The organism is Pseudoalteromonas sp. CO342X (assembly GCF_004208915.1).
Classification (GTDB): domain Bacteria; phylum Pseudomonadota; class Gammaproteobacteria; order Enterobacterales; family Alteromonadaceae; genus Pseudoalteromonas; species Pseudoalteromonas maricaloris.
Genome location: NZ_SGPH01000033.1, coordinates 57,672 through 115,342 on the forward strand (window position 1 = coordinate 57,672; position 57,671 = coordinate 115,342).

At 45.8% G+C, this 57,671-nt stretch carries 32 protein-coding genes and 1 tRNA gene (2 of these 33 cut by a window edge); 13 read left to right on the forward strand and 20 right to left on the reverse strand.

Annotated elements, in window-relative coordinates; genetic code table 11:
- From EXT47_RS14710 to EXT47_RS14720, 3 genes are all read right to left on the reverse strand, one after another.
- Positions 1-1,333, reverse strand: partial view of an ATP-binding protein gene (locus tag EXT47_RS14710; RefSeq protein ID WP_130126955.1) — the 5' portion only. The gene continues 854 nt to the left of window position 1, outside the view; the window shows 1,333 of its 2,187 coding nt (coding positions 1-1,333); the start codon lies at positions 1,331-1,333; its stop codon lies beyond the left edge, outside the window.
- A gap of 106 nt (positions 1,334-1,439) precedes the next feature.
- Positions 1,440-2,042, reverse strand: a complete 603-nt coding sequence (locus tag EXT47_RS14715; protein WP_010605828.1) for a DNA-binding response regulator — start codon at positions 2,040-2,042, stop codon at positions 1,440-1,442.
- A complete protein-coding gene (locus EXT47_RS14720; protein WP_240701622.1) occupies positions 2,039-3,133 on the reverse strand; it encodes a sensor histidine kinase in 1,095 nt (364 codons plus the stop codon). The genes EXT47_RS14715 and EXT47_RS14720 overlap by 4 nt, the downstream gene beginning before the upstream one ends.
- Positions 3,134-3,265: 132 nt before the next feature.
- Between EXT47_RS14720 and EXT47_RS14725 the strand changes: the two genes are divergently transcribed.
- From EXT47_RS14725 to EXT47_RS14735, 3 genes are all read left to right on the forward strand, one after another.
- Positions 3,266-4,129, forward strand: a complete 864-nt coding sequence (locus EXT47_RS14725; protein ID WP_039494155.1) for a DMT family transporter — start codon at positions 3,266-3,268, stop codon at positions 4,127-4,129.
- Positions 4,126-4,848, forward strand: a complete 723-nt coding sequence (locus tag EXT47_RS14730; RefSeq protein WP_039494153.1) for a glycerophosphodiester phosphodiesterase family protein — start codon at positions 4,126-4,128, stop codon at positions 4,846-4,848. Before EXT47_RS14725 ends, EXT47_RS14730 begins: the two co-directional genes overlap by 4 nt.
- A gap of 93 nt (positions 4,849-4,941) precedes the next feature.
- Entirely contained in the window at positions 4,942-6,156 is a 1,215-nt protein-coding gene (locus EXT47_RS14735) for a methyl-accepting chemotaxis protein (protein ID WP_045987953.1), read from the forward strand.
- Here the strand turns inward: EXT47_RS14735 and epmA are convergent.
- Positions 6,153-7,127, reverse strand: coding sequence for an elongation factor P--(R)-beta-lysine ligase (epmA, locus tag EXT47_RS14740; protein WP_069021416.1), 975 nt, complete (start codon positions 7,125-7,127; stop codon positions 6,153-6,155). The genes EXT47_RS14735 and epmA overlap by 4 nt on opposite strands.
- 67 nt (positions 7,128-7,194) lie before the next feature.
- Positions 7,195-7,761: an elongation factor P gene (efp, locus tag EXT47_RS14745; protein ID WP_017217199.1), complete on the reverse strand. Its 567-nt coding sequence runs from the start codon at positions 7,759-7,761 to the stop codon at positions 7,195-7,197.
- 42 nt (positions 7,762-7,803) lie between these two features.
- Between efp and epmB the strand changes: the two genes are divergently transcribed.
- Entirely contained in the window at positions 7,804-8,820 is a 1,017-nt protein-coding gene (gene epmB / locus EXT47_RS14750) for an EF-P beta-lysylation protein EpmB (RefSeq protein WP_130126956.1), read from the forward strand.
- A 93-nt stretch (positions 8,821-8,913) separates the two neighbouring features.
- Here the strand turns inward: epmB and EXT47_RS14755 are convergent, their stop codons facing one another.
- Positions 8,914-9,123: a hypothetical protein gene (locus EXT47_RS14755; protein WP_010368721.1), complete on the reverse strand. Its 210-nt coding sequence runs from the start codon at positions 9,121-9,123 to the stop codon at positions 8,914-8,916.
- A gap of 185 nt (positions 9,124-9,308) precedes the next feature.
- On the opposite strand from EXT47_RS14755, the gene EXT47_RS14760 reads away from it, so the two are divergent.
- Positions 9,309-9,602: a hypothetical protein gene (locus EXT47_RS14760; RefSeq protein ID WP_010605837.1), complete on the forward strand. Its 294-nt coding sequence runs from the start codon at positions 9,309-9,311 to the stop codon at positions 9,600-9,602.
- Positions 9,603-9,671: 69 nt separating this feature from the next.
- Here EXT47_RS14760 and EXT47_RS14765 read toward each other — a convergent pair whose 3' ends face one another.
- The 4 genes from EXT47_RS14765 to EXT47_RS14785 form a co-directional block, all read right to left on the reverse strand.
- A complete protein-coding gene (locus EXT47_RS14765; protein ID WP_045962878.1) occupies positions 9,672-10,181 on the reverse strand; it encodes a DUF3016 domain-containing protein in 510 nt (169 codons plus the stop codon).
- Between the two features lie 680 nt (positions 10,182-10,861).
- Positions 10,862-12,508 carry a chaperonin GroEL gene (gene groL, locus EXT47_RS14775; protein WP_017217202.1) on the reverse strand — a complete coding sequence of 549 codons (1,647 nt, stop codon included), beginning with the start codon at positions 12,506-12,508 and terminating at the stop codon, positions 10,862-10,864.
- A gap of 50 nt (positions 12,509-12,558) precedes the next feature.
- Positions 12,559-12,846: a co-chaperone GroES gene (locus EXT47_RS14780; protein ID WP_010368755.1), complete on the reverse strand. Its 288-nt coding sequence runs from the start codon at positions 12,844-12,846 to the stop codon at positions 12,559-12,561.
- Between the two features lie 156 nt (positions 12,847-13,002).
- Positions 13,003-13,515: an FxsA family protein gene (locus EXT47_RS14785; RefSeq protein WP_039494129.1), complete on the reverse strand. Its 513-nt coding sequence runs from the start codon at positions 13,513-13,515 to the stop codon at positions 13,003-13,005.
- Between the two features lie 129 nt (positions 13,516-13,644).
- Between EXT47_RS14785 and cutA the strand changes: the two genes are divergently transcribed.
- The 8 genes from cutA to EXT47_RS14830 all read left to right on the forward strand — a co-directional run bounded on the left by cutA (position 13,645) and on the right by EXT47_RS14830 (position 22,181).
- On the forward strand, positions 13,645-13,965 hold the full coding sequence (gene cutA / locus EXT47_RS14790; protein ID WP_039494127.1) for a divalent-cation tolerance protein CutA: 321 nt from the start codon (positions 13,645-13,647) through the stop codon (positions 13,963-13,965).
- Positions 13,965-15,914, forward strand: a complete 1,950-nt coding sequence (locus EXT47_RS14795; RefSeq protein ID WP_240701623.1) for a protein-disulfide reductase DsbD — start codon at positions 13,965-13,967, stop codon at positions 15,912-15,914. The genes cutA and EXT47_RS14795 overlap by 1 nt, the downstream gene beginning before the upstream one ends.
- A gap of 195 nt (positions 15,915-16,109) precedes the next feature.
- Positions 16,110-16,571: a type II 3-dehydroquinate dehydratase gene (gene aroQ, locus EXT47_RS14805; protein ID WP_010368763.1), complete on the forward strand. Its 462-nt coding sequence runs from the start codon at positions 16,110-16,112 to the stop codon at positions 16,569-16,571.
- Between the two features lie 19 nt (positions 16,572-16,590).
- Positions 16,591-17,052 carry an acetyl-CoA carboxylase biotin carboxyl carrier protein gene (gene accB / locus EXT47_RS14810; RefSeq protein WP_130126957.1) on the forward strand — a complete coding sequence of 154 codons (462 nt, stop codon included), beginning with the start codon at positions 16,591-16,593 and terminating at the stop codon, positions 17,050-17,052.
- A 20-nt stretch (positions 17,053-17,072) separates the two neighbouring features.
- The gene (gene accC / locus EXT47_RS14815) at positions 17,073-18,419 is read left to right on the forward strand and encodes an acetyl-CoA carboxylase biotin carboxylase subunit (protein WP_045987969.1); all 1,347 of its coding nucleotides are present in this window, start codon (positions 17,073-17,075) and stop codon (positions 18,417-18,419) included.
- Between the two features lie 496 nt (positions 18,420-18,915).
- Positions 18,916-18,992, forward strand: a tRNA-Ile gene (locus tag EXT47_RS14820).
- Positions 18,993-19,107: 115 nt separating this feature from the next.
- Positions 19,108-20,862, forward strand: coding sequence for a hypothetical protein (locus EXT47_RS14825; protein WP_039494125.1), 1,755 nt, complete (start codon positions 19,108-19,110; stop codon positions 20,860-20,862).
- A gap of 572 nt (positions 20,863-21,434) precedes the next feature.
- Positions 21,435-22,181 (forward strand): hypothetical protein, encoded by a 747-nt coding sequence (locus EXT47_RS14830; RefSeq protein ID WP_039494122.1) that lies wholly within the window; start codon positions 21,435-21,437, stop codon positions 22,179-22,181.
- 43 nt (positions 22,182-22,224) lie between these two features.
- Here EXT47_RS14830 and EXT47_RS14835 read toward each other — a convergent pair whose 3' ends face one another.
- The 10 genes from EXT47_RS14835 to EXT47_RS14875 form a co-directional block, all read right to left on the reverse strand.
- Entirely contained in the window at positions 22,225-23,286 is a 1,062-nt protein-coding gene (locus EXT47_RS14835; protein WP_039494120.1) for a DUF6765 family protein, read from the reverse strand.
- 69 nt (positions 23,287-23,355) lie between these two features.
- Complete coding sequence (locus EXT47_RS14840) at positions 23,356-24,435, reverse strand: prohibitin family protein (RefSeq protein ID WP_039494118.1); 1,080 nt, start codon at positions 24,433-24,435, stop codon at positions 23,356-23,358.
- Positions 24,432-26,093, reverse strand: a complete 1,662-nt coding sequence (locus EXT47_RS14845; protein ID WP_130126958.1) for a cyclic peptide export ABC transporter — start codon at positions 26,091-26,093, stop codon at positions 24,432-24,434. The genes EXT47_RS14840 and EXT47_RS14845 overlap by 4 nt, the downstream gene beginning before the upstream one ends.
- Before the next feature lie 155 nt (positions 26,094-26,248).
- Positions 26,249-26,425 (reverse strand): hypothetical protein, encoded by a 177-nt coding sequence (locus EXT47_RS23870; RefSeq protein WP_017217212.1) that lies wholly within the window; start codon positions 26,423-26,425, stop codon positions 26,249-26,251.
- An 81-nt stretch (positions 26,426-26,506) separates the two neighbouring features.
- Positions 26,507-27,067: a YcjF family protein gene (locus tag EXT47_RS14850; protein ID WP_010607109.1), complete on the reverse strand. Its 561-nt coding sequence runs from the start codon at positions 27,065-27,067 to the stop codon at positions 26,507-26,509.
- A gap of 266 nt (positions 27,068-27,333) precedes the next feature.
- A complete protein-coding gene (locus EXT47_RS14855) occupies positions 27,334-28,710 on the reverse strand; it encodes a serine hydrolase (RefSeq protein WP_069021375.1) in 1,377 nt (458 codons plus the stop codon).
- 81 nt (positions 28,711-28,791) lie between these two features.
- Positions 28,792-29,760 carry a TauD/TfdA family dioxygenase gene (locus tag EXT47_RS14860; protein ID WP_010607107.1) on the reverse strand — a complete coding sequence of 323 codons (969 nt, stop codon included), beginning with the start codon at positions 29,758-29,760 and terminating at the stop codon, positions 28,792-28,794.
- A gap of 32 nt (positions 29,761-29,792) precedes the next feature.
- Positions 29,793-41,861, reverse strand: a complete 12,069-nt coding sequence (locus tag EXT47_RS14865) for a non-ribosomal peptide synthetase (RefSeq protein ID WP_130126967.1) — start codon at positions 41,859-41,861, stop codon at positions 29,793-29,795.
- Entirely contained in the window at positions 41,861-51,688 is a 9,828-nt protein-coding gene (locus EXT47_RS14870) for a non-ribosomal peptide synthetase (RefSeq protein WP_130126959.1), read from the reverse strand. The genes EXT47_RS14865 and EXT47_RS14870 overlap by 1 nt, the downstream gene beginning before the upstream one ends.
- On the reverse strand, positions 51,688-57,671 hold the 3' portion of the coding sequence (locus tag EXT47_RS14875; RefSeq protein ID WP_130126960.1) for a non-ribosomal peptide synthetase/type I polyketide synthase. 3,943 nt of this gene lie beyond the right edge of the window; only the last 5,984 of its 9,927 coding nucleotides appear in the window; its start codon lies off the right edge, out of view; the stop codon is at positions 51,688-51,690. The genes EXT47_RS14870 and EXT47_RS14875 overlap by 1 nt, the downstream gene beginning before the upstream one ends.

Sequence of the window (57,671 nt, forward strand, 5' to 3'; positions counted from 1 at the left end):
CAAGCTTGCTGTCGACGTTAAGCTCAGAGTCTAGCCCTTGCAGCAGTTGCTTGCATAACGCCAACCCAAATCCTGCACTTTGCGAGATGGATTGTTCGGTGTTTAATGTGACAAAGGGCTCGAAGATCTTTTCCATTTGTACTTCAGTCAGTCCTTTACCCGTATCTTTAATTGCAAAACGGATAGTTTGCTTATCCTCAGCGCGACTTGTGCCTTCAAGGATCAGCGTAATAATGCCTTTATCTGTGTACTTAATCGCGTTCGAAAGCAGATTTCTGAGTACCAAAGACAATGTATCTTGTTCGACGACATGAACGTCCTGTGGATACAGGCCTTTAACCTCGACCCTCAAACTCAACCCTTTAGCCAATGCCAGCGGCTGTAAGAGGCGAACTAACTCTTGCGAAAGACTATAAAGCGAGACAGGCACGCGATTTTGCGCCGCATATTCCCCTTTCGCTTGCAATAATACTTGATTGGCTAAGTCTGACATCGACATCGCGGCGTGGACGATAACATCGCATAATTGAGCATGGCGATTGGGCTCACGTGGCACTTTTTTAAGTGACTCTGCGTGACCCACAATGGCGTTTAGTGGTGTTCTCAGTTCATGACTTAATAACGTTAAAAACTGTCCTTTTACTTGCGCTGACTGCTCAGCAGCAGTTTTTAACAGGCAGAGTTCTTTTTCACGACGGCTGCTACATAACAGGCATAAAGAAAAACACAACAGCAGCGGCATCGTGCTCACAGAGACAGCAAAAAACTGATTAACCCAATTTGCCGAAACAAGGCTGTCTGTCACTGAATAGCCGCCAAGCATGACTACTCTAAAAGTAAACACGGCCAGTAAGCTCAAGCACGATAGACCAAACGCCCAATGTGCTGCACTAAATTCCTTCGATAATAACTTTTGTCCTTTATTCAAAGCCCGTAGACAATAAATCATCGCCATTGCCCAGACTAAGTAGTTGATCCCGACGCGAGCTATAAAATTAAAATCCACGTACAAAAAGTAAGTAAAACTCGGAATGCCCAATGCGGCTAATACATACCAGGGCATGTAATTGCTTTTCACACTAAAAAACGCATCAACACCACGAGCCAGATAAAAAAGTCCAAATGCGATAGTGAGATTGGGAATAAAAATTGAGAACGTAATGGGAAGCGTATAGGCGGCCAACAAGCCACATCCAATTGCGGTAAGCGCAATGAAAATAAGCCAATCTCGAGTGCCTGGTAGGCCTTTATTAATAAACCAGTTTACGGCCATAAAAACTGTACAGACCACAGTCGTTATTGCGGTAACTTGAATAAGTAATTTAGGATCCATTATTGCACTCAAAATCAATACATTATTATTACTTAGCGGATGGTGCAGTATATTACCGCACAGCATGATTTTGAAGTATTAACTGGATATATGCTATTACACCGAGTTACAGCCACCCTTTTTGCTTAGCAATTCTTGCTGCATCTACTCGGTTTGTCGCATGTAATTTTGCGATAGCGTCAGATAAATAATTCCTCACAGTTCCCTCACTCAAAAATAGCTGTCCTGCGATTTCAGCGGTTTTTAACCCTTCACTCGCTAAACGTAACGCTTTTCGCTCCTTATCGGTAAGTGGATCAGCATCTTCCAAAGCGTACAAAGCAAGCTCTGGGTCAATAACCTTATATCCATTCATGACCTTTTTCAGCGTTGATAGCAAGTACTCACTTGGGGCTTCTTTTAATACAAAACCATTTACCCCTAAAGTGATCGCGCGACGAATATAACCCGCCTTAGAAAAGGTCGTCATGATAACCACTTTTGTGTCTGGCATTTTTTGTTGTAAGTGCTGAGCAAGCTCAAGTCCAGTGACTTGTGGCATTTCAATATCCGTTAGCACGATATCAGGCGTTAACTTTGCTAACTTTTCCTTTGCAACTTGACCATTTTCAGCTTCGCCAACCACTTCTATCTCTCTATCTAAGCTCAATAATGCCGCGATAGCCCCTCTTACTAATGCTTGATCTTCAACAATAAAAACTTTGATCATCCTGCTTCCCCTAGTACCGCCTTAAAGTATCCGCCCTGTTCGGTATGATAAAATAATTGGCCACCACATTCTTTCAATCTGGTACGGATCCCCATTAAACCATTTCCTTCTTTTATGGACTTTATAGAACCATTATCTTTAATTTCTACAAAGACATTATTGTCAGTTTGCCGCAGTGTGAAGCAAACCTTATCAGCATCGCTGTGACGAATAATGTTGGTGCATATTTCTTTAGCAAAAAAGCACAAACAGGCTTCGCTTACTTTATCTAAAGTGACCGCCTGCAATTCTAGCGTTACGGCAATGCCCTTATCTTTTAGCCTTGAAGCCAAAATGTGCAGCTGAGCATCAAGCGCTAGCTGATGATAGCCGGTGACGGCTTGGCGCACTTCGCTTAGTGCTTCTCTCGCTAAGTCTGCAACCTGCTGCGCTTCTGATTGCGCTTGCTCTAATGCATTTGCAGCAGCAAATTTACTCGCCAACTCCGCTTTTAATGCTATCGAGCTAAGTGAATGACCGAGTAAATCATGTAGGTCGCGCGCAATACGCTCTCGCTCAGCCACGGCGCCTAATCGCTTAATCTCCTCTTCACTTTGCCTCTGCAACTCTTTGTGTACTCGCTCTCGGTGTGACATCCAACCAAAAATAAAAAGTCCACACGCCACACACAGTGCAGGCATCAAGAAATAAACCGTTTGCTGGGTCGCGATAAATTTAGCCGTTAGCAATACCAACGCTATGATGACCAGCATCGCAATGATTTTATAGCGAGGCAAAAAATTAAAACCGCAGAAAAAAGCAATAAAGCCAAATAACGAACTCGTCCCGGTCGTCACCCAACTACCTGCGACACAAAGCCCTGCCATCAGCACTAAATTCATCACCAACGCATTGCCCGTTTTTGTAATACTCTGCCAATAGAGCACGACAAAACTAAGATACACAACAACTTGCAACGCAATATTAACTACACTCAATTGCGCCCAGTTAAATATCAATGGGAAAAAATAAAAGGTTGAAAATATAAGGGGTCCGGCATTCCAAAATGAGCGCCGTTTCTCAACTAGGGTAAATTCTGTGGTAATGGACACAAGCTTCTCTGATTCACTCTTTTTATTATTATTTACGTTTAAGCGCAGAATGTTGAGTGACAAGTGTCAACAATCTTGTCATCTCAAAGCGATTAAATGATAGACTGCTAAAAAACAGTTCTAATATTCAATATGCGCCCACAACAATCTGCTTTGCTCTCGCTTCATAGTGCCGTTTTATTATTTGGTGGAACAGCATTATTTTCAAAATTAATTTCACTCTCAGCACTGGATATCACCGTTTACCGTACCGCCGTTGCTTTCGTTGTGCTACTACTGTTACTCAAAATACAACGGCAGCCGATAAAATTAATACACAAAAAAGATTATCTAACGGCTTTAGTTCTTGGTGTCATCGTGGGGCTTCATTGGGTGACTTACTTTGCAGGCATGCAAATGGCGGGAATTGCGGTTGGGATCATTGCCTTTTTCACCTACCCCGTAATCACCGTTTTTTTAGAGCCTCTTTTCACTCGCAGCCGTGTACAGCTAAAAGATTTTATCAGTGCGAGCGCAGTGTTATTTGGTATCTATCTGTTAGTACCAGAAGCGAACCTTGGCAACCAAGTTACCTTGGGAATTATTACGGGCGTATTCTCAGGCGCACTCTTTGCGCTCCGCAACTTGCTCCAAAAGCGCTTCTTTTCTCACTATAGCGGCCCACACACAATGCTTTATCAAACGCTTGTTGCATGTCTCATGCTGTTAGCATTTGTGGAAGTGTCAATTCAGCAAGTATCCACAGAAAATCTCTGGTTAATCTTGCTGGCAGGAGCAATATTTACGGCAATTCCACACGCCTTATTTGCCTCTAGCCTACGTTATTTATCTGCCACCACTGCAGGGTTAATTTCTTGTTTACAACCATTGTATGGAACGCTATTAGCTTATATTCTGTTACACGAGACGTTGACACTTACAACATTACTTGGCGGGTTGTTGGTAGTTAGTGCAGCCTGTTTTGAAACTTGGTCTATTACAAGGAAAAAAGCATGATTCAAGTCTTAGCGCACCGTGGAGCCAGTGGCAGCTATCCAGAAAATACACTTGCTGCAATAGAAGCGGCTCTCCATATTGGCGTTGATAGTATTGAGTTGGATGTGCAAAGTTGCGCGGATGATTACGCCATTATCCACGACACTTGGCTAGACAGAACCACCAACGGCGTAGGTAGAGTCAATGAACAAACTCAAGCCTACCTTGCCACGCTTGATGCCGGTAAAGGGCAATCAATTCCCACGTTGCAGCAAGTGTTCGCCACGATAGGCAAACAGACAGATATCAATTTAGAACTAAAGCATACCTTTGGCCTAGATAAATTCGTTACCTATATTGAAGAACATATCCAGCAAGGCGTGATCACCAGAGAGCAGCTACTCATCTCCTCTTTTGACCATCATCAACTATTGTGGCTAAAGCAGAAATTACCTTGGGTAAGAATTGGCGCGTTAACCGCTTCTATTCCAATTCATTATGCACAATTTGCCGAATCGCTCCATGCCTACAGCATTCATATGGACAAAAACTTTATTAATCATGAATATGTGTTGGACGCAAAATCTCGCGGATTAAAGGTATTTGCTTATACGGTCGATAAACAACAAGACATAGATATGATGCTAGATTTCGGGGTGGATGGTATTTTCACTAACTTTCCATGCCAAACCAAAATGTATTTACAGGGCATTGGCGCCTACGCCACCCCAATTGAGTAACTGCTTGATCGCTTTAGCATTGTTATTCCATTTAGCTCATCTATACTGAGACAAATAAAGTGGCACAATGATGAGCCCAATATGAGTTTATATATGCGCATTTATAATTTTGTAGAACAGACGTTTTTCTATACCCTTTCTCGTAAAATTGTTGGCAATTTAGGCTTTTTACTCCTATTTCAGGTTATTAGCTTGGTTTGGCTGTATTCTGAACTTGCTCACTCCGGTGCGAGTATGGGACTGTTTTGGCTTATCACTATTGTGATCCTTGCCGCGTTTGCGTTTACCGTCTTCTATATGCGCTTTTTAATCGTACGACCTGTACAAGCGATGAAAGAGTCATTGGAGCGTGTTAATCGCCAAAACGGTAACTTAGATGCGAAACTGCCACAATTCACTTATGATGAATTTAGAGATTTAAGCGAGCAGTACAACACCTTTACCACCCACCTTAGCCTCTTATTGGAAAAAACATACGAAAGTGCCGCTGCGGCGACACAAAGCAACCGCGATATCACCAGCTCCATGCAAAGTACCGCAAAGTATGGGCAGCAGCAGCTGAGCCAAGGTGACACGATTATTGCCGCTTCCGATCAGGTCAGCCACAGTTTACAAAGTATTGTGCACAATACCGATCAGGTTTATCAGGCCAATACCGAAAGCTTGCACTTTGTTCGCGGTTCATCACAGTCGTTAACTAAGCTTGTCGCTGAAGTAAAACAAATCACCACGCTACTAGGTAACTTTTCATCGACGGTTTCAGGCCTGAAAGAAAACAGTGAGAATATTCGCAACATTCTAAAAATGGTTGAAGAGTTTTCCGACCAAACTAACTTGCTTGCGCTCAATGCGGCAATTGAAGCAGCTCGAGCAGGTGAAGCCGGGCGTGGCTTTGCAGTAGTTGCCGATGAAGTTCGTGCGCTGTCGGTCAAGGTCAATGCGGCCACCCGCCAGATCAGCGATTTTATCAATCAAATGAACGTGCTTGTCGGTGAAACCAATCAAGAATCAGAACAATTGATTTCTCATTCAAGCTCAGCAGAGAAAGCCATCAGCGATACCTCCCAAGGCTTTATTTCGATGAGTGATGACTTTGAACGCAATCAAGCGCAATTAGAAGAAATCGTTAGTGCGGTACACCAACTTGAAGAAACACAAAAACATACCCATCAAGCAGTGCAACAAATTGTTGAGCTAGGTCAGCAGTCTAAATCACAAATTGATGGCGCATTAGCTGAATGCCAAAGTGCCCAAAAGCTCACAGAAACCACTCAAAAAGAACTTACTCGCTTTGTTTCGCGGCGCTAAGCCCGCGAAACATCAAATGTGAGCACTTCGCTGATGCTAGCTTTGTTTAGCGCCAGCATGACTAGCCTATCTATTCCCAGTGCAACACCAGCACAATCGGGGACGCCTGCGTCAAGTGCAGCCAATAACCGCTCATCGGCCGGCACTGGATGTAATCCCATCTCAGCTCTGAGCTGGTTATCTTGCTCAAAACGCGCTCTTTGCTCTACCGCATCCGTCAATTCGTTAAATCCGTTGGCCAGTTCCATGTTGCGATAATAGAGCTCAAAACGCCCTGCAACGCGATTGTCTTTCGGGTTAAGTTTTGCCAGCGCCGCTTGCGATGCCGGAAAGTGATAAACAAAACAAGGTTGCTGCTGACCGATTTTAGGCTCAATTTCCATGCAAAATAGCAATTGCAGTAGAGTATCTGGATTATTCTCGATAGCTGCAATATCACCATAACCGTATTTATTGGCGTGCGCTTTCAATTCCGTCAGCGACACGCTTAAAGGGTCAAATCCAAGATGGGTCACAAAGGCTTGTTGGTAGGTCATTGAGTCGCTAGCTGGACAGTCCAATAACATCTGCATCAACTCATCGATTTCCGCCATTAAGTCAAATTCGTCAAAGCCCGGACGATACCACTCTAACATCGTAAACTCTGGATTGTGATGACGCCCTGACTCCTCGTTACGAAAAGCCTTACATAATTGAAAAATCGCACCACTGCCGGCGGCAAGTAGTCTTTTCATCGCATACTCGGGTGACGTTTGTAAAAATAAAGGCAAACCTTGGCTGTGATTTGGGCCAACAAATCGAGTATGGAAAGTATCTAAGTGAGGGTCGGTCACTGAGGCTTGAGAAAGGCTCGGCGTGTCGACTTCCATCACATCACGAGCAGCAAAAAAGTGCCGTATCTTCGCTAAAATTGCAGCTCTTTGCCTAAGCGTCTCTATCGTTGCACTTGGCTGCCAATTGTTCACCGTCATTGTTTACTCCAAAAAAATCCCAGCAACATGCTGGGATTTATAAAACATCGTAAATTGCTTTACGCTATTATTTTACGCGGCTTACGTATTCGCCACTACGCGTATCAACTTTGATCACTTCACCAATTTGAACGAACAAAGGAACACGAACAACAGCACCTGTGCTTAGGGTTGCAGGCTTACCACCAGTACCCGCAGTGTCGCCTTTCAGGCCTGGATCTGTTTCTGTGATCTCAAGCTCAACAAAGTTAGGTGGTGTTACTGCGATTGGGTTACCATTCCAAAGTGTGATAGTACATACGTCATTTTCAACCAACCATTTTACGCTATCGCCAAGTGCTTTTTCATCAGCTGCAATTTGCTCAAATGTTTCGTTGTTCATGAAATGCCAGAACTCACCATCAGTGTATAAATACGCTAGATCAGTATCCATTACGTCTGCGCCTTCCACTGAGTCGCCAGACTTAAATGTTTTCTCTAGTACTTTACCTGAGATAAGCTTACGGATTTTAACGCGGTTAAACGCTTGTCCTTTACCAGGCTTGACCATTTCATTTTCTAAGATAGAACAAGGCTCGCCGTCCATCATAATTTTTAGGCCGCCCTTGAACTCGTTGGTGCTATAATTCGCCATCGTATCCTCTAATCTACGTATATTCGAGTAATTAACCTGCTAATGATACAAATAAATGAAGTAAATTTGCAGACTAACTGGCAAAAAGAATTAGCAAATGTTGTCACTGACCCACAAGAGCTACTCAACATCTTGGGGTTGCATGACCAATTTGATGCACGAGACTTTGCAGCTAAGCGCTTGTTTCCTATGCGAGTACCTCGCCCATTTATCGCTAAAATGCGCCACGGAGATCGTCATGATCCCTTGCTATTACAAGTGTTACCTGTACATCAGGAATATTTAACTGAAGCGGGATTTAGTAAAGATCCACTCGAAGAACAAGACGCGCCTGTACCTGGTTTGTTACATAAGTACCGCTCTAGGGTATTACTCATGCTCAAAACTGGTTGTGCGGTCAACTGCCGCTACTGTTTTCGACGCCACTTCCCTTATCAGGATAATCAGGTCAACAAACGCACCTTAGAGCCTGTATTTGATTATTTGCGCGCCCATCCTGAAATCAATGAGGTGATCTTAAGTGGCGGTGATCCGCTGATGGCCAAAGATGACATGATAGCTTGGGTGCTAGAACAATTAGAGGCTATACCACAAATCAAACGTTTGCGTATTCACAGTCGCTTACCGGTAGTGATCCCAGCGAGAATAACCGAGGAATTGTGCCTACGTTTAACAAAGAGTCATTTAAAGGTGATTTTGGTAAATCACATTAATCATGCAAATGAAATCGATGATACTTTTAAAGCGGCAATGCAAAAGCTTAAACAAGCCAATGTGACCTTGCTAAACCAAGCTGTGCTACTTAAAGGAATTAATAACGATGTTGCGGCCCAAGCCCAATTGAGTGAAGCCTTATTCGACGCAGATATACTGCCTTATTATTTGCATTTACTCGATAAGGTAGAAGGCGCTAGTCATTTTGATGTAGAAGAGCGTGAAGCCAAGGCGATAATGGCTGAGCTTTTGGAAGTGCTGCCGGGATTCTTGGTGCCTAAATTGGTAAGAGAAATTGGTGGTCAGCCAAGTAAAACGCCGATTGACTTAAACTTACTAGACTAAAAAAGCAAAAAATCGGTGCTAATGACCCTAGCACCGATTGCTTTGCACATATCTATCGGACATGCCGAAGACAACGTGCCATCAGACATAAGCTTACGCGTATGTATTGATGTTGTTGCCTAGCGTTGCTGTCACTGATTTAGCTGGCGTTTGTGCTGCTGCACTGCTGCCCGCAGATTCAATTAAAGCAAGCGCGGCTTGTCCATCTGCTTTCTGTTGCTTTTTTGCCAAAACGGCGCTGTATACTTCACCGCTTTGACCAGCTCCAGACATAGCAGGTAGGTTACTTCCGGAAATATTCATAAGTGATTACCTGACTTTTTGATGGATCAAATTGGTTATCGGCGTATAAATTTAAACCTTTAGGATAAATTACGAGATAAATTTCCAATTCCTTTGTACTACTTATAAAAGGGTAGATTTACACCTGACATTTGTAAATGAAACCCTTAAAATAAGCGCTTTTAGTAGGGCGATTAGGACTGACCATGCAAGCCGTTATCGAAAAACTCAATGAAAATCTCAAGATCATATACCGCCAAGCACTAGATGCGGATAAAAAACTCGATGAATTGCAGCAGCAAGGTCATGGTAAGTTTAAAGCGCTATTTACAGAAGAAGCGGGGTTTACGTTTGAAGCAAAACGCTTTAAACCTTATGTTTTAGATGTTGCAGCCGACGTTGAAGGCCTATCGACAACTGAAGAAATTGACGAGCAAAAACTCGCACTGGTTGTGAAAAAGTTACAATCCTTACTACAGCTACTGGCTACATTTAAATAGCCAACTAGTTAACCAAACACGCAGCTTAGCCGCTGCGTGTAAGCCTATCTCAAGGCTAATGCCGGTTAATTAACTAACTTTTTTCATTAAGTCATCTTCAAACCAGTCAGTTAAAAGACGCTTTTCATAATAAAAAGATTCGTCCATGCCTCTTTTTATTCTATCCATGAACGACATATCTTTTAAGGTCACGCTATTTTCCTCTGCGATGGTTTTACCAGACTTATCTGTTAACTTGTAGCTAATTTCAAAACGGGGGAAATGGATTGGTTTAATCACCCGAATATCAGTGGTACCGTAATGAACATCACCAGCAAGGTCTATCTCATCAAAGGTAATTGCGAGCTTGTAGCCCTCGGGTAATTTAGTCGCTAATTCTTCTAGGTGCTTCTGTAGTTGCTTTTCAACCCGTTTATGAAATGAACCTCGCGTTTCATTACCTGGTTTAACATCGCGATACTCTTTAAAGTCCTTCCAAGTCACAGCGACCTCACCTGCATTGACAAACAAGGGAGTCATAAATAAAGCAAGTATTGCAATTTGTGTTTTCATCTTTGGATCTCCTTCAAACTCTACCATCACCTTACTCCTTCATTGTGCGAAGTAAAGCAAGATCACACCCTTTTACGCAGTGTGACATTTGACTACATTTACATAACCAACCTAAAGCTGTACACAAAAGTTAGTTAGCTAACTGAATGAAAAACTAAGTTCACTAATACTATTCCACCCTAGAGCAGTGCTTTCTCAAAAGCAATGTAGATTTTCGGGGCTATTAAAAACAAAGTTAAAGCACTCTTAAGGAATCACAATTGCTAGCGTTCAAGTTAGTTTATAGTTAGTAAGACCGAAATTAGGGTAAATCGTTCTCAAACGGATGTAATCAAAGCCCTCAGGATTAAGTAGAGCGCTGTATGGTGACCTGCTCGGTGCATCACCTGTAAATGCAGCAATAGACACAGACTCGTCAGATACTTGTTTCTCTTTGGTATCTCTTTAACCTGATTAGGTTCTGGCTTCTTTTTTACGGACGCAGCAAGCAGTTGTGTAGGTGTTGATGTATTCGTTGTTGACGCCGAATGGATATTAAAATGAATAGTCATAAAAGCACATTTTTTACAACACATGGGCGTTTAATCAATACCCCATTTTATTCCCCAAAAATGATGAAGCTTTAGCAAATTTCAGGCATAAAAAAACCCTAACATCAAACTGTTAGGGTTTTTCTAAAGCGTGTAGTGCTTAGGAGATGATGTTTATCACATCATGCCGCCCATGCCACCCATTCCGCCCATGCCGCCCATATCTGGACCAGCAGCTTCTTCTTTCGGAATTTCAGCAACCATCGCTTCAGTGGTGATCATTAGACCAGCAACCGATGCTGCGAACTGAAGTGCAGAACGCGTTACTTTAGTTGGGTCTAGGATACCCATTTCGATCATGTCGCTGTATTCGCCAGTTGCAGCGTTGTAACCGTAGTTACCTTCGCCAGCTTTAACTGCGTTAACCACAACTGATGCTTCGTCGCCTGCGTTTGAAACGATTTGACGAAGTGGTGCTTCCATCGCACGAAGTGCCACTTTAATACCGTGGTTTTGGTCTTCGTTGTCACCAGTTAGCGATTCAAGCTTGCTCGCAACGCGAACTAGCGCAACACCACCACCAGGTACTACACCTTCTTCAACCGCTGCGCGAGTTGCGTGTAGCGCATCTTCTACGCGGTCTTTTTTCTCTTTCATTTCAACTTCAGTTGCTGCGCCAACTTTGATTACTGCAACACCGCCTGCAAGTTTTGCCATGCGCTCTTGTAGTTTCTCTTTGTCGTAGTCAGAAGTTGCTTCTTCGATTTGTGCTTTGATCTGAGATACGCGACCATCGATTGCTTCTTGCTCGCCAGCACCGTCAATGATAGTTGTATCATCTTTAGTGATAACCACGCGCTTAGCTGTACCTAAGTCTTCAACCGTAGCTTTCTCAAGCTCAAGGCCAATTTCTTCAGAGATAACTGTACCACCAGTTAGTGTCGCGATATCTTGTAGCATTGCTTTACGACGGTCACCAAAGCCAGGTGCTTTAACCGCAGCAACTTTCACGATACCACGCATGTTGTTTACAACCAGAGTTGCCAGCGCTTCACCTTCAAGGTCTTCAGCAATGATTAGTAGCGGCTTGCTTGTTTTAGCAACAGCTTCTAGTGTAGGAAGAAGTTCACGAATGTTAGAGATCTTCTTGTCTACAAGAAGGATATGTGGGTTATCTAGCTCAACTTGGCCTTTTTCAGCGTTGTTGATGAAGTACGGAGAAAGGTAACCACGGTCAAACTGCATACCTTCAACTACATCTAGTTCGTTCTGTAGTGATTGGCCTTCTTCTACAGTGATAACACCAGACTCGCGACCTACTTTTTCCATTGCTTCTGCAATGATGTCACCAATCTCTTTGTCAGAGTTAGCTGAAATAGTACCAACTTGTGCAATCGCTTTAGCGTCTGAACAAGGAACTGAAAGCGTTTTTAATTCTTCAACTGCAGCAATAACTGCTTTGTCGATACCACGCTTAAGGTCCATTGGGTTCATACCCGCAGCAACTGACTTAAGACCTTCGTTCACGATAGCTTGCGCAAGAACAGTTGCAGTTGTAGTACCGTCACCCGCTGCGTCATTAGCTTTAGACGCAACTTCTTTAACCATTTGTGCGCCCATGTTCTCGAACTTATCTTCAAGCTCGATCTCTTTCGCAACAGATACACCGTCTTTAGTGATAGTTGGTGCGCCGAATGACTTTTCTAAAACAACGTTACGGCCTTTAGGACCTAGTGTTACTTTTACTGCGTCTGCTAGTACGTTTACGCCTTTTAGCATTTTTGTACGAGCGTCACCTGCAAAACGAACTTCTTTAGCTGCCATGTTATAAATTCCTCTTAAATTCTGTTGTCGATTAAACTAAAAAGTATTAATTATTCTACGATGCCTAAGATGTTATCTTCGCGCATGATCAGGTACTCTTGACCTTCGATCTTTTCAGTTTTTTCGATGTAAGAGCCGAACAACACTGTGTCGCCAGCTTTTACTTGTAGTGCTTTAGTTTCACCATTGTCCAACACGCGGCCGTTGCCTACTGCAACTACTTCACCACGTGAAGACTTTTCAGCTGCAGAACCAGTTAACACAATGCCGCCAGCTGACTTTGTTTCTTCTTCAAGACGCTTAACAATGACGCGATCATGTAAAGGACGAATGTTCATTTATATAGTTCTCCTAACAGTTTCTGAACAATGACAGAAATAATGCTTTTTTAAGGCGGTGTTACATCCACAGGTTGTGGTTAACACACGCAATTTTAATTGCTTTCATTTATGGGGATGGGCAAATTAAAACCCAAGAGAAAAAACCAAAAAAATTTAGTCTTTTCTTTCGTATTCGCCTTCAATCGTTGTAGAAGAATTTCTACTCGATTGATTTTTAAATGGATCTCTAATTTCTTCCTGCTGCTCCGCACGCCCGTCGCGTGATTGATTAGCAAACGGTGACTGACCTGAGTGCATGCCTGTTTGCACTCTTACGGTGGCATGAGCTAAAAGCGACTGCGCCAGCCTTTTTCTAACGGCTGGGGTTAACAGTAAAAAACCTAATACATCGGTCATGATCCCAGGCGTCATCAATAGCACACCGGCAATGATCACACACAAACCGGTAAATAAATCTTGTGCAGGCAATTGCCCACGAGACATCTGTTGCTGTACGTTGACATAAGCGCCAAGACCCTGCTGTTTAACCAGTCTTGCCCCTAAAATGGCGGTACCAATTACAAGCGCAATGGTAGCAAAACCGCCTATCACCTCGCTGACTTGGATCAGCAAAGCAATTTCAATAATCGGAATAGCGATAAATAAAATAAATAAGAATCTAAACATACTTTCTCCAAATCTACGAAAGATAAATATGGGTGCAAAGGTCTTAATTCAAGCGATACAAGTAAGACGCTTTAGAAAAGAGGAGCTATCCGCTAAGATGCCATTACTAACCCTAAAATGGAAATGGCAATGGGCGTAAGATATAAACTCGTCTTATCTACATGCGATTCGGTTGCAGAAGCGCGTAAGATTGCAACGCAACTTGTAACGCAAAAACTTGCAGCTTGTGTGAACCTAATCCCGGCAGTGGAATCTATTTATGTTTGGGAAGGTCAGGTTGAACATGCACAAGAGACCAAGCTGTTAATCAAGACAAAATCCGAAAAACTAGAGCAAGTGATGGCCGCTATTCGCGACTTACACAGTTATGATGTCCCAGAAATTCAAGTCGTGGACGTCACCAGCGGCAACTTAGCTTATTTCAAATGGATGGACGAGGTATTATTGTAATGCGACTCTTAGTAGTTCTTTTCTCATTGCTGATGTGGTTTCCCGCGCAAGCAAACAATGCGGTGCTAGACAGCTTATTGGCTCCTAAACAACAGACTTTTTTACCAGTAAAAGAAGCATTCAAGTTCGATTTTGACCAGCAAGGCAACACCTTGTTTGTGGGTTGGGACATCGCCGACGGCTATTACTTATATAAGAAGAATCTTCAAATTATCGCCAAACAAGCCGACATCCAAGTGCCAGAGCTTGAAAAAGGCAAGATGATTGAAGATGAGTTTTTTGGTCGCACTGAAGTCTACTTTAATAACTTATCTGTTATCTCTAAGCTCAGTAATATCGAGCAAGGTGCAATCGTAAAAATACGCTATCAAGGCTGCGCCGAAGCTGGACTTTGCTATCCGCCAGAAATTGTAGAAGTGCCGTTAAGCACGATTGCGGGAGAAAAGCCAAAGACCACGTCAACCATAGCTCCTGAAACAAAAGCACCTGAGACAAAAACAGAAGCTCAAAGCGAAAGCGCGCCTGTGGATAACGATAATTTGTCTTTCACTGAGCAGTTAATGCAGCGCAGCTTACTTGCGAATATTTTGACGTTCTTTGGCCTTGGTATTGGCCTTGCGTTTACCCCTTGTGTATTCCCGATGTTCCCGATTTTGTCGAGCCTCATCGCCGGTCAACAAGGTCTTTCGACTAAAAAAGCCTTCAGTTTGTCTTTTATTTATGTGCAAGGTATGGCGGTCACTTACGCTGCGCTTGGGTTAGTCGTTGCGTATTTCGGTGGCCAAATTCAAGGCTACTTGCAGCATCCAGCGGTACTTATCAGCTTTAGTATATTGTTCGTCGCACTTGCGCTATCTATGTTTGGGGTTTACGAAATTCGTTTACCTAGCGGCATGATGGATAAACTCACTCAGCTCAGTAACAAGCAAAAAGGCGGCAATTACTGGGGCGTATTCATTATGGGTGTGCTTTCTGGACTTATTGCATCGCCCTGCACCACGGCTCCACTTTCTGGCGCGCTATTATTTGTCGCGCAAAGCGGTGATTATGTAGTGGGCGCGGTAACGCTATACGCACTTAGCTTGGGCATGGGTCTACCGCTATTACTGCTAGGTACCTCAGGTGGAAAATTACTGCCAAAAGCAGGAGGCTGGATGGATCAGGTCAAAACGCTATTTGGTTTTGTGATGCTCTTCGTACCGCTTATCCTTTTAGAGCGCATTGTAGACTTTGACATCATAGTACTAATGGCAAGTATTTTGGCTATTGCAACAGCTCTATATTTACACTTCTGGCAAAGCCAGCTTCAAGCAAGTAAAGGAAAGACGTTACTATGGACAATGGCGCTTATGTTACTGATACCGGGTTTATTTGGTGTTAAAGACGCGATTATGCCTAAACAAGAGCCAAGTTTAGAAGCCAGTCTAATACAAACTCAATTACACGTGGACGAGTTAGCCGCTGACTTGACCGCAGTAAAACAACAGTTAGCAGAAAAGACGGCTGGGCTATCAGCAAAAGACCAACCAAAAGCTACTGAGTTACCAGCCATAAAGCAACCAAGAGTAAGTGGACTGCAAAAGTTTAGATTGATCCCTGATTTAGCTGCACTGCGAGAGGAAGTGATCAAGGCCAATGCCAAAGGCAAAGTGCCTATCGTTGATTTATACGCAGAGTGGTGTGTCGCGTGTAAAGAGTTTGAGAAATACACTTTCCCGAAACCTGAAGTACAAGCACAGTTCAAAGATTATGAACTATTAAAGCTCGACTTGACCAAAGCCAATGACAACACCCAAGAGATCATGGAAGCATTTACGGTGTTTGGTTTACCGACTATTTTAATCTTTGATAGTCAAGGTAATGAGATGCTAACACACCGCATCACAGGCTTCTTAGACGCAAAAGACTTTGCTGCCCACCTAGAAAAGGCCAAGCAGGACGCAAAGTAACCATTTTAGGGGCAAGTACACTTGCCCCTCTTCCCTTCTGATTAGACCAGTATTTTGCTGCTATTTACCTCGAACTCTCTATAATACTCCACGAAATGGAGAAATATTTGCTATTTGCTGGAATTCGGCTTAAGTTAACAAGCCATACAGTCTAAATTTTTGGCTAATGCTTTAGTTAAAGGAAGTTCGCGTAATATGTCTGCAAAATTAAAGATTTTATTAGTAAACGGCCCTAATTTAAATATGCTAGGTCGCCGTGAGCCGCACAAGTACGGCACGCAGACTCTCAACGAAATTGTTGACGCATTAACTGAATATGCAGAAGCACAGCAAGTCAGCTTGTCACACATTCAAAGTAATAGTGAAGCGCAGCTAATCGAGGCTATTCACGCTCAATATGAACAATGCGATGCGATTATCATTAATCCTGCCGCATTTACCCATACGAGCATTGCCCTTCGAGACGCTTTACTCAGTGTGGACATCCCTTTTTATGAAGTACACATCACCAATGTGTACGCCAGAGAGCCATTTCGTCACAAGTCTTATTTTTCTGATGTGGCGGAAGGCGTGATATGTGGATTAGGCGCGTTGGGCTATCGTGCTGCATTTGATGCAGCGTTAGCGCAATTGCGAAAACAAAATAACTCAAATTAACTAACAGGCGGGTCATTGTATGGATATTCGCAAGATCAAAAAACTTATCGAGCTAGTAGAAGAATCAGGTATTGCAGAGCTAGAAATCACTGAAGGTGAAGAGTCAGTACGTATCAATCGCCACAGCAGTGCACCAGTTTATGCACAACCTCAACAATACATGGCAGCTCCAGCGGCACCTGCACCAGCAGCACCAACGGCAGCTCCTGCAGTAGAAGCTGCACCAGCAGAAAGCAGCGCACCTGCAGGTCACCAAGTTAAGTCTCCTATGGTTGGTACTTTCTACACAGCTTCTTCTCCAACAGCAGCGGCATATGTTGAAGTAGGTTCAAAAGTAAATGTTGGCGACACACTTTGTATCGTTGAAGCCATGAAGATGATGAACCAGATCGAATCAGACAAAGCTGGTGTAGTGAAAGCAATCCTAGTTGAAAACGGTGAGCCAGTAGAATTCGACCAACCGCTATTCATCATCGAATAATTACGCAGAAGGTCAACGTTATGTTAGATAAAGTAGTCATTGCAAACCGAGGTGAAATTGCACTTCGCGTATTGCGTGCCTGCAAGGAGCTAGGTATAAAGACGGTTGCTGTGCACTCAACAGCTGACCGCGACCTAAAACACGTTCTTCTTGCAGATGAAACCATTTGTATCGGAAAACCTGCGGCAAGCGAAAGCTACCTTGATATTCCTCGTATTATCGCGGCGGCAGAAGTCACAGACGCGGTTGCTATTCACCCAGGTTACGGTTTCCTTTCTGAAAATGCCGACTTTGCTGACCAAGTTGAGCAAAGTGGCTTTATCTTTATCGGTCCAAAGGGCGACACTATTCGCCTAATGGGTGATAAAGTATCAGCAATTGAAGCGATGAGAAAAGCAGGCGTACCTTGCGTGCCTGGTTCTGATGGTCCATTGACTGATGACAACGACCGCAACACGCAGATCGCTAAGCGTATCGGCTACCCAGTTATCATCAAAGCGGCTGGCGGCGGCGGTGGTCGTGGTATGCGTGTCGTTCGCAACGAAAAAGAACTTGCAAACTCTATCGCCTTAACACAACAAGAAGCGAAGCAGTTCTTCGGTAATGGTATGGTTTACATGGAAAAATTCCTAGAAAACCCACGCCACATCGAGGTACAAGTACTCGCTGACGGTCAAGGCAATGCAATCCACCTAGGTGAGCGCGACTGTTCAATGCAGCGTCGTCACCAAAAAGTAGTGGAAGAAGCACCTGCACCAGGGATCACAGCAGAAATGCGTAAATACATTGGTGATCGCTGTACTCGTGCATGTATCGAGATTGGTTATCGCGGCGCAGGTACGTTTGAATTCTTATACGAAAACGGCGAGTTCTACTTCATTGAAATGAACACCCGTATTCAGGTTGAGCACCCAGTAACAGAAATGGTCACTGGCGTAGACTTAATCAAAGAGCAACTTAAGATTGCTGCTGGTCAACCGCTTTCAATCACACAAGAAGACGTGGTGATCCGTGGTCACGCAATCGAGTGCCGTATTAACGCAGAAGACCCAGAGAGCTTTATCCCTTCACCGGGTAAAATTACGCGTTTCCACCCAGCAGGTGGCCTTGGGATCCGTTGGGACAGCCATATTTACGCTGATTACACAGTACCGCCACACTACGACTCAATGATCGGTAAGTTAATCACTTATGGTGAAAACCGTGATGTTGCGATCGCTCGTGCTAAAAACGCACTGAATGAGCTAGTGATTGACGGAATTAAAACCAACACCCCGCTTCACAAGAAGATCTTGTCAGACGAGAACTTCCAAAACGGTGGCACGAATATCCACTACCTAGAGAAAAAACTAGGCATGCACCAATAACCTAATTCGTTCTCCTAAAAGAGGCCGGCCAATTGCCGGCTTCTTTTATCTCAGCCCTACTTCCACCAAATACTACTAAATTCAACTTATCATAAGCCAACCTTACAGCTTGCTCATCTCGTGTTTGCAGCAAAAATCCAACCCTGCTCCTAAGTGGCTCTATTTTTTTCACCGTAAAACCAGACTAATACTTATCTCGCCATTTTAATGATCCGCACAGCTCAACACCCGAACCACTACAACATTGGCTTATTATTGAGCGATCAATCCATTCGCCCCGACTTTTTCACGTTTTAATAGTGACAAGCCTGTTAAAAATTTTTATACTGCCTGCGCTTTCAGTGATTTACCTTTAAACCACTACAGCAAATAGCCCCATAGCTCAGTTGGGCGAATCAAGACCGAAGCACCGCTTCGCAGCTTGATGAGATGGAGGCAGGACGCCGACAGGATATTGCTTCATGGATGAATTTAATGAGCACTTACAACACAAAATGGCCCTATAGCTCAGTTGGTTAGAGCGCACGACTCATAATCGTTAGGTCCCTGGTTCGAGTCCAGGTGGGGCCACCATTTGCTAAACTTCCAGTTAATCCTTCATTTAAAATTATTTATATAGACACTTAGTATTGAATTAGGTACATAATTAGTTGTTTATGAAAATAATAAAGTAAATGTAAGGATCTATATGTTTCGCCTAATCTTACTCTCAATCACTCTACTATACCTATCTGGATGCGCCACTTATGAACTTAAAACGGCAAACCTGAATAGTAACGCCCCTCTACCTCAGCAACATGGTATGGTGTCTGTTGAAGTAATTAACAATGTAGATAGACTAGCTCCTTTACACAAAGGATGGTCCGAGCTCATAGTGCTTAGGCTGGACAATCGTGATGCATTAAAAGAGGCGGCTATCGAAGAGGCAAAAGCAAAAGCCGTACAAAAAAACAAAGCGTTTGATGAAAGTAAAGTAGAGTGGGATCCGGACGTTTACACTTTAACACCTCACTCCCGAGGGCTCATAGAAAGTCAAGTATTCGTTGGAGCATTGCCTGAGGGACAGTATGTTGTTGCTTCACTTTATAGCTTCTTTAGTAATGGTGAAATCATGTCTTGGATTTCAATGCCTGTAAATTATTTAGCGGGTAAATTCGAGATAAAACAAAATACTACTACCAACCTTGGCTCCATCGCTTTTCAACCGTTAAAAAGCATAAAAGAAAAGTCCTTTTGGGATTCAACTTCTAGCAATAAAGCATTCGTTACTCGATTAGATCAAGCTATCAATATGAATGATTTTATCAAACATCATTACCCAGTAGCCTCCCAACAATTACACGCTAATAAAGAATTACAATGGCAAAATGACGAGCTTGACTCCTTGCGCTCCTCCCTTGCACAACTTGTCCGCGAAAATGCCTTCCCTAGTAGTCATTTTGCCTTAAATAAATTTGGTAAAGCTATCATCACTTCAAGGTTTGGACAGGCTAGAATTCTAAATCACAAGGGTACATGGGATACTGTAAATCTACCAACCAATATTCAATTGCTTAGCGCCATTGAATTGAACCAAGGGATCGCTTTGGCAGGTGAAAAAGGCGAGCTTTATTACTCAGATAGCAACTTAAAAAATTGGCGCCAGATCAAACCCGTTGAAACTGATCAGGCAATTGTATGGATGGCAAATAATGGGAACCAATCCTTTGCGTTAACCGCATCCGCAAAGCAATATACTGTTTACCAATTCATTGATATTAAAGATACATGGAATCAAATTGGTCAATATAAAAGAAAGAATAGTAATGATTGGTTGGTACAAAATGGCGGTATATTTCCATTCTTTGATAGTAATAGCCAATTAAACATCCTAAACGATAATAAATTACATGTATATCAACAAGCAACTAATACATGGAGTATGGAAAAAGCACTCGAACTAAAGGAGTTGATACAACTTCCTGGTAGCGAATTGCTCGCAATCGAGGTAAGTCAATGGGATGGTGTAGGTGATACTGTCTATAAGCTAACTCCTGAATCTGAATGGGTAGTAGTGAAGAAAAATGCTAACAACCTGTTCGGTAATGATAATGTAGAACTTAGCTTACCGGTGGTAAGAAAAGATCATTCATTGATAAACATTGCTTACTACAAGGAAAATAAAAACGCTAAGTCCGAACTGAGAGTCATGTATGCAAGTAGCGATAATCCTAAACAATGGATAGCAAAAGGTAAAGCAAGCAAAAGTTGCACACAAACTCTGCCAAAAATCAGCTATGACAAAACATTATATGTTATGTGTGAGCGGGGGCAAATAAAGGCAACTGATGATTTGGGTTATACTTGGTACAGCGTCTTAGATGTAAATATCGACAAGATGCAAAACGAATTCGAAACCTTACTTAATGCATTAGAGAAGGCAGATCAGAATAAAAAAAATTAGTACTATCAATAGCCCTGTTTATTTTTAAACCGGGCTATTGGCAAAGGTATTTTCTTACTGAATTGTTGATAGTGTCATGTGAAAAGTTCAAAAAATAGGCGTTGGCAGCTCTACATTCTGCAAATCAAAAATAGTCTTTGCAAAAAAGCGAACGCTTAGTCTGCAATTTAAAACGGTAAATTATGATTAGCCAGCAACAATATCCGGCATTTCAAGAACACCAAAATGAGGCTAGAAAATAGTAGATTCTTTCACGTCCCATAACTTACAACTGGAAAAGTCATCAGCGCATAAAGCTTTTTACCTAATGTTGGCGAATAGAAATGATTTTCCCCACATCAACATACTGCCCACTTCCTCTCTAATAACTCGAACCCCTACCCACTTGAACTCCATTCATCTAACGTTAGCTAAACTCTATGTATTTATATCCTTATCACGTACCACTCCAAATAGTAGTTGCAGCAATTAGATAGTTGCCAAAACCAGAAAAATCATAAAGTTGCATGAAGTTACATTTACCTTATATTGAGACTGAATAAAAAACAAACACAACTGTAAAGGAAAAATATATGGTTACATTCAACACTCGACTACTTGCTATGGCATTGGCTTGTAGTTCCACTTCTGTTTTGGCTACACAGGTATTTTATGATCAGGATGGTGCGGGAGATCATTCGCAGTATCAGGGCGCACCTGTTGATTTTATCTCAGCTCGTGCAGGCACAACTGAGTTCTTTAATGCGCTCACGGGCGGCTTAGCGGCGGATGAGTGCCATCAATTTGAAGTGGTTAATACACAAACCGGCGATTTGATTGCTCCTCTCACATTCAACGCGCCCTTTATTTCTGGCCCACTGCCTGCGGAGCATAAGCTGACAGAAAAGTCGGTTAAACTCAGCTGCACCTTACCCTCAGGCGAAGAAGCGATTGTTTATCACAAGATACCCAAGGCTCCCGCCGTTGTATGGCACAGTGAAATCACAGTGGCTGATTGGCAAACGCCGAGCAATGGCCCAGGGTATTTTGCGGATGTTCAATATACCGGCTTGATTAATATTAATAACAACTCGCACCAAGGTCAGTGCCGCAAAACCAATTATGTCAGTGGTAACCCAGAATTTTTCAATGAAAGACATCAAGGTGGATTTTATAGTGATGTCTTGAATGTTGTCGGTGAGGCTAAATACAGTGGTTTTTATAAAGTGCTGGTGACAGAGTTAATTTGTAAAAACTCGGGCGGTACGACTCGCCTTGTCGAAACTTGGCATATTAACCAAAATTCACAATCCCGCGAGCTTTCTTCCGAACTATTTTAAACACAAAAATAGTGCAGCCTAGCTGCACTTACTTTACTGAAGCTTAGCTCACACAAATTCCATATTTGGGCAAAATATCATCAATGACACAGAGGCGATGCTTTTTGGCTGCATCGTGAAAATACTTCCAGTTAGAAGTTAAGAACTCACTGCGAAACGAATAGCTATCGTCGTCACCTTGAGCACGGGTTGTACCTAGCGCTTGGTGTTTCCACGACCCCTCACCTTTGGCAATGTAAGTTAGGGTATAACTTCCAAGCCCAAATCGGTTAGCTTCAATAGCATCAAGCCACAATTGATGACGTTCTTCACCATCATCCATATCAAATTCAGCAAAGCACTGCGCTATTTCTTGCTTTAATGACTCACTCAAGCCATTTGTAGCCTCGCCTCGATAGTCTTGATAGACCTTGCAAAGCTCATCGGCTGCGATTAGAAAATCGCTTGGATTATCTCGCACCACTTTTTCGCCCAATCCGTTGAAGTAACTCCACTGCTGATGAGGCTGATCAGGGTGAGAAAGCGCCTGCCCATGTCCTAAACTTGGAATATCATCTTGAAAAACATCAGAAAAGTATTCGCTTATTCGCTCGCGCCAAGTCTCTTCTGCTTCACCATTCAAGTCCATTATTTCAGTCACTTCATTGACTTCATGCTGTATGCCAGCAAATCCCTGGTGGCCCCAAGTATCAATAAAGACATGAGAGGTAATACCAAGGCGGTGCAGTCCATAAGGCCTATGCTTATCTGCAATACACTCAGCAACCATATCTTTGGCTACATAGGAATGTGGCTTACACACTAGCTTTTGAATAAAGGTGCCCGACGGATTTTGCCCAGCAGGTAAACCGCCATTACCCGGTAGGAAATGAAAAGGTACCCACACTTTCATATTCTTTAAGCTGTCTAGGTTTTTATAATCGAGCATTTTATGAGCGGTTGCGATGCGCTCATAAGCGGCACCGTTATCAAACTTGATGTGACCATAGTTTGTTGCATCATCTACGTATTGTGCCGCGTGAGCAATAATTTCAGCCTCTTGGTCGGTGAATCCCGCCGCGCGTGCGACCACCCATGTCATGCCATGATGTAAATCAATTTGCATTTTTCGTTGTCCTTCTCTTTTCCTTTATCGCCACAGTGTAGTCCGTGATACTGAAAATGTAACTATTCCTTACTTTGATTTAGTTGCATTAGGCGTTTGCGGCTCTTGGCTTTGTGGATCCGTAGCATTTGGGTTAACCGAGGCTGGCAAAGCATATGTGCTGCCCTCCGTATTTAAGATCAATGGTAGGCCATCTTTACCACTGCCTATTACCACCACTTTTGCGTTATTAGATTTCGCCAGCTCTATGGTTGCTTCTATGCCACGCCACCTTAGGTAGGTTTCAGATATCCCGCCACTCACCGTTTCTTGAAAGTCGGCTATCCCCTGCGCTTCGGTTTTTTTCCGTTCAGCTTCTTTTTTGGCTACTTCTAAACGCATTTCATACTCTTGATTTAAGTACATCTGATTCACTTTAGAAATAATTGCGTTATGTACTTTATCTGGCACATCCACCTGCCGAATAAGCATATCGTCAAGGTTCACTAAATTATGCCCTTGCATCGTACTGTTCTCTTGCTCAAGAATTGTTTTTTCTTGCAGCTGTAGCTCCTTTAACACCGTGTTCAATAGCCGAGCCTGAACTTCTAGACGCTGATGACCATAGACTTGCTCCGCAGTATAGTCAGAAACAATCATGCGCACTGCAGAGGCAACCTCAGGGATCACCATTTCGTCTAAATAATCCGCTCCAACTAATTTATGCAGGTAAGGAATATGCTCCACTACAGGACGGTAACGCACGGTAATATCTAGCTGGATCCGCAGGCCCTCAGAGGTGATCGCATGTACCTGAGTAGTCGCGGTTTGGAAGCGGCTCGAATAAATTGTCAATGTATCCCAAGGATAAACTAGCACCGTGCCCTCATAAAATGGATGTTCTACGAACGTACCACCGCCAATGCGCTTCCACAGTACTCCAACTTGACCTGAGTCTACCTTGATAAAAATGATTTTGACCAATGCAACGGCAATAAACAGTAGAATAAGTAACGTCACACCAGCGCGAAAACGCCAAGACAAAATACGCTTATGCCACTTGGGCTTGTAACGCTTTAACACCCGCATGAGCAAATTAGATAGGATCAGCGCCAGTATTAAGCCGCCGGCGACGAGTAAGGCAAAATCCCCTGAAATATTAATGTTCATGATGGTACTCCATTACTTTCACTGTCGTGGTGTGCTAACAACTGACCTTCCTCCATTTTTAAGTGCACATCGGCCAAATGGAAATAGGCATCGTCATGGGTGATGGCAATAATGGTATTACCACGCGCTTTTAAACGAGGTAGCACTTGTTCATAGAATTTTCGCCTAAAGATAGGATCTTGATCTGCCGCCCACTCATCAAAGATGTAAATGGGACGATTTTCTAAAATGGTACTCAAAAGCGCTAAGCGCTTGCGCTGACCTGACGATAGATCTATGGTGCTAAACGCCCCATTTTGAATACCCACTTTGGCGCGCATCTCTAAAAAGTCCAACCATTCGTCGATTTCTTCAGTACTCAAATCACGGATACCATAGAGCTGCTGGAACAAATGAAAATCCGCAAAAACGGCTGTGAATAAGCTTCGATAAGCAAGGCGATTATCTTCCGTAACCGCTTTGCCATTCAAAAGGATTTGTCCGCTCTGTAATTCATAAAGGCCAGTCAACATCCGTATAAACGTTGTTTTACCGCTACCATTACCACCGGTAATAAAAGTGGTTTTTCCTTGTTCAAAGGTGATATCCACCGGCCCCACAGCAAACGGACGATCGCTCGATTTTTTCTGATGTTGATAAAACGCCCCCGCTAAGGTGATGGCATTGAATGAGGTTAGGCTTTCACTCGGTTCAGGTCGTTTAACCTCTTGCTCATCTTGGACATTTTTTAAATCGCGCTCCAATGCTAAGACGTTTTGCGCCGCCTCTGTTGCGGTGGTGAAAACGGGGATCCCACCAACAATACTGGTAATAGGGCCGATTAAAAATAGCGATGCGGTGGTAACTTTAATGACCACATCGGTATACACGTCAGAGAGCATAGGGACGATAAACACCATCGCGCCTGTCGCTGCGAAAAAGGTGATTTGCGACAGAATAAAGTCGGTCGCAAACAAGGTTTGGGTTTTGGTTTTTGCACGCCTTGCACGATTCGAATCGCGACGATATTCATGTTCTAAATCTTCCGCTCTTGGCTCACTGAGCTTTACTTCTTTAAAGCCATCGAGCAAATCAGATAAGCGTTGAATAAGCTGATTTTCGCTTTCAAAAGAAATGCGCATGTTGCGCTGGATTTCATTGGCGCGTAAACGGTGAATACTGGCGCCGACCAAAATCAGTGTCGATATAACCATAAACGCCACAAAAGAGTGCCAGGCAATATAAAGAGATGTAAAAAACACCAAACTGATAGATTGACCAATGATCACAAACAGCTGCGCCGACTGAGATATGGTCTGTAACTCTTTGCTGATGGTATTAAAGATCCGCTCTTTGCCAATTTTCTCTAACGTTGACAGCTCGGTATGACGAATGCTTTCAAACAAATCGACTCTCAATTTATCTATGGCACGCTCCACCATTTGCGCGGCTTTAGTCATCAATCTTTGCTGAGTGAAACCATATATTGCAATCGTCAGTGTAAATAGCACCAAGTAGTAAAGAATATGATTTTCTTTATTAATATCAGAGATATTGGCAGCTACGTTGTTGATAAGCGCAAGCACCAACGCGTTGGCCAAACCAGAAATGCACCCCAGTGCAATAAAGGTCCTTTTCTTTATCTGAATATGTCGGCGAATTAATTCGTACAATACCATTGTTATTATCTTTTATTGTTATTGGGCTACCGCCCGCGCATGCTACTTAGCATAGTCCCTAAAAATCAAAACTGCCTGTTGGATTTAAATAAATATTGCATTAAAACATTAAGTTATATTTATAAATCGCCCAGTTTTATCGGCAATGTAAGATCTCATTCCTCGTCATTCACCTCTGTGGGCTTGCGCTTTTGCCCAACTAGTAAAATGATCAAGCCAACAATAGGCGTAAACATCAACGAAATTAAAAAGAAGCCCACAGGTCCGGCAAAGGTGTTTCGTCCCCAATAGCCAGTTAAAATGCATAACACTAAATATAAAGCGATAAGCATAATTTTCTCCAAGTTATTGATAAATTTCGGTGCGAAGAATAAACCAGCAGTTGCCTGCCGGTTTATGTCAGCCAGTATCGGTTATACTGTGGCTTTTTCCGCTGTAGCTGTTGCGTCCGCATTCCCTTTATTTGCACGATACTTAGCTGCGATGTCTGCGATATCCCCTTTCATACTTGCTAGATTCAGGTCTATCAGCGTGCCGCCATTTTCAAAGTGTCGAACAAAAGTTGCGCCTACTGCGTGTGTTGATGCCGCAGACACAACTGGCATAAATGCGATTGCGCTTAACGTGCCAAGGACAGGAACCGCCTTCAAAAAGCTGCTTAGTCCCGCGCCCCCTAAGGTTTGTGGAAAAGAGCCGCCGATCAATGCGCTTACTGTGCCACGCAGCTTGTTGTCACCATATGATTGACCATAGACTTTTGCTACTTCGCCTATCATCTTCATTTGGATCCCTGTCAACGCCACTAAATCAACCGCAGGAACGGGAATAAACCCAGAGCCAAACGACCATTTTGTGTATTTGTCGACAATCAGCTGAGCAACGGCTGCTCTGTCTTCATCAGCAACAAGTTGTGATTCCTGTTGTTCTGGAGCATCGCTCGCCTTGTCATCCTTCGCTGTTTTTGTCACTGCCATAATTCATCCTCTATGATTTATTTAAACAGTTGTCGAACTCATCAAGCACCATATTGGCACTTGCCCTAGTACCCAAAATCAAACAAGCTGCACTTATTCAACTCTGAGCTTTACCGCCTTCATCCATGATGAAGAAGTAAACCTAAGAACAACCAAGGATTTGCACAGTGTCACAAATACAACTGAGCGAAACGTTGCCACCTACTGCAGGCGTTCTATTAATTTGTTTAACCGAGCGCGAAAGCTCGGTATTTTTCCCTACCGCGTTATGCCTGATTCAAATCTTGCTGGCATTGCTCAGTACGGTGTTTATCACTATAGAAGATAATGTTGCGGATCTCCTTAGCGATACAATCTGACTCAATCCCCTCTTTCACATAGTTGCTAAACACCATGATGCTTTGATCTCGTTCTAGTAAACGGGTGAAACTGGTCACCCATGAATAGGGATAACTACCAGAGTACTGTAAAAATTTTTCATACATTCTGAGATTTGCATCGGCTGGGTTTTCGGGGCAATTTGCCACTTTGCCGTACTGGTTTGGGTCGACATAAGTCACAAACCAACCATAGCCATAGTATTCACACTCGTCGCTGCTACCAGTGTTAGAGTATGGAGCAAAGGCCGCTAGTTTCTGGGTATCGTTTAAGATTTGAGTGCCATACAAGCCTTGATCCCATTTATGCATGTCTTCCACTGTGGAATACAAATCTCCAGCTGAATACAGCACTAATGGGTTGCTATATGGATTCACTAAAATGTCTTCGTAAGGTGCAGGTCCACCTGTAGCTGGTGGACGGCCATTGGCAAGCGATAAGTATTGGTTTTGATTATAAATATAACCTGTGGTCATATTTGAATAGACACCAATCGCACTGTAAGAGCCGCTGTCCGTCATGCTAAGCGGATTTAGAATTTGCTCTTGAACGATATTGGCAAACCAATACTCACGACCGATATTGCCTTGTTTTCCGGCCGCTAATTGCTCGATGATATTACCAATAAGATAGTAGTTACAGTTGCTGTATTCATACTTACTGCCGGGCGTAAATGACGGTGTGCCACTTTGCCCCGCTTCGGCACCACAGGTGCAAAAGCGATTACTAAAATCTTCCGGACCGTTAAGGTCTAGACTCGAATTATATAAATAAGGCCGCCAACCGTAATTATCGTATACGGCTTCGTTGTCGCTGTAGTTATTGATCCCAGACGACATGGTAAGCAAATGATGTAGCGAAACATCCGCACATTGGTTATCTGGGTACCAAGGCAAGTGATCGCCAATGGTTTCCTGCCGTAAGTCCTTGCCATCTAACATCTTCATTAAAATAGCGGCCGAAAACGCTTTGGTATTGGAGCCGATGCGATACTTGGACTTAACGCTGTTATCAACATCATATTGCATGTTTTGTGGTCCGCAGTTGGACTGGTACACCACTTTATCAACCGAGGTGATATAAACCGTGCCAAAGAATAGGTTGGCATCGCAATATTCCTTCACCACCGCCTCTATCATTTCTAATTGATTAGGCATAATAGTGTGATTATCTGCGACGCTCTTTTTCTGCAAACAAGAAGCCAGTGCTAAGGTGATGCAAAATAGCATCATCATTCTTAGCCGTAGTTGTATTAGCCATTTCATTTTTTCATTCCTTACATTACCAACCACATAACCACTAACAAATGTTGTTGCCCGACTTTCATCGGAATGAGTACCAACTAGTTATGCTGACGCGATATTTGCCATGCCAACTAGTACTTTACGAGTGCCTGTATAGGCCTCTCTGCCATGAGTAAACAGCATATTATCCAGCAGCAAAATATCGTTTCTTTGCCACGGGTAAGCGAAAGTGAGGTCTTGATAAACCTGATTGATAAGCTTGATGTCTTGGTCACTTATTTCGCTACCATCACCAAAAAAGGCGTTACGAGGTAAAAATTCGCTGCCGATACTGTCACGCATTTGTGCACTGAGTTGATTATCTAGACTCGAGCAGTGGAACAAGTGAGCTTGATTAAACCATACCTTTTCACCACTTTTTGGATGACGCATGACCGCCGGACGCCATTGCTTGGTTTGTAGCCTTTTATCATCAAGCCAAGTAAATTCGATTTCATTTTGTCGGCAATATTGCTCAACCTCGGCTTTACTCTCGGTCTGAAAAACCTCTTGCCAAGGTAGGTCGATATCACCGTAGTTACGCACGTACTGCACACCTAAACGCTCAAACTTGTCTCTTAATTCACTGGGAATACGACGATATACTTCACGGCTGTCGGCAAGTGGTGTGCACCCACCCGTAGTTGCTGGGATCACACAAAAAAAGCCCATTCGCATCGGCCAAACATTGGAGTAAGCATTTTCGTTATGCTGCAGGATCACTTGATCGGCATGATATTCCGTGGTGGTGTAAATATTGTTGTTCAGCGCCGTTCGTGGCGAAGAGCGATAAACATACTGGCTTAAGCGCTCACCAAACAAGGTCTCAAGTATGGCGCTAAACTGATTCGTGCTCACAATATTTAAGCCACGAAGCAATGCAAAACCATCTCGCTCAACCCAGTTATTCACCTCTTGAACGTGGTTTTTCACCCATGCCATGCCGCTTTGTTTAACCTCAGATAAGTCATGTATCCGAGAGTCTGCTGCAATCGTTGTCGGATCCAATTCCAAAGAAAGTGCGTGATCCATTGTTTTCCCATCCTTAAAAGTAAGTACTTTTGCTAGTGCAACACATAGTTGCGCTCAATTATGTTAACCAACTGCCCTACTTGCTCGGCTTGCAGGCAGGACAAATGATCTCCTTTGACTTCATAACAAGAGAGAGAGTGACTAAATGGTTTCCACCCCATGTCTTTATTCACAGGATGGCCTTCAAATTCTTGCGTTTGCTGCGTTTTTACAACGCAGATTGGGGTGTCGCTAAGCATAGACGGCATCTCAATATTTGCTCGCAGTTGGGCACTAAAAACTTGCTGAAAGTGACGTAGATGCGCATCACTAAAATTAAATCCAGCTTGGTGTATCCAACGATTGAGATAAGCAATGCGTGCTGAAGCATCACCTTGCCTATAGGCACTGATTTCTGCATCAGAGACACTAAGGCGGAAAAACGCCACCAGATTATCCAGCATCATTTGTGCGATTTGCGCTTCCCCTAAGTTAAGCGTTGGGCTGCTCGGTACAGGCGTATCAATCACAGTTACCAAACAGCCAATCCGACCTTGTTGCTCAAGTAAAGTGGCAAGTTGATAGGCAATAAAGCTGCCAAAAGAATGTCCGACCAAATGCACTTGCTCACCAAGTTCAGCGTCTGCTAATACACTCAAGTAATACTCTGCGGTGCGCCTAATCGAAGTTAGCGTCTCGGGTTCCTCTGCAAGCGCCTCTGGCTGCAAGCCATAAACGGGTATACGGTTATCAAGCCCATTCACTAACGCATGAAATGCCATTAGCCAACCTCCCGCTCCCGCAATCAATACCACAGGTGTAAAACCAAGCTCACCCTCTTGCAAACACACTAAGGTTTCAAGCGATTGAGGTTTGCTATCGCGTTCGCCAAGACCATCTCTCAATGCTTGAATATACTGGCTGAGCCCACGCACAGTCGGATACTCAAACAGTGCCGACAGTGGAAAATTGAGTTGTAGGTGCTGATTAATATCACCCACTAAACGCATCGCTAATAGCGAATGACCACCTAAATTAAAGAAGTTATCGTCAAGGCACACTCCATCCAACTGCAAACGACAGGCAAACTGCTGCGCTAATTGAGTTTGTAGTGGTGTAAGCCTTTCCAGCTTAGCCTCTTGCCGCAAGGGTTGAGGCGGAGTGTATGAGCCGGCCAGCGCAATGAGCCGTTTGCGATCTACTTTGCCGTTCGTTGTCAGCGGAAGCTGGCTAATTGATTGAAACAACTCAGGGACCATGTAAGCGGGTAGTACTGCGCGTAATTGCGCTCGCAAAGCAGCATCACCCACTTCCGTATGCTGTGTTGGCTGCACAAATGCCACTAATTGCGCGTTGTTACTGCTATCTTCACGCACCACCACAGCACACGCAGCAACTTCGTCTAACAGCTGAAGTTGCCGCTCAATCTCACCCAATTCGATGCGGTAACCGCGCACTTTAACTTGGTCATCACCACGACCTAGATACAGCAATTCATTTGAGGCTAAACAGCAAGCGCGATCGCCAGTTTTGTAAAGTCGCTGGCCGCTATTTGGCTCAATGATAAAGGCCTGCTGTGTCTTTTCTTTGTCGTTGAGATAACCTCTGGCAAGGCCAATACCTGCAATGTATAAATCCCCTTCCACACCGGTGGCCACCGCTCGAAGCTGCTCATCAAGTAAATATAAAGACAAACCAGCGACGGGCTGACCAATTGGCACGCGTGCACCGCTGAAGTGTGTGACATCATTAAGGGTTGCAGAAATGGTTGCTTCAGTCGGGCCATAGGCGTTAATAATTCGAATACGGTCGCCATAGCGCTGCTGCCAATCGGTGAGCGCGGCAATCTGCATCTGCTCGCCACCTATGGTGATGATCCGTAATGAGGTTGGCAAGGTGACTGAAGTCGCTGCAAGTTGATGCCAATACGCTGTTGGCAAACTCATCAATGTTAACTCGGCATCTTGGCTTAATTGCGCCAACTTGTTGGGGTCCAACATGTCGTCTGTCGGTGCCATCACCAAGGTTGCGCCACGAATTAAAGTACAAAAGACTTCTTCCGCAAACACATCAAAGCTCATGCTAGCAAATTGCAGGTAATTGTCGCTGGGCGTAATCGCATATTGCGCGGCTAATGCCTGCACATAATTAACGACACTGGCATGCTCCACCATCACCCCTTTTGGCATGCCCGTGGTGCCCGAGGTGTAAATTACATAACAGAGGTCGTCAATCTGGCATGGCGCAGTAAAGCAACGACTAGGCTGCTCAGCCAAAGCGCCCTGAATACTATCTAAATCGACTTGAGGCACCACCTGCTCCGAGCTACCCTGCCAATATTCTGTTTTGGTAACCAGCATGGCTGCATTGGCATTTTGCAACAGCAAACGACGTCGAGACTCGGGTAGTGTTGGTGCAATTGGTAGATAAGCCGCACCCAATTTGAGCACCGCAAGCATAGCCACAATAAGCTGGTAACTCGCCTCTAAACACAGGCCAACAATAACGGGGGCTGTACTCGGCTCTAGTCGTGAAGCAAGGTAATGGGCGAGCTGATTGGCGTCTTTATCCAGCTGTGAATAGCGATAACAGCGTGCCTCCCCAGAGGCGGTACTATATTCACGAATAGCAATATGCTCAGGAAATTCAGCAGCAACTTGAGCAAATAATTGCTGAATAGGTAAATTTGGCGTTTGATATTGCGCCGCTTGCGTCAGTGCAAAAGTAGGCAGAGGCAGTGCCTTGCTGTACGGCGCGTGTTGAGGCTGCCAAGACAATTTTCCGAGTGTTTGCTCAGGCTGTTGTGTCGCAGCTAACATCAGCTGCTGCATCGCCGCAAGACTTTGCTCGATAAACACTTCATCAAAGCATTGCTGCTGATAGCTCAGCGTGAGCGATAAACCGGCCCCTACGCCGACCACGAAGGTCAATGGATAGTGCGTTTCGTCAACTTCACTTAAGGTTGTTGCGATAAATGGCAGCACAGCGCTATTTTGTAACGGATCTTGCGGATAATTTTCAAAAACATGCAAGCAATCAAACAATGGACTGTCATTTTCAATACCCGACCATTGATGAACTTGTGTCAGTGGTGTGTGCGGGTGCTGCGCCAATGCCGTAAGCTGCGACTTCACCGCTTGCAGGTAATCTTTCACACGCGCATTTTGATCTATCGTTACATGGACCGCTTGAGTATTGATATACAAGCCAACGCGCTGCGCCATTCTACTAAGCGCTGTAGGTCTACCCGCGATGGTTTGACCAAATAAGGCATACGGTTCATTGCAGCAACTTGCCACCCAATAAGCCCAGAGCCCCTGGATAAACTGATTGATGGTAAGTCCTTGCTCGCTCGTAAAGCGAGTCACGGCATCTTGCAGCGATTGCGGTAAAGTCACACTAAGTTCTTTAACACCAGCCGCTTTATTTTCAGTGTGATTTTCAGTGTGAAGTACCTTTTCGCTGAGTAATGTGGGCGTGGTAACTCCACTCAAATACTCCCGCCAAAACGCTTCGTCGCGGTCAACATGCATATGCGAATATTCGATATGATCGCGGAAATTATCTACCACAATGGGGCGTAACTCACCTTGGCAACGGGCTTGATAAAATGCCAATAATTCAGCAAATAACACCGGCAGCGACCATCCATCCATGATGAGATGATGATAGGTCCACACCACCCCGACATTGCCATCTTCAAAAACGATTAAACACAACCGCATACAAGGCGCTTGCGAGAGCCTAAGCGGCTCGGCAAGCTCCACCGCAGCCTGTGATTTCACCATGTGCGATTGTTCTTCTGCAACAGCATCGCTGTGCAACAGCGTCAGTGGTACATCGGCATGTTTACAGACCACTTGCAGCGGCTCGCCAGCAACATCTATAAAGGCCGTGCGTAATATGCTGTGCTGCTTAATCAATTGCTGCCAAGCATAACTCAACGCCTCAATATCCACACAACCTTGTAGCAATAAGCTGGTTTGCTCGACGTAAGGTAGCGTGCTTTGAGTGTGCGTCTCACGTGCCGTTTGACTGTGGAACCACATGCCTTGCTGCAAACCAGTTAGAGGGTAAATATCCTCAACTTCCTCGTCAAATTGCCCAAGTATGCGCTGTAACTGCCGTTCAGAAATGCCGCTGAGAAGTGCAAAGTCACTGACTGTGTAATGACGTTGAGGCTGGGATTGGCAATGCTCGATGACCTGAATTAGACTTTCGAGTATCTCTTTACTTAGTCGCTCTGCTTCTTCAGATGATAAGCGCAGGCTGTCAAACTCTAACGTTAACGCCAATTGACCATCGATAACTGCCGCTGTTAGCTGCGCTCCAAAGTAACTGAGGTTTGACTCTGCAACCAAAGTGCCAGTCGACTCACGAGCGTCTCCCAGCAAACCTTGTTGCTCAATAACTGTATCTAGCTGGCCTAAATAGTTGAAAAACAGTAAGCCTCGGGTATCAATCTCAAGCGATGAGCGAACGTTTGGCTCTGGGTGTAAATACCGCGCTGCACCATAACTACTGGCGACTTTAGCGCTCCTTTCAAGCTCAGCCTTGATACTGCAAATAACATCATGCAAGCGGCTGCCATTACTAAATAACTGCATTGGATAAAGCGCCGTTAACCAGCCAATGGTTCGGCTGCTGTCCAGTGCCTCCGTCAGTAACTCGCGACCATGCCCTTCTAGCATGATCACTTCACTGCCTGCACCACGCTTTTGCGCACACCTGGCAAGCGCACTGAGCAGCAATGCTTGCGCCGTTGTACCATAACTGGTGTTGGCGGATCCCAGTAGCGCACGGGTGTGCGCTGTTGACAATGTGTGGCGAACTTTGGCTATGGTTGGGGTCGCTTTTGTATCCTTAAGACTCAATAAGTGTGAGGTTTCAGCCAGTGCTACCACCTTCTGCCACTTGCGCAAACCACGCTCATCGGTTGCAAGTTCACGATAAAAATCGGCAAGTTCAGCCAAATTCGCGCTTGCGGCAGGAAGTTCCAACGGCACATTGTTTATTTGCTGCTGTAGTAGCTGGCTCACATCTTCAAGTAACACACGCCAAGAGACGCCATCCACTAGCAAGTGATGTGCGCTAAACAGCAAACGATTATTAGCCTCGCTGTCAGGCGTAACATATAACACCGCTTTAAACAGTGGCGTGCCAGTAAACGCAAAACCTTGCTGCACTTGTTCACTGAACTCACTCAGCTCAGTTTGCCAGACGTCACGCTCAAGTGTATGCGCCGTAAATACCTTTTGAATATCAATGCCATCACGTACAAATAGGGTATTTTCATCCGCAACCACCAAACGTAGCGCATCGTGCTGAGCTATCAAGTACCCTATCACTTGCATGAGCTGCGCTGGTGTGACGGACTTATCTACACTCACCAGCACGCTTTGATCCCAATGACTGGGTTTGGCAAATTGTTGAGCAAAGAACCAATGCTGAATTGGTAATTTATCGAGTTGACCAACCAATGGCTGCCTTGCTTTACTCATAGGCAGGTGAATATCTTGCTGGGCAAGTCTTGCTGCAAGTGCCGAAACATTGGGGTAGGTAAACACATCGGTAGCACTAACTGGTAGCTTGAGTGCTTTGGCTTTACTGGCGATTTGAATACTCAAAATAGAGTCGCCGCCCAAAGCAAAATAGTCATCTTCAGCGGTCATGGATGGTGTACTTAATACCTGCCGATAAATCGCCAGTAACTGAGCTACGACGCTGTTAGCCTGTGGTGTGACCGCGCTCTGCTCGGTTACCGTGATAATCTGTTGAGTTTTACCAAGTGTTGCCAAGGCACGATGGTCAACCTTGCCATGCGGTGTCAAAGGTAGCCTTGCGAGCATGACAAAATGCTCTGGCACCATATAACTTGGTAGTCTTTCCTTTAGCTGGGCTTGAAGCACTTGAGGCTCAGTTGTTGTTACCACAAATGCCTGCAACTGTGGCTGCCCTGACGCGCTTGTGGTTATCTGAACCGCACATTCTTGTACGCTCGATAGCAGCCCAATTTGCTGTTCAATTTCGGCCAGTTCAATACGATACCCTCGCAGTTTTACTTGTCCATCGTTACGACCCATATAGGCGATACGGCCGTTGCTAAGCAGGCGAACCAAATCTCCCGTTTTATAGGCTCGCACCATGTGCGAGGGAGAGACTTGTAGCTCAATAAAACGCTCAGCACTAAGCTGTGGTTGATGTAAATATCCTCTGGCAAGTCCCGCTCCGGTTATATATAACTCCCCAATCATCCCCGGTGGCACAGCGTGCAATTGTGGGTCTAAAATAAATAGCTGACTATTGTCGACAGGCAAGCCGATATCTGGCACCTTTCCGTCAAACTCAACCACACCTGAAGTCGCGACCACCGAGGCTTCGGTAGGTCCATAGTTATTGACTAGGGTAAATCCGTACTCTTTTGCTTGCAGTGCACCAAGTTTATCGCCGCCAACCAATAAATAACGCAAGCTTTGTGGATTAAACAAAGACTCAGTGAGCAGCGCTTGAGCGATTGGCGTTGCAATAAAACTATGCGTGACTTGGTGTGTATTGAAACAGGCTGTTAATTCGGCCGGTGACTGTAGCACCGCTTTTGTCACACACACAAGGCTCGCGCCAGCACATAAATAAGGCCAAATTTCCCACGTTGCCGCGTCAAAGGCGGGGTTTGCGGTTTGACTCGCTACGCTATGATTATCCACCGCAAAAGCTCGTCGGTGCCAACCACATAAATTCGCCAACCCTTGGTGGGCTATCATCACGCCTTTAGGATTACCAGTCGTGCCTGAGGTATAAATCACATAGGCCAACTGCTCCGCTTTAACTTTTGGAAACTGCTGAGGTAGTGGTATTGCCGCAAGGCGCGCTTGCACGTTGGCGTCATCAACACACATAACATGTGGCGAGCGATATTCTGCCTCAAGGTGATTATCATCTAACTCAGCTGCCTCAAAGCGAGCGGCAAACTCACACTTTGTTAAAACCAGCGCAGCGCTGCTGTCTTTAGCGATGTAATTGACTCGCGCTTGAGGGTAATGAGGGTCCACAGGTACATAACATCCTCCCGCTTTTAACACAGCCAACATCACCACAATGAGATCTGCGCTACCCGTCATCGCGATCAATACAGGTTGCTCGGGCTGGAGCCCTTCGCTTAATAACAGCGCCGCCAATGCCGCAGCTCTTTCATTGAGCTCACCATAACTCAAGGTTTGATTTGAGTTTGTGTCAATTACCGCAACTCGCTCAGCTTGTGCAGGCTCTGCCATATGTCGCTCAATTTGCTCAAGCACTGACTGCTCGAAATGTTCCGGCGCTGATTTGCCTGAAATCGCATGATTCTCTAGCGGCTGCTCCTTGCAAAGTTTTATATCCGCAAGCGGGCACTCAGGTTGCGCGAGTAATTGCACTATCACGGCATTAAAACACTCTGCAATGCTAGCCACAGTTTCTCTTTCAAATAATCCACTGTTGTATAGCCAGTGCAATCTCAACCCATGCCCATTTACTGTTGCGCTGAGCTCTAGATCAAACTTGGCACGCGCGTTTTCCGACGCTAAAACTTCCGTGCTGAGCCCCACAAACTCTGGTGTGTGCTGTGGCTCGGGATTTAACGCAAAACTCAACTGGAAAACACTTTGGTGACTTAGCTCTCGGCTAACACCAAGATGGTCAATGAGCTGCTCAAAGGGAAGTGATTGATGTTGATGTACTTGCTCAATCTGCTCTCTTTGTATATCGAGTAGTTGGCTGAAACTCTGCTGCCAATCGACCTTCACGCGAATTGGCAAGGCATTGACGAAAAAGCCAATCAACTGCTCCACTTGTGGGTGATGCCGCCCTGAAAATGGCGCACCAATCACAATATCATCCACTTGGCTAAACTTAGCAAGCACCACCGCATACACGCTATGCAACCAAATAAACGGGGTTATTGCCAAGCGCTGGCAATGCTGTTGTAGCCGTTGCCATGTTTCAGCACTTAGCTGCTCAGTAAATGCTTGCGCGCTATTGTTCACGGCCTGCCCACGCGGCGTATCGAGCGGTAATTGATGCAGTGGCGGCGCATCGTCAAGGTGCGCAGACCAAAATGCCATGTCTGCACTTTGCTGCGCGCCTTGGCACTGTGCTCGATGCCAATGGGCATAATCCGCGTATTGCACCTCAGGTGGCGCAATCAAGTCATCGGTAAGTTCACAGCCTTGGGCGTAATGGGCATAAAATTGCGTCAGCTCTCGCATTAATACTTCGATGGAGCGAGCATCACTAGCAATATGGTGCATATTGACGATAAGACGATGATAGCCTGATGAGAATCGAACCAGAGTTGCACGGATCATTAGATCTTTACTAAGATCAAAACCCTGCGCTTGGTCGTCCCGTACCGCGCGCTGCCAAACCACAGTTTGCCAAAGCGGTGATTGTGTGGAGACATCAATGAGCGTAACAAAATGCTCAGGCAAAGCCACAAGGTGCTGTTTAGGCCCATCATTAGTGTTGGTGATAGCCGAATGCAACACCTGATGCCGTGACAGCACTTTTTGCCAACTTTGCTCGAATGCGCTCAGATCAAGCTCCCCTGAAAACGCCAATAACGCTTGAATTTGATATTGCTGGCTGCCCTGCTGCATTTGATCTAATGTCCATAAACGCTGCTGAGCAAAAGACAACGCTACGCCATTGGTTTTATCCACCACAGCAATAGCACTTAGCTGCGCGTCTTGCTTTTCAAGTGCAGCCGCTAAACCTTGTACTGTAGGGTGCGTAAAAATCGCTTGCAGCGGTAACTCAATGTGCAGCGTCTTGCGAATATGATTTGCCAGTTTTGCAGCAAGTAGCGAGTGCCCGCCGAGTCTAAAAAAGTCGTCATAACGACCAACTGATTCGCGCTGCAGTATCTCGGAAAAATAGCTTGCAAGTTGGGTTTCAAGCTCGCTAACTGGTGCTTCATAAGTGTTTTCGTTAAAGCTTGTATCAAGTTGCTGCAGTAGTGCTTTTTTATCTACTTTGCCATTGCTGGTCAGTGGCATGGCTGCTACCGCTTGCACTTTGGCAGGCAACATATGGTCAGGTAAATTTTGTTTTAAAAACTGCTGCATGACTAAAGTGATGTCGTCGAACTCGACCTGTTTGTGTAACACCACAAAGGCGCAGATCCAGACATTCTCAGGATCTTGCCGATTTAACAGCACAGTGACCTCAGCCACTTCGGGATGCTGACGCAACTGATTTTCAATTTCACCTAATTCAATGCGGTAACCCCGAACCTTTACTTGGTCGTCAATTCGGCCAACATAGCTCAGCTCACCGCTGGCCATTAGCCGCACAAGATCTCCCGAGCGATATAATCGCTGCTCAGACGCTTCACTAAACGGGTTTTGAATAAAGCGAGTGGCGTTTAATTCGTCACGTTGCCAATAACCCCGACAAACCCCCTCGCCCCCTACGTACAACTCGCCCACGACACCTTGCGGCAAGAGCCTTTGCTTGTCATCAAGCACATAGCAGCTGGTGGTCGGAATAGCACGACCTATATTACTGGTGCCGAGCGTCAGATCCGCAGGCTCCAGCGCCTTAAACGTAACATGTACCGTGGTTTCGGTAATGCCATACATATTGATTAACTGACAATTTGGTAAGTGCTGTGCCCAAGGTTGTAGCTTACTTGGCTGCAACGCTTCACCACCAAAAATCACGTACCGCACTGCACACTGGCTCGCCAGTTGACTGTCATTGAGTAGCGTGGCTTGTAGTGCGTAAAACGCACTTGGTGTTTGATTTAAGACCGTAACACGAGCATCAACCAACAACTGAGCAAAAGCTTGAGTGTCTTGCGCAGTCGCTTTATCCACAACCACAAGATGACCACCAAAGAGTAACGCGCCATACATCTCCCACACAGAGAAATCAAAGCAGAAGGAATGAAACAAGGTCCAAATATCTTGCTCATTAAAATCGAATAAGTTGGGCTCTACATGAAGTAAGCGCACCACATGACGATGCTCAATTTGTACGCCTTTTGGTCTCCCTGTGGTGCCAGAGGTATAGATCATATACGCCAAGTCTTGCGGCTCAATCTGAATAGCATCAAGCTGCTTGAGGGCTTCGCGGCTGGCCTGATGCTCTGCCTGTGACACATTAATTAGCTGGTATGAAAGCTGACTAAACTGTGCCTGGGTAGCGTTGTCACAAAGCAGCCATGGGCTTTGCACGTCTCCCAAAATATACTCAATGCGCTCTTGCGGGTAGTCGGGATCTACCGGCACATAGGCAGCACCCACTCTAAGCACTGCTAGCAAGGTCACTATCATCTCTATGCTGCGTGATACACTCACCACCAGCATGGTTCGTGGCGTGACCCCTTGTTGTAACAGCATTACCGCCAGCGCATTGACTCGATCGTTAAGCTCACGATAATTCAGCATAGTCGTGCTATCTTGCACGGCAGTACGTGTGGCAAAGTGCTCGGCGTAGCGCGTGAATAAACTGGTGATGGTGTCTTGCTTAGGCCAAGTTGCCGCTTGGCATTGAGCGCCCGTTATTAATGCTTGTTGCTGTTTTTGGTTCAGTAACGCAAGTTCACCAACGGCGGTATGAGGGGCTGTAACACAAGCTTGAAGCAGCGTATGGAAACAATCCGCCCAATGTTTGATGGTTTCTTCTGTGTAAAGATGGCTATCAAACTTCCAATGTAAATAAAGTGCCTGCTCATCAACTACGGCATTGAGTTCTAAGTCGCATTTTACCGCTATGCTATCCGCCTGTTGTTTTTGCACTTCTTGAACCGATAATCCCGGAAGCTTAAAAGCACGCTCATCACGGGTTTCCAGTGTAAATAATATTTGCACTAGCGGATGGTGACTTAAATCTCTTGGAGCACCAACCGCTTCCACCACTTTATCAAAAGGAATATCGCGATATTCAAACGCCGCTAGGTTGAGGGCTTTTTGTTGCTGCAACCATTGGCTAAATGGCATATCACTTTCGAGCTTTGCATGCATCACTAAGGTATTAACAAACAAACCGATTAGTGGCGTTAATTCGGAGTGATGACGGCCAAGTTCTGGCGTGCCTACAACCACCTGCTGCGATTGCGTAAGCCTTGCGATAAACAACATAAAGGTATTGAGCAGCCACATAAAGGGTGTCAGCTGGAGCGACTTCGCCTGTGTCGAGATCGCCGCAAATAACGACGCATCAAGCGCTTGGCGATATATTTTCCCCGTTAACGACTGCACCGCAGGACGGACAAAATCACAAGGCAATGACTGCAACGGCGCTAATTCGCCAAATTGCTGTTTTAGTTGCGCCAGTGGTGCCTCGATGCGATCTGGCGTTAGCTGTGCTCGCTGCCACTGACTAAAATCACTATATTGCACCTGCATAGTTGCAAGCGGTGTATAAGATGCGCCTATGTGTTTGCAATAGCCAGCCTCTATCTCTTGTGCAAGTAGCGCTATTGACACCCCATCAGAGACAATATGATGCATATTAAATGCAAGGTGATGTTCATCGCCATCACTCACCACCAGCACGCGAAGCAAACAATCATGAGCCAAATCAAAAGGCTTGTTCTGATGTGCTGCGATGCGCGAAGCAATGTAGGCTTGCCGTGTTTCCTCAGCTGCTACACTGGCATCAAGCCACTCGAACGGCGCACTAATATCATCCGTTATTTGCAGCTGGGGTTGGCCATCTTGTTCATTTTTTACAAACCTAGCACGCAGTATTTCGTGGCGCTGCACCACATCTTGTACGGCGCTGCGCATTGCTTGAATATTAAGCTTGCCGCGTAACAAAAACTCGGCGGGCATATAATACTGCTTGCTACCTTGCAGTTGCTCAATAAACCACAGTCCTTCCTGCGCAAAGCTCAGCGGTAAGATTTTCCCCGCGCTTGGCTGCGCGACTATTTTCGGCGATGAGTTCGCCACATCACGGCTTTGTTGCTGAAAATAGGCAATGATCTCTGATTTATATTCAACCACCTGCTGTTTTAACTGTGGAGGAAACCCAGCGATTTGCTTAAATGCCAAGCCACCGTTTTTTTCATACAAGGTCACGCCAGCTGCTAATGCTTCTGCGATCAAAGCCTCTATCTGTCTTTGTTGTTCATTCATCACAAAAACATCTCCTCAGACTGACCGTTTTCGTCTGCCGCTTTGGCTGCACGATGGATCTCACACCAAGTTGCAAGTGCGCTTACGCTTGGCCGCTCGAACAATATTTTTAAGGTGATGGGCACCTCAAGCGCCTGCTCAATTAAGGCAACCGCTTGGCTTGCTGATAAAGAGTGCCCTCCTAACTCAAAGAAGTTACTGTTAATATCTCGAACTTGAGTATTGAGCACTTGAGCAAAAACTTCTGCCAGTAGCGTTTGTAGTTCAGTCATAGGAGCTAAAGGTGTTGTAAGCACTTGCGCCTGTTGCGATTGCACCAGTTGTGCAAGCGCTCCTGCGTCTACTTTGCCGTTATTGGTGAGCGGCATAGCAGCCAGTGCATACAGCTTGTAAGGCAACATGTAACTTGGTAGGACCTCTGCTAACGAGGCTAATATCTGAGTGTGTAGCGTCTGTTCAAGCTCATAAATGGCATCACTGTGCGATGGTGTAGTTAGCACCACACAGGCCTGTAAGTTATCTTTACTTTCGTTAAGTAACACATGTGCTTGTTGCACTGCATCTAGTTGCTCAAGCTGAGCCGCAATTTCTTCAAGTTCGATGCGATAGCCACGCAGTTTAACTTGGTTGTCTCGACGACCAATAAACTGCAGCACACTAGGGCAGCCCTGTTCATCTAGCAGCCAGCGCACTTGGTCGCCCGTCTGATAATAACGCTGCGAGTTATTCATCAATGTCAATGACACAAATTTACTGGCGCTGAGCTCAGGCAACCCAAAATACGCCTGAGCCACATTATCGCCTGCAATGTATAGCTCACCGGGCATGCCCATCGGCACCGGCTGTTGATGCTGATCTAATACCACCAAATGAGTGCCCTGAATGGCGCTACCGATTGGCACAAAGCGCTGCGATTGCTGTGCAAGCGAAACTGCATCTTGGCCGTTACAGCGATACACGCAACAACCGACCGTTGCTTCTGTTGGGCCATATTCGTTATAAAAATGAGCCTGTGGCAGCAGTGCCCCAACTTGAGCAACCACGCTGCTAGATAAGGCTTCTCCCCCCACCACAATTTGGTGCGCAGCATTGCTCGGTTGTAATCGCGCCAGCACGCCTTGCAAGTGGGCTGGTGTCAGCTTAAACAGCAGCGCCTCATCACGCGCTAAACACGCACTAAGCTCTGTGATTAACTGCTCGCCATCATTCAATAATACAACTCCAAGGCCATTAACCAGCGCGCCCCATAAGCTCGTTACTGTCGCATCAAACGCTAAAGGCGTGCTGACAACGCTCTCGTGTATATCGCCTTGGAGATAACTGTGGCTGACGTGCTCAAGGTAAAGGTGCAGATTACGATGGCTAACCACCACGCCTTTGGGTTGCCCTGTGGTGCCTGAGGTATAAATTATATAAGCTGGCGCATCAATATCACTTAATGGCGCAAGCGCCTCTTCAGGCATGTTCTGCCAATGCTGTGCGGTGTCCATTAGCACCAAACGGCAGCTAAGCTCTGCGCTGTTGGGAAGTAGCGTCGAGGTGGTGATAAGGCAAGTCGCTTTGCTGTCACGCACTATATATTGCTGACGCTGACTCGGTGCATTGGGGTCAAACGGCACATACACGGCCCCGACCTTTAAGACTGCCAAAAGTGCCACAACTTGCTCACAGCTTGGCGCTAAGCTTATTGCGACCTGCGACCTTGCAGTCACGCCTTGCTCAACCAAGTAACACGCTAGTTGATTACTTTGTGACTCCAATTCGCCATAACTTAATCGTTTTCCAGTCATATCTCGCACTGCGTTATGGTTCGCGTGGTGCTGAGCAAAATGCCGTATTTTATCGCTGATAAACCAAGGCGATTGTGGTGGCGCCTGCGTGGTAGGCGCTAGCTCGCTGAGTGCTTTAGTCTCAACTAATGGTAAGGTATTCACGCTTTGCTCAGGGCTTTTCAGCGCCGCGTCAATTAACGTCACAAAAGCGTCGACCATCGCCTGTACGCTAGTGTGCTTAAACAAGGCTTTGGCATAATTCCACTGCACTGCGATCTCACTGCCAGATTCTTGTGCATTGACTTCTAAGTCGAACTTCATTGCAGGCTTAAGATCAAGCTGTTGCTCGATTTTTAGGTGAGGTAGTTCGAAGTCACTTTGTTCGTTATTTTGTAGTGCAAAGAGTATTTGTAACACGGGCGAATGCGCTAGGCTGCGCGGTGGATTAATGGCATCAACAAGCTGCTCAAAGGGTAGATTCTGATGGGCAAAGGCTTCCAAGATCACCTGTTTTTGCTCATTTAGCCAGTCGTTAAATGAAGGCGACCCCACTTTGCGAGCTCGAATAGCCAAGGTATTCACAAAGCAGCCCAGTAACCCCTCTAACTCTTTCACCTCACGTCCGGCAATAGGCGAGCCAATGACAATATCCTGCGTTTGACAAAGACGAAGCATCAACAGCGAAAAAGTACTTTGCAACCACATATACAAGGTCACTCCTTGTGCTTGGCAATGCGCTTTTATCGCCTCAACTTGCGACGTCGTAAGTGTATGACGAATACACTCACCATCAAGGGACTGAACTTGTGGCCGCTCAAAGTCCAGCGGTAATTCATGAACAACAGGACACTGCTGCAACTGAGTTTGCCAATAAGAAAGATCTGCCTGATAGCTATCTTGCTGTTGCTGCTGCCAGTAGGCAAAGTCTGCATACTGCACCGCTAGCGGTTTAGCGTATTGCTCTGGCAACGGATACGCTGGCGCTTCACTAAAGTGCCGATAAAACGCCACAAACTCTTTGGCAAGTAGCGCCATCGACCAACCATCGCTGGCAATGTGATGCATGTTAAACAAGAGTCCAAATCGGTTGTGACTAAACTGTACACAGATAACGCGCAGCATAGTGTCTTGGCATAAATCAAAAGGCTTGCTGAGCGATTGTTGCTGCAATGTTTGCCAACGCTGCTGTTGCTCTGCGTTGTTTAGCCCAGACAAATCTACTAATTCCACAGGACAAGCTACTTGGGCACGAACTTGCTGCACAGCACCGTGCTCACCACTTGCAGGAACGATGACCGTACGGAGCACTTCATGACGTGCAACAATCGCGCTTAACGCTTGTGTTAAAGCGTCAATATCTAAGGCTCCTTCACACCAATAGCTCGCTGGCATATGGTATTGCACACTCTGCTCATGTAACTGGTCAATTAACCACAAACGCTGCTGGGCAAAAGACAGAGGTAACGCTTGAGCTCTTGATACTGGCTCAATGGTATTGCTGTGCGCAATCATCGAACTTGCAGTTATCACTTCAGCAAACGCTGCAATACTTGGCGCATCAAAGAGTTGTGGCAAGGTGATATTTCGCCGTTGCTCACTGCGCACTCGGCTGATCACTTTTATGGCGAGCAGTGAATGCCCACCTAAGTCAAAGAAACTGTCGTTAATACTCTGTACTTGGCTCGGTAATAGCTCACGATATAACTCAAGTAAATAACGCTGTATGTCTGTGAGCTTAGATCCATCAATTACCTCGGCGACCTCATGGCTTTTCGCCTGTGCCTGATAGGCAAACTGTAGTGCTTGCTTGTCTACTTTTCCGTTTGCAGTCAGTGGAATATCAGCAACGATATCCAGCGCGGCAGGTAACATGTAACTGGGCAGCGACTGCGATAAAGCTTGGCGCAACTGCACGAGTGTGAGCTTAGCCTCACCATTTAAAACCACATGAGCCACTAGGCTTTCTTGTGCTTCATCAACACTCACAGCACAGCTCTTTACCTGCGCCAACGCGTCGATTTGATGGGCGATTGCCACAAGAGAAATACGGTAGCCTCGCAGTTTTACTTGCTCGTCTAACCGCCCCAAATAACAAAGGTAGTTTGCCTCACCGCGCGCATTCGCCTGCCACTTTGCCTTGTCGCCACTGCGATACCAACGCATGCTTGAAGTACCAGACGCAGGCACTGCTTGCTCAACAAAGCGTGTTTGCGTCACACTCGCGAGATTAATATAGCCTTCACACACCCCACCTCCCGCTAGCCAAAGCTCCCCGGGCATATTAGGTAAAGCCAGTTCGCCAAACTCGTCGACTACCGCAAGTGTCATATTATCGATAGCATGACCAATAGGCACTTCTTCGTGGCTCGCTAACAAGTGGCGCGATTCATGGCTTACAGAATAGATACTACAGCCGACTGTTGCCTCAGTTGGGCCGTATTCGTTTATCCACTGAGCATTAGGGAGCTTATCCATCAGCTTATCAACCAAGGCTGCACTTAGCCCCTCACCGCCAACCACAAATCGGTGGGCGATATTACTGCGAGTTTGTGCGTCACTTAATGCAAATACCGCGCGTAGGTGCGCCGGTGTTAACTTGAATAACTTGGCTTCGTTGGCTGCAAAAATCTGCACTTGTAAGGCAGGCAACAATTCAGCGCCCGTGGGGAGCAACTCAAGCTCACCGCCTCGCATTAAAATAGGCACTAAGGCGGTCACCGTCGCATCAAATGCCAGCGGTGTACTGAGCACTGCCTTGGTTATGCCTCCTGATTGTGGCAGGTAACGCTGACAAGCAAAACGCAGATAATTATTGAGGTTGGCATGACTAATGGGCACCCCTTTTGGCTGCCCAGTTGAACCTGAGGTATAAATAACATAGGCAAGCTCGGCCTCGTTAAATGCAGATGCGCCTTCATCTACCAGCAAACTGGTATCGTAAAACGCAAAATTCCCCTCGGCTTCGAACAAATCATCAAGCAACAAAAAGTCACTTCCGGCTTCAATCAAGCGCTCGGCATCTTCACTTAGCGCCAGCGTCAATACGATGTCTGCATCATTCATGATATAGGCTAAGGTATCGGTTGGCGTGTCATGATGAATGGGCACATAGGTATGGCGCGCTTTTAATATTGCCAGCACCGCGGCCACCATGTAACTCGAAGACGGCAGTAAAATAGCAATGCGACTTTGCTCGGCAAATGCCATTTCTAATAAGCTATTAGCAAGTTGGTTCGCGCATTTTTCTAAGGTGAGATAACTACAAGTGAACTCTCCCATGCGCACCGCAGTCTGTAGTGGGGTCTGAAGAGCCACCTGACTAAACTGAGTTACCCATGGCTGTTGCTCTGTCACTTCTACCGCAACACTTTGCTGCTGTTTTAATAGTGCTAACTGCTGCTCAGCGGGCCACAATGACAATGCTGACAACGGGGTATTTGGCTCTGCAAGACACTGCGATAACACATAACAAAACTGCTGATGGAAACTAACTACACTCGCTTCTTGCCACAAATTGCTATCATAAAGCCATTCAACGGTGAGTACATCCCCCTCGTCTATCACTGCGACTTCCAAATCTAATTTGGCCCCGCGTACTTTACTTTGGCAGGGCGTCACTTCCAATTGTTCTAGCCTAAGGTTTTCATTTACCTGATTATTTACCCGAAACACGATTTGATGCAGCGGATGCTGGGCGCTTGAGCGTTCAATGTCTAGCTCATCCACTAACACGTCGAAGGGAATATGTTGATGTTGCAATGCGTCGTTGAGTAAGCCTTGGGTTTGCTGTAGCGCTTGGGTAAAACTAGTGTCTTCACTCCATTCGCTTCTAAGCACTAAGGTATTGATAAAATTACCAATCATATTCTCAAATGCTTTAAGGTGACGTCCTGATACCGGCGTACCAACAACCACATCGCGCTGTTGAGAAAAGCGGCTTAACCACAATGAAAATAGCGTTTGCAGTAACACAAATAAGGTTTGCCCTGAACGAGTTTGATACGCTCGAAGCGCACTAACCAGCGCTGCAGGTATGGGCTCAATCACTAAGGCGCCACGCAAAGAGGTTTTTGCTTCTCTGCTACAATCTAGCGGTAATTCATGAATCTTGGGCAGACCTTGTAATTGCATACGCCAATAGTCGAGCTCCTGTTGCCATAGCGACCCCTGTTCTAGCTGTTGTTGCCACATTACATAATCAACGTAATGCAGCTCTTGTAGCGCTAAGGTTTCGCCGCTGAGCGCAGCTTTGTAAGCCAGCCCTAAAGCCTCACTCAAACACGCAATAGACCAACCATCGGCAGCGATATGATGTAAGGTGATCACAAGGGTAGCCTGCATCGCCTGTTGTTGATAAAGACTGGCGCGCAGCATTAAATCACGGCTTAAATCGAAGCTGGTTGCGTAATCTTCTGCGATAGCCTGCTCTAACGCATGTACTTGTTGCTCTGCGGATTTATCTGTCCAGTCGTGCTTAACCAGGGTAAATCGAGCATCAAGGTTAATGCTTTGGAGCGGTTCTCCTTGCTCATTTTGATGGTAATTAAACGCCAAGACTGGATGTTGCTTAATCACAGCAATAAAGGCTTGCTCTAAGGCTTCAGTATTCAGCTTGCCTTGCAATTGGAATATGCCCTGTAGGTTATACTGGTTGCTGTGCCCTTGCAGTTGGTCAACAAACCACAAGCGCCGCTGTGCAAATGACAAAGGATAACTAGGCTGTGATGGCGCAGGTTGTAGACTTGGTAATGAAGATTGAGACTGAGAGTTAGCCAGCATCTCGCTTAGTTCAAGTACACTCGGATTGGCAAATACTTGCTTTAAGCTCACCTCCACCGAGAGCTGGGCTCTTAGCTCATTGAGTAATTGCATTGCCAATAAGGAGTGACCACCGATGCTGAAAAAGCTATCGTGCAGCCCCACTTCTGGTGCGCCTGTTAAGGTTTGATAGAGCGCAATTAACTGTCGCTGCAACCTACTTGTCACCTCACTACTTTGGCTTTGAGAAGTTAATGCCAAAGACTGTAATTGTTGGCGGTCTATCTTGCCATTACTCAGGGTGGGTAAATGCTGGCAAAGCTCTATCCAGCTTGGGATCATCGGCTCAGGCAAGCCACGCTTCAAGCCTTGGCGGATCACCTCGCGCAGATTGGTTGCGGCGCACTGGCTGCCATCAACACTTACCACAAAAGCAACCAAAGCATCTTGTTTGCCGAGCTTGCGCACAACGACTGCAGCCTGCGTTACCTCATCAAGCGCTAACAGTGCAGCTTCTATTTCATTGAGGTCAACACGGTAACCGCGAATTTTCGCTTGTTTGTCAATTCGACCGAGAAATTCAAGCTCGCCACTCGCATTCAGTCTAACGCTATCACCGCTGCGATAAAAACGGACGCATTGGGCACTATGTTGCAAGCTACTTGTAAACTGAGCTGCGGTCTCTGAAGGCGTATTTATATACCCTTTAGCGAGGCTCGGCCCGCCAATATAGAGCTCTCCAGGCATGCCTGCAGGTGTTGGCTTCCCCTGTTTGTTGAGTACGCAGGTGGTAACATGTGCCAAAGGCGTACCGATCGGATAACTGTGGCCGGTTAGCCTGCTGTCTGTCACTTCATGACAAACCACTCCAACACAAGCCTCCGTCGGACCATAATGGTTAAAAATACGCGCCGCTGGCGTCAGCGCGCGAATGCTATCAACAAGCTGCTCACCTAATGCTTCTCCACCTAACACCCACTGCGAAATAGCGGGCTTTTGCTCAGCAAACTGAGGCAAAAGCACCGCGGCAAAAGAAGGGGTTAATTTAATCAAATTAACTTGCTCAGCTACTAACTTGGCTGCGATTTCAGTCGGTTCTGGCGCTTGGTTTGCAAGGGTGAGTACCACAGTGCCGCCATGAGTAAGCACCGGATAGACAGCCGTTAAGCATAAGTCCGTAGCAAGTCCTGTGACCACCCCCGCTCGCGTATCTTGGTTGTAACTCAATCTCGCCGCGATACAGCTGCAATAGTGGCTCAGCGCGCCATGGCTGATCTCAACCCCTTTGGGCACACCAGTAGAACCAGAAGTAAACAACACATACGCGCTATCATCAAAACTTGGTGAATAAGTTTGCTGCAGCGCTCCTTTGTTTTGGCTCAGCTCACTATATGTAAGCACTCTGATGTCAGCTTCTCGTAGCGCTTGGCAAAGTGGCGTTTCGACACTTACTACCACCGTATTACACTCAGCTTGCGCTAGCATTTGTAGCGCTCTGGCCGCAGGCATATTGCCATCAATAGGTAAATACGCACGGCCACTTTGCATTACGCCAAGCATAGTGACAATGTCACTCATATCACCCGTTGTTATCAGCGCAATGATTGACGTGGCTGCGTGTAAGTTATTGGCAATTTGCAAACTTTGGGCATACAACTGCTGATATGTCAGGGTCCGTGATGCTTCGCCCTTGGTACTTGGCACAACTACCGCGATCGCCTCACCTTGGGTTTGCGCTATATCTCTGATTGCTTGCGGCACAAGCATCGGCTGGCTGATATTGTGATTGATATCCGCCACCGTTGTCGGTACGTTCGTTGATTTGAGCACCAAGTCGTCAATTGGCAGCGCCTCTTTAGCACAGTAGCACTGGACGAGTGCCAAATAATCATCGGCAAACCGCTGAATAAGCGCATGGTCATAAAGCCCTGTTGCATAAACAAAGTCACACACAAGGGCATCATCTGTATCATCAACAGATAGGGTTAAGTCAAATTTCGCAGTGCCATTATCTAGGGCAATTAACTCGGCTTCTAATTGGTTATTTACCGACACTTTACTACTTGCTACACCATTGTAGTTAAATAACACTTGAAACAAGGCGGAATGCGCGGCGGATTTGGGTAGCTCTAGCGCTTCAATGATGTCTTCCACGGCAGCGTTTTGATTACTAAGCCCTTGCAATACTTTGTATTGCAGCGCCTTAATCGCCTCACTCATGGAGTGATGGCCGTTTATCTGCATACGCAGTGGCAAGGTATTAATAAAGCAGCCAAGCATAGCTTCAAACTCGCTTTGCTGACGATTTGCAACCGGCACCCCTAAGGTAATATCGGCTTGCTCACTGTAGCGATAAAGCAAGATGTAAAACACGCCCAGCAAGGCGGTAAAATGTGTTACGCCATCGCTGCGGCAAGCTTTATCTAATCGTTGTATTAGCTCAGCGTTAAACGAACAACGAACCGTGTCACCTTGGTACTCCTTTTCTTTTTTTCTTGGATAGCTGGTGGGCAATTCAAACGGTGTAAATGCCTCTAACTGCTCAGTCCAATAAGCCAATTGTTGTTGATAGTCTGGGGATTGCCTTAATTGCTGCTCCCAGTGCACATAGTCAACATACTGTAAATCGGGAAGCTCAACACACGCCTCCGATAGCTCATACAGCAGTGCGTTGATAAACACAATCACGCTCCAGCCGTCACTAATAATATGATGCATGTTAACGAGTAACCAGCGGCAATCAGTGTGAGAGTTACTCACTAAAGCCGTCACTTGCAGCAGCGATTCGCTGGCAAGATCAAACTGATACCGCACAGCCTGTTTAATCGACTCTGGTAGCTGATTGGGTAGCGCTTCTTCATCCACGGTCATCACAGCAATTTTCATCGCCTCAGCAGGTTCAATTTGCTGCACGACCTTCCCTTCAACCGTGATAAATCGTGCTCTCAAAATATCGTACTTAGCTATCAAGCGGCTCAACGCTTGTTCAATGTCCGTGACTGAAAATGGCTGCGATAACTTAACTAGCCCAGCCATGTTGTACGCCGCAGTGCCCCCTTCATATTTATCAATAAACCACATTCTTTGCTGTGCTGCCGAGAGCGCAGCAGATTGCTTTTGCTGTCCTTGAAGGTAGGTGATAAGCGCAGTTTTGTGCGCCTTTATCTTATCCAGAATACCCTCAGGCACCTGCCCAAGCGGTGTTCTAAGTTTTAATTTATCTTGCTGTAAATAAACATAAATCTGTTGACGGTCCAGCTCATCTAACCACTGTTTTATTGCAAAGTTTTCCATCATTACAAGTCCATCTCCGTCATAGATTTATCACTTAGCGCAGCACTCAAATCTCGGTCGCTTACAATATCACTGACTTTCTCTACGTTTGGAGTCTGCGGCTCCACCGAAATAGCATCATGAGCTTGTTTTAGCGCTTCGATACACTCAGCAAGCTCTGCAATACAGGCGTGCTCAAAGATGTCGCCAATGGTCAATTTAATATTGAAAGCTCGGTTGAGTCTCGATACCAACTGCATACCAATCACCGAATTGCCGCCGCTATCCACAAAACGTGCTGTGACGCCCAACTGCTCAACAGGGAGAAGCGCTATATAATGTTGATGCAGCTGTTTTTCTGTTTCAGTGCGAGGAGCCAACGTGCATATTTCTGATACTTGTTCGGCAGCAGGCATTGGTAGTGCTTTTCGGTCGCGCTTACCATTTGGTGTCATCGGCCATTGACTTAACCAAACAAAATGCTCAGGTACCATGTAACTTGGTAACCATTCACCGAGCGCTTGGCGCAGCCGAGGTGAAGACCACTCGGTTGATAGCTCACCATCATCAATCATATAACCACACAGACATGGGCCAGTTTCTAGTGTTTGTACGCAAACATCGACTTCACTAGTATTGAGTATCCGCCCCAAATGATGGCTAATATCGCCAAGCTCTATACGATGACCATGGAGTTTAATTTGATTATCTAAGCGTCCTTTTACTTCAAAGCGGCCATCAGCTAAACGCCTCGCTTTGTCTCCCGTCTTGTATAAGCAGCGGCTAGTGGAAGCTGTAAATTGATGATTGATAAAACGCTGCTCGGTCAGCTCCGCTTGATGTAAATAACCCATAGCAACACCACTACCACCAATGTATAACTCACCCCATACGCCATCGGGTAAAGGCAACCCTTCACCATGACACTCGGTAGGGAGCACAAATAAGCTGGTATTTTGTATCGCTTTACCAATGGTTACCTCTGCGGCATTGTCGATATGTGCCACCGCCGACCAAATCGTGGTTTCGGTTGGCCCGTATAAGTTATAAACCGCTTTGCTGTGACTAAGTAACTGCGCGGCCAGTGCCTGAGGTAAAGACTCACCGCCACTCCATACTTTTATGCCAGAAGTGCATGCTGGCGCCGCACTTAACACGAGTTGCCATAGCGTTGGCGTTGCCTGCATCACCGTGATCTGTTGCTGTTCAATAAGCGCGCCAAGCACAGCAGGATCGCTAATACTTTCATCACTTGCCAGCACCACCGACGCACCAACTAGTAATGGCCCAAACAACTCTAGCAAGGCAATATCAAACGCCACTGTGGTAATGGCCAATAAGCGGTCATCCGCCACCAGCCCCGGCTCACGACACATAGATGCAAGCAAATTAGCAAATGCCCCGTGATTAACTGCAACGCCTTTGGGTAACCCCGTGGAACCAGAGGTATAAATCACGTAAGCACGCTGCTGAGCTTGAATTAGTAAGCTTGGGCTGCGAGTCGAACTTTTGGCAATGTCTTCTGCATCGCTATCCATACAGACTCGTTTGAAACGACCATGATTGAATAACGCAGACTCTGCACTGCTGGCATCACACAGCACAACACTCACTTTGGCATCCTCTAAGATATGCGCGATGCGCTCATCGGGGAACGTTAAATCAAGCGGTAAAAATGCCGCTCCAGCTTTCATCACCGCCATGAGTGCTACCAACAGCTCCGCCCGGCGTGGTAATGCCACCGCCACGATACTATTGGGCGTTACCTGCTGCTTCATCAAGTAGTGAGCGAGCTGGTTAACACGCGCATCTAGCGCCTCATAACTGAGACTCACATCATCCGTTACCAGTGCCGTACGTGCACTGCAACGCGACACATTGTGCTGCCAAGTTTCAACAAAACTCGTCGCGACCTTAACCGATTTCTCTTGCTGTAGCGGTAACTCAACCAATCGATACACATCATCACTACTTTGTATCAACTCATTTTGAGCCCCTATCGGTGTGTTGCCTTGAACCTGCGACAGCAAATGGACAAACTTAGCCACATACTGGGTCATTAATTCAGTATCAAATTTCGCCGTGTGATATTCCACTAACAGTGACCACTGCCCCGCAACACAGGTCATATTTGTCGTCAGTTCAAATTGGCCAAATTTAGCTACACTTGGCTGCACTTCAACTTCTAGCCCATTAAAACTCGGCAAAGTGGTGACTTTATCTAGATTAAACAAAGTGCTAGGTAGAATTAGCTGATCATCGGCAAGCCTTGCATACGGATGAGTTTGGTGATCAAAGGCATCAAGTAAGGTGTTTTGCACCCGCTGTACCAGCTCACCGATAGTGCTAAGGCCTGCTATATCCACCACAATGGGTAAGATATTGGTGCAATAACCCAGTAAGGCTTGGTCGAGTAACTCAGGCTCAAACTGCGATGCCAGTCGTTGCCTATCTGATACCGGCACTCCTACACTTATCACAGTCTGGCCGCTTAACTTGTGTAGCCACAGGCAATACAGTGCAAGCATTGTCGCAAATTGCCCACAACGCAAAGATTGAGCAAGGGTCTCAGTATTTCGGATTGCACTCGATGAAATGGGTAATGTGAGCTGATTAACTTGGTATGAAGCCACGCTCACCGTCGTTGATTTTGGTAGCTCAAGTGGTGTTAAACTCGCTAAGCACTGATGCCAAAAAGCTTGGTTTTTTGCAGCTTCTGGTGAATGCGAATATGCCTGCAAGCTATCAACGTAGTGACTGAAGGAGACAGCTCGGCTTGCCACCTCATTTTGTTTTGCATCTTGATTGTAGCGCTCAGCGATTGCTGCCAGCACCATTTGTAGTGAAAGTCCATCGCAGATCACATGATGAGCCACAACACTTAGATAGTGCTGTACTTTGCCATCACTCAATAACGTCACTCTACAAAGCGCATCCTTTGCAAAGTCAAATGGTTGGTAACGCAGCGCGGATAACCGCGCTTGCAATGTTACTTGGTCGTCCTCACTCCATGGCTCAACATGCAACTCGGCTTTTTCCACTCGGCAATATTGCATTAAGCGGTCGCTATCGACACCAAAACGCAAGATTGGAAAGTCGCGGCAGACCGCAGTAACGGCTTGTTGCAGCCGCGCTAAATCGAGCTTACCTGAGAGCTTTAATATCGCTTGTAATTGATATGCACTCGCCCCTTCGCTAGAGGTCAACGCCATCGCTAATAGCTGCTGCTGGCTATGACTAAGTGGAAATGCAGCATCGTCATCACTTGGGCTCACTTCACCAAAATAACCCGCACGTTTTAAGCTAAGTACACTAGCTTCAACTGCGTTTATCACCGCTGCAATGTCTTCATCTGTATGGGCGGCGCTGAAAAAGCAGTTACGCCCTTCCCAGATAAACACACCGCGCTCTAGCATTTCATAAAAGAACACATCAAGATTTTGCGAAAAGCGAAAACGAAATAATGAGGCAAACGCTTCTATTCGAATGGGTACGTCATGGGTTTCAAAAAACCCATTGAGATGTGCTTTAAATGCCGCGGTTTTGTCGTTGATCCCTTGTTGTAACGCCGGACCTTGCGACTTAATCGCTTGCAACACCGCTTTGGCACTCGCCATGGTCATTGGATGTTTGCAGAAAGTCCCGGCAAAGAAGGTAGTATCGGTCAAAGGGTAAGAATCATCTCCGTATTGCCAATTTCCTCCGTCAATGGCATCAAGATAGGTAGCGGCCCCCGCGACCACACCGATAGGCATACCACCACCGACGATTTTGCCGTAGGTTGCCATATCGGCCTTAACCCCTATCAAGCCTTGAACGCCACCAGGATGTGCTCTAAAGCCAGTGATCATTTCGTCAAAAATGAGGGCAATACCATGCGCTTCGGTAAGCGTACGTAGTTTACGTAAAAACGCCCAAGGCTGATTTTCAGGATGACGGCTTTGTACCGGTTCAACAATCACCGCGGCAATATGTTGTGCCTCTCGGGTAATAACCTCTAGTGCTTCATCATCACCATAAGGTAAAACGAGATTATCGGCGATTGCGCCATAACGCACTCCAGCGCACATTGCCTCGACGCCTTGCTCTGGCGACTCAGTTGCTAAAGTACCATCATAGTGACCATGGTACGCACCTGAGAACTGAACAATTTTATCGCGCTTGGTCACCGTTCTTGCCAAGCGTAGCGCCGTCATGACAGCCTCTGTACCAGAGTTACAAAACGATGCCCGCTCAAGCCCAGTCAGCTCACAGATAAGTGCAGCAACCTCAGGCGCATCAGGACTTGCAAGTCCAAGTTGCATACCGGCTTCAAGCTGTTGCGCCAGTGATGCTTTGATAAAGTCAGGATTATGACCAAATAAGTTAGTACCAAAGTCCATGGTGATATCAATATAGCGATTATCATCGATATCCCAGATATATGCGCCCTCACAACGCTTAGAAAACACCGGATAAAGTAGCTCTTTGCTCGACAGTCTGAAACCTGCCGATGCTCGGCAATCCGCAAGGCGTCCGCGATATTCGCTCACTAGCGCTTTTGAACTGTGCGTTTTCGCAATGTAAGAGTCACTCAATGCAGCAAGATGTTGACGCATGGCTGGGCTGCTATTGGCACGCTGCACTTGTTTTTGCTGTGCGCCTGGTAATACAGATTGGGCTCTGCTTGGCTGGGGTTTTGATACCAAGGTTGCTGTCGAGGTGACAGCACTGCTTTCAACTTTCACGCCCTGTATATGGCGTAACTGCTGCCCCACCACAGCTTCTAACGCGGCTCTCGCTTCAGCGTTAGTCACTGTGCTTGCCGCCTGCAATTGCGCCTGATAGACAGCGACGAGTGTGTGGTTGTCAGCCTCTACTGCACTACCTTTTGGCGTATCAGTCGTTACCGATACAGGTGATGGCAAACTGCCAGCTTGTTGAGGACTTTGCGGCACTTTGAGATAGTCACTATGGCTTTGAATATAGGCCACTAACTTATCGACATCGCTGAGCTCTTGATAAAATTGACGAACACTAAACTCTAAACCGAATTCCCGCTCATATACTCTAACGGCCTGCATGATCATCAACGAATCAACCCCCATTTCTAGCAAAGGGAGGTTGGTTTGGATAGCATCAGCGGGCATCGACAAGAGTCCCGCTAGGGTATTGAGCACAAAGCTGCGGATCTGAGCATCACGGTCACTCGCTTCGACCACTGCCTGTGCTTCGGGCTGTGATTGTTCAGTACCAAAAATCCAGTATGAGCTGCAATCAAATGGATATTGCGGCAAGCCCACTCTAACGCTCGGACGATTGCCATACACCGGTTGCCATTCGAGCGGCCCGCCTAAATCGAGGTATGTGCCCAAACACTCGGCGAACCTCTTGCTGTCATCGCCTTTGGGGTGCAATACATGGGCATAATTAAGCGCTTTGTTATTGCTGTTTTCTTGTAGTAAGCCACTCAAAATAGGTTTGGGACCAAGCTCAATAGCTAAGCCATGCTCAAGTGACTCAAGCGCAGTTACACAGTCAACAAAGCGAACCGGTGCCTTAATTTGTTCAACCCAATACTCAGCTGTTGCAATGCGTGCGGTCTCTACTTGCCCCGTCATGGACGAAACAAAAGGCAGCCGAGGCTGTTGAAATCTAACCTGCTCAGCGACTTTCCTAAAGGCGTCTAGCATGGGGTTCATCAGTGGAGAATGGAAAGCGTTTGCAGTATGCAGCGCTTTTACTTTAATTTGCTGTGCTGCAAGTACGTCACTGAGGGCAGTGATTGCTTCATCAGCACCGGAGAATACCACCCCTGCCTCACCATGGAAGGCTGAGATCACCACTTGCCCTTGATACTCGCTCAAGCAACTCTGTGCGGTTATTTCATCACACCTTGCGGCGATCATGCTACCTTTTATCGGTAATTCATGCATTAGCTGACCACGCGCTGCAATCAACTCAACGCCATCACGAAGCGAAAACACACCCGCAATACAAGCCGCTGCATACTCACCAACGCTATGAC

Bases quoted from the DNA above. Each gene is read 5' to 3' on its own strand.
- aroQ (WP_010368763.1), top strand. From the start codon at position 16,110: ATGTCTGCAAAATTAAAGATTTTATTAGTAAACGGCCCTAATTTAAAT.
- EXT47_RS14830 (WP_039494122.1), top strand. From the start codon at position 21,435: ATGGTTACATTCAACACTCGACTACTTGCTATGGCATTGGCTTGTAGT.
- EXT47_RS14765 (WP_045962878.1), bottom strand. From the start codon at position 10,181: ATGGTAGAGTTTGAAGGAGATCCAAAGATGAAAACACAAATTGCAATA.
- EXT47_RS14735 (WP_045987953.1), top strand. From the start codon at position 4,942: ATGCGCATTTATAATTTTGTAGAACAGACGTTTTTCTATACCCTTTCT.
- cutA (WP_039494127.1), top strand. From the start codon at position 13,645: ATGGGCGTAAGATATAAACTCGTCTTATCTACATGCGATTCGGTTGCA.
- epmB (WP_130126956.1), top strand. From the start codon at position 7,804: ATGATACAAATAAATGAAGTAAATTTGCAGACTAACTGGCAAAAAGAA.
- EXT47_RS14865 (WP_130126967.1), bottom strand. From the start codon at position 41,861: ATGAATGAACAACAAAGACAGATAGAGGCTTTGATCGCAGAAGCATTA.
- EXT47_RS23870 (WP_017217212.1), bottom strand. From the start codon at position 26,425: ATGCTTATCGCTTTATATTTAGTGTTATGCATTTTAACTGGCTATTGG.
- EXT47_RS14785 (WP_039494129.1), bottom strand. From the start codon at position 13,515: ATGTTTAGATTCTTATTTATTTTATTTATCGCTATTCCGATTATTGAA.
- EXT47_RS14755 (WP_010368721.1), bottom strand. From the start codon at position 9,123: ATGAATATTTCCGGAAGTAACCTACCTGCTATGTCTGGAGCTGGTCAA.
- accB (WP_130126957.1), top strand. From the start codon at position 16,591: ATGGATATTCGCAAGATCAAAAAACTTATCGAGCTAGTAGAAGAATCA.
- EXT47_RS14795 (WP_240701623.1), top strand. From the start codon at position 13,965: ATGCGACTCTTAGTAGTTCTTTTCTCATTGCTGATGTGGTTTCCCGCG.
- EXT47_RS14855 (WP_069021375.1), bottom strand. From the start codon at position 28,710: ATGAAATGGCTAATACAACTACGGCTAAGAATGATGATGCTATTTTGC.
- EXT47_RS14870 (WP_130126959.1), bottom strand. From the start codon at position 51,688: ATGATGGAAAACTTTGCAATAAAACAGTGGTTAGATGAGCTGGACCGT.
- EXT47_RS14825 (WP_039494125.1), top strand. From the start codon at position 19,108: ATGTTTCGCCTAATCTTACTCTCAATCACTCTACTATACCTATCTGGA.
- accC (WP_045987969.1), top strand. From the start codon at position 17,073: ATGTTAGATAAAGTAGTCATTGCAAACCGAGGTGAAATTGCACTTCGC.
- EXT47_RS14725 (WP_039494155.1), top strand. From the start codon at position 3,266: ATGCGCCCACAACAATCTGCTTTGCTCTCGCTTCATAGTGCCGTTTTA.
- epmA (WP_069021416.1), bottom strand. From the start codon at position 7,127: ATGACGGTGAACAATTGGCAGCCAAGTGCAACGATAGAGACGCTTAGG.
- EXT47_RS14835 (WP_039494120.1), bottom strand. From the start codon at position 23,286: ATGCAAATTGATTTACATCATGGCATGACATGGGTGGTCGCACGCGCG.
- EXT47_RS14850 (WP_010607109.1), bottom strand. From the start codon at position 27,067: ATGGCAGTGACAAAAACAGCGAAGGATGACAAGGCGAGCGATGCTCCA.
- EXT47_RS14760 (WP_010605837.1), top strand. From the start codon at position 9,309: ATGCAAGCCGTTATCGAAAAACTCAATGAAAATCTCAAGATCATATAC.
- efp (WP_017217199.1), bottom strand. From the start codon at position 7,761: ATGGCGAATTATAGCACCAACGAGTTCAAGGGCGGCCTAAAAATTATG.
- EXT47_RS14860 (WP_010607107.1), bottom strand. From the start codon at position 29,760: ATGGATCACGCACTTTCTTTGGAATTGGATCCGACAACGATTGCAGCA.
- EXT47_RS14840 (WP_039494118.1), bottom strand. From the start codon at position 24,435: ATGAACATTAATATTTCAGGGGATTTTGCCTTACTCGTCGCCGGCGGC.
- EXT47_RS14780 (WP_010368755.1), bottom strand. From the start codon at position 12,846: ATGAACATTCGTCCTTTACATGATCGCGTCATTGTTAAGCGTCTTGAA.
- groL (WP_017217202.1), bottom strand. From the start codon at position 12,508: ATGGCAGCTAAAGAAGTTCGTTTTGCAGGTGACGCTCGTACAAAAATG.
- EXT47_RS14715 (WP_010605828.1), bottom strand. From the start codon at position 2,042: ATGATCAAAGTTTTTATTGTTGAAGATCAAGCATTAGTAAGAGGGGCT.
- EXT47_RS14730 (WP_039494153.1), top strand. From the start codon at position 4,126: ATGATTCAAGTCTTAGCGCACCGTGGAGCCAGTGGCAGCTATCCAGAA.
- EXT47_RS14845 (WP_130126958.1), bottom strand. From the start codon at position 26,093: ATGGTATTGTACGAATTAATTCGCCGACATATTCAGATAAAGAAAAGG.